A 57,222-nucleotide genomic window follows, 5' to 3' on the forward strand; every position below is an offset into this window, starting at 1 on the left:
ATGATGATGTTGTACTGGCCCGGCTGCAGCTGTTGCTGCTTGACGTTGACCAGGTACGGGGTCAGCGGATCGGCTTCGTCGGGATTGACGCCGAGCATCACCCCGACCGCTACGCTGCGGGCGCTTTGCAGCACCACGTCACCGGTGGTCAGCGGCGCGACGCGCGTGACGCCCTGCATCTTCTGCACCTCGGAGGCCGGCAGCTGCTGCGGGTTGACCGATCCTTGCGGACTGGTGACCAACGCCTGCGGCATCAGGCCGAGGATGTTGTTCTCCAGATCCTTTTCGAATCCGTTCATCACCGACAGCACGGTGACCAACGCCATCACCCCCAGCGTAATGCCGATGGTGGAAAGCCAGGAAACAAACCGTCCGAAGCGGTCTGAGGCTCGCCCGCGCATGTAGCGCAGGCCAATGAATAACGCGACAGGTTGATACATGAAATCCGTTTGATAGCCGTGGCTTAAGCAAAGTGATCATGGATAATAAAGGCTCTCCCTCGTTTAGGGAACACCCGACGGCCTTTTATTGCGTGGCGCAGAGGAGCGCGACGGCGGCAGATTAGCGCAATATTGACCCGCCGCCGTAAAAAATCGACGGCGTCAACCGGTTAAATAACCGGCAAAAAAGCGATGGGCAGCGCTTTTTGCTGTGTCAGTTTGCCGGCTGCTGGGCTACTATAAACAGCATAAAGGCGCAGGGTTATCCGTGCCGGGACGCCCTCTAACACATTGATTAAAGATACCTGAATGAGCACTTCCGATAACCGTAACCGTTCTTCATCCCCCCGTTATTCTCTGCCCGATCGCGCGGGCGATCTGCGCCAGCTGGGGCAACTGACCGGCGCGGCCTGCGCCGTGGAGTGCGCCGAGATCGTCGAACGCCACCCAGGCCCGGTGATGCTGATCGCGCCGGACATGCAAAACGCCCTGCGGCTGCGCGACGAGATCCAGCAGTTCACCGACCAGATGGTGACCACGCTGTCCGACTGGGAAACCCTGCCGTACGACAGCTTCTCGCCGCATCAGGAAATCATCTCGGATCGTTTGTCGAGCCTGTATCACCTGCCGACCATGGCGCGCGGCGTGATCATTTTGCCGGTCAACACCCTGATGCAGCGCGTCTGCCCGCATGAGTTCCTGCACGGCCACGCGCTGGTGATGAAGAAAGGCCAGCGCCTGTCGCGCGACAAGCTGCGCGCGCAGCTGGAACAGGCCGGCTACCGCAGCGTCGATCAGGTGATGGAGCACGGCGAATTCGCCACCCGCGGTGCGTTGCTCGATCTTTACCCGATGGGCAGCGATGAGCCTTACCGCATCGACTTCTTCGATGACGAAATCGACAGCCTGCGCATCTTCGACGTCGATAGCCAGCGCACGCTGAGCGAAGTCGAGGCCATCAATCTGTTGCCGGCCCACGAGTTCCCCACCGACAAGAACGCCATCGAGCTGTTCCGCAGCCAGTGGCGCGAGCAGTTTGAGGTGCGTCGCGACGCCGAGCACATCTATCAGCAGGTCAGCAAAAGCGCCTGGCCGGCCGGCATCGAATACTGGCAGCCGCTGTTCTTCAGCCAACCGCTGCCGTCGCTGTTCAGCTACCTGCCGGCCAACACGCTGATCGTCAATACCGGCGATCTGGAGGGCGCCGCCGAGCGCTTCTGGCAGGACGTCAATCAGCGTTATGAAAGCCGCCGCGTCGATCCGATGCGCCCGCTGCTGGCGCCGGACACGCTGTGGCTGCGCGTCGACGCGCTGTTCGGCGAGCTGAAGGCCTGGCCGCGCATCGCGCTGAAAACCGATGAGCTGCCGGCCAAGGCCGGCAATACCAATCTGGATTACCATACCCTGCCCGATTTGGCGGTGCAGGCGCAGCATAAATCCCCGCTGGATAATCTGCGGCGCTTTATCGAAGGCTTCGACGGCAGCGTGATTTTCTCCGTCGAGAGCGAGGGGCGGCGTGAAACGCTGCAGGATCTGCTCGGCCGCATCAAGCTGGCGCCGACGCTGATTCAGCGCCTCGATCAGGCGGAAACGGCGGGCCGTTACATGATGGTCGGCGCCGCTGAACACGGCTTCCTCGACGGCCTGCGCCAGCGGGCGCTGATCTGCGAAAGCGATCTGCTCGGCGAACGCGTCAGCCGCCGCCGGCAGGACAACCGGCGCACCATCAATACCGATACCCTGATCCGCAACCTGGCGGAACTGCATCCCGGCCAGCCGGTGGTGCACCTGGAGCACGGCGTCGGCCGCTACGTCGGCCTGACCACGCTGGAGGCCGGCGGCATCAAGGCCGAGTACCTGATCCTCTCCTACGCCGGTGAGGACAAGCTGTACGTACCGGTTTCTTCGCTGCATCTGATCAGCCGTTACGCCGGCGGCGCAGACGAAAACGCTCCTTTGCACAAACTGGGCGGCGACGCCTGGACGCGTGCACGGCAGAAAGCGGCCGAGCGGGTGCGCGACGTGGCGGCCGAGCTGCTGGATATCTACGCCCAGCGCGCCGCCAAGGCCGGTTTCGCCTTCAAACACAACCGCGAACAGTATCAGCTGTTCTGCCAGAGCTTCCCGTTCGAAACCACGCCGGATCAGGAACAGGCGATCAACGCGGTGCTGAGCGACATGTGCCAGCCGTTGGCGATGGATCGCCTGGTGTGCGGCGACGTCGGCTTCGGCAAAACCGAAGTGGCGATGCGCGCCGCCTTCCTGGCGGTGGAAAACGGCAAGCAGGTAGCAGTGCTGGTGCCGACCACCCTGCTGGCACAGCAGCACTTCGACAACTTCCGCGATCGCTTCGCCACCTGGCCGATCCGCATCGAGATGATGTCGCGCTTCCGCAGCGCCAAAGAGCAGCAGCAGGTGCTGGACGACGCGGCCGAAGGCAAGGTGGATATCATCATCGGCACCCACAAGCTGTTGCAGAGCGATCTGCGCTGGAAAGACCTGGGGCTGCTGATCGTCGATGAAGAACACCGCTTCGGCGTGCGCCATAAAGAACGCATCAAGGCGATGCGCGCCGACGTCGATATCCTGACGCTGACCGCCACGCCTATCCCGCGGACCCTGAACATGGCGATGAGCGGCATGCGCGATCTGTCGATCATCGCCACCCCGCCGGCGCGCCGCTTGGCGGTGAAAACCTTCGTGCGCGAATACGACAGCCTGGTGGTGCGCGAGGCGATCCTGCGCGAAGTGTTGCGTGGCGGCCAGGTTTACTACCTTTATAACGACGTGGAAAACATCGAGAAAGCGGCGCAGCGCCTGGCTGAGCTGGTGCCGGAAGCGCGCATCGCCATCGGCCACGGCCAGATGCGCGAACGCGATCTGGAACGGGTGATGAACGATTTCCACCACCAGCGCTTCAACGTGCTGGTGTGCACCACCATCATCGAAACCGGCATCGATATCCCCAGCGCCAACACCATCATCATCGAGCGCGCCGATCGCTTCGGCCTGGCACAGCTGCACCAACTGCGCGGCCGCGTCGGGCGTTCGCACCACCAGGCTTACGCCTATCTGCTGACGCCGAACCCGAAAGCCATGAGCACCGACGCTCATAAACGGCTCGAAGCCATCGCATCGCTGGAAGATCTCGGCGCCGGTTTCGCCCTGGCGACCCACGATCTGGAGATCCGCGGCGCCGGCGAACTGCTGGGTGAAGACCAGAGCGGCCAGATGACCACCGTCGGTTTCTCGCTCTACATGGAGTTGCTGGAAAGCGCCGTCGATGCGTTGAAAAACGGCCGCGAACCGTCGCTGGAAGATCTCACCAGCAGCCAGACCGAAGTGGAGCTGCGCATGCCGGCGCTGTTGCCGGAAGACTTCATTCCCGACGTCAATACCCGTCTGTCGCTGTACAAGCGCATCGCCAGCGCGAAGCACGACGGCGAGCTGGATGAGCTGAAGGTCGAGCTGATCGACCGCTTCGGCCAGTTGCCGGACGCGGCGCGCAACCTGTTGCAGTGCGCGGCGCTGCGCCTGCATGCGCAGAAGCTGGGCATCAAACGCATCGAGAGCAACGAGCGCGGCGGCTTTATCGAGTTCGGCGACAACAACCGCGTCGACCCCGGCTATCTGATCGGCCTGTTGCAGGGCAATCCTCAGGTTTACCGTCTGGACGGCCCGAGCAAGCTGAAGTTCACGCTCGATCTGGCCGATCGCCAGAAACGCCTGACGTTCACCGAGGAGCTGCTGAACGCCTTCCGCGAACACACGCTGGCGGCCTGAGTCAACGCCTCTCGCCTTTACGGCGGGGGGCGGATTATTCGCGCGTGAAACCGGCACCCAGCGGCGCCAGCTGCATTACGCGGCTGGTCACCACCCGGTTTTTGCCGCTGCGCTTCGCCTCATACAACGCTTCGTCGGTCATGGCGATCGCCTTGTCCAGCGTCATGCCGGGCAGATACAGCGACACGCCGATGGACAGCGTGATGTGTGCTTCATCGTGGGCGTTCAGCAAGAACGTCGAACTCGCCACCGCGCTGCGAATACGCTCCGCCACCCCGCCGATGACCTTCGGATCGTAGCTGGCGGTGATCACCATAAACTCCTCGCCGCCGTAACGCCCGACAAAGTCCTCGTTGCGCACGCTGTTTTGCAACAGCCGGCCGACGCTGGCCAGCAGCACGTCGCCGGCCGGATGGCCGTAGGTGTCGTTGATCTTTTTGAAGTCATCCAAATCGAGGATCATCAGCCCGCAGGGGCGGCGTTCGGCGCGCTGCAGCATCAGGTGATAATCGACGCTGGCGCGGTTGTTGATATGGGTCAGGCTGTCGGTGGTGGCGCGTGCGCGCATCGCGAAATAGGCGTAGATATGGCGTTCTTTGAAATTCAGCGCATGGTAGCAAATCGCCAGGCAGAGCGCGGAAACCGCCTGGTACAGCAACACGTCCAGCCACAGCCCGCTCATGTCCACCAGCAGCCACACCACCGCAATGCGATACAGCGCGATAGCGCCGATCGTCAGATAAAACACCCAGTGGGATTTCTTCAGCCACACCCGCGACAGCAGCAGCGGCACCAGGATTGAGGCGATAAACAGGTTATCGACGGTGAAACCGCCGGTCAGCGCCATGGCGAACAAAAAGCTCACCAGCCCGCTGACGCCGCCGCCAAAGAACGTCACCAGGATCATCGGGATCATCGCAAAGCTGTAGTGCACCTTATCGGTCAGCTCCAGCCGGTCCTGGCTTAGATAGAGCACCGCCACCCCGGCCAACAGGCCGAATACGACGCGCTTCCACAGCGCAGAACGGTAGGAGAACGGCGCGTTTTTACTGAGAACGAAATAGCTTACCGACAGCGTGGCGTAGGTGATGCAGGCGTCGCTGTAAATGGCGGGAATGGACGCAATGTAGGTCATAAATAGTCAGCGCGCTCCTCGGGATCGCCAGGGGTTGATGTGCAGACGTTGAATAACGTATCCCTGTCGTCTCCGCTTCGGCGGCGGCTATTTTACACAGTCTATTAATAGAGTAGCAGTTCTATCTTATCGCCAAGCCGTCTATCTCACGATGCGCGCTTCAGGCTACTCTGTGCTTTGTGTTATCGGGGGAGAACCGCATGAATATCGACGATGAACTGCAGGCGCTCAGCGAACAGGAAGCGACGCTGGCCTTTACCCATTTTGACGCCGCCACCGCCTGGGAGCTGGGCGCGGCGCTGAAAACCGCCGCCGAGCGGCGCGGCCTGAGCATCGCCATCGAGATCCAACTGGCCGGGCAAACGCTGTTTTATTACGCCATGCCGGGCGCCACGCCGGACATCGCCGACTGGGTGCGGCGCAAGCGCAATCTGGTGAACCATTTTCACAAAAGTTCTTACGCCATCGGCCTGCGCCTGCAGCAGCGACAAACGTCGCTGGAGGAACGCTACGGGCTGAGCGTGCGCGACTATTCGGTGCACGGCGGCGCCTTCCCGCTCACCCTAACCGGCCTCGGCTGCGTCGGCAGCATCAGCATTTCCGGTGCGCCGCAGAAGGACGATCACCAGCTGCTGGTGAGTACTTTAGCGAACTTTCTCGGCTTATCCCTGCCCGAACTCCACTAGCCGTTGAAACCTCGACTATTCCCTTCCTTTTCAGCCGCAGAATCTGCGGCTGACTTATCTGTTATCGGTATTTAGCGCCAAACAAAAGGGCGACTCTCTGATTTCCTGCGCCAAATTGACACAGGTCTGGTAATCCGCTGAACAAAAGGCGTATGGTATCTGTCACGTGACAAGACGGACCTCATCGGGCCCGCCATTCCTTTCACTTTTGAAGATTTGGTAAGCACCGTAGATGAAAACGCATGAAATAAACAAAATTCGCCCCTTCAGCGCGCTGATAGACGCCTGCTGGCGGGAACCTTATAGCCTGGCGCGGTTGCTGAAAGACGCTATCGCCGGGGTGACGGTCGGTATTATCGCCATCCCGCTGGCGATGGCGCTGGCGATCGCCAGCGGCGTGCCGCCGCAGTACGGCCTGTACACCGCCGCCATCGCCGGCATCGTCATCGCCGTCAGCGGCGGCTCGCGCTACAGCGTCTCCGGCCCCACCGCCGCCTTCGTGGTGATCCTGTATCCGGTTTCGCAGCAGTTCGGCCTGGCCGGCCTGCTGGTCGCCACGCTGATTTCCGGGGTGTTTCTGCTGCTGATGGGGCTGGCGCGCTTTGGCCGGCTGATCGAGTACATTCCGCTGCCGGTGACGCTCGGCTTTACCTCCGGCATCGCCATCACCATCGCCACCATGCAGATCAAGGATTTCTTCGGCCTGCAGCTGGCGCACACGCCGGAAAATTACGTTGGCAAGCTGTACGCCCTGCTGCAGGCGCTGCCGACGCTGGATTTCGGCGATACCCTGATCGGCGCGGTGACGCTCTTGATCCTGATCTTCTGGCCCAAGCTCGGCCTGCGGGTGCCTGGCCACCTGCCGGCGCTGCTGGCGGGCACCGCGCTGATGGGGCTGCTGGCGCTGTTTGACCACCCGGTGGCAACCATCGGCTCGCGCTTCAGCTACCTGCTGGCCGATGGCAGCAGCGGCCAGGGCATTCCGCCGATCCTGCCACAGCTGCTGCTGCCCTGGGATCTGCCGGGCGGCGGCGGGCAGCCGTTCACCCTGAGCTGGCAAACCGTTTCCGCCCTGCTGCCGGCGGCGTTTTCGATGGCGATGCTCGGCGCGATCGAATCGCTGCTGTGCGCCGTGGTGCTCGACGGCATGACCGGCAAGAAGCACAACTCGAACAGCGAACTGCTCGGCCAAGGTGCGGGCAACATCATCGCGCCGTTCTTCGGCGGCATTACCGCCACCGCCGCGATTGCCCGTTCGGCGGCCAACGTGCGCGCCGGCGCCACCTCGCCGGTGTCCGCCATCATCCACGCGCTGCTGGTGCTGTTGGCGCTGCTGGTCTTGGCGCCGTGGCTCTCTTACCTGCCGCTGGCGGCGATGGCGGCGCTGCTGCTGATGGTCGCCTGGAACATGAGCGAGGCGCACAAGGTAATTTACCTGCTGCGCCGGGCGCCGAAGGACGACATTCTGGTGCTGCTGCTGTGCATGTCGCTGACGGTGCTGTTCGATATGGTGATCGCCATTACCGTGGGTATCGTGCTGGCATCGCTGCTGTTTATGCGCCGCATCGCCCGCATGACGCGGCTGAGTGAGCTGAGCGCCGACGGCGGCCGCTTGGTGCTGCGGGTGAACGGCCCGCTGTTCTTCGCCGCCGCCGAGCGCATCTTTACCGAACTGTTGGCGCGCAGCGAAAGTTATCACACGATCGTGCTGCAGTGGGATGCGGTGCCGGTGCTCGACGCCGGCGGCCTGAGCGCCCTGCGGCGCTTTATCGACGTGCTGCCGGCGGACAAGAAATTGGTGATCACCGACGTGCCGTTCCAGCCGCTGAAAACCCTGGCGCGCGCGCGGGTGCAGCCGATCGAGGGCCGCTTGCAGTTCTTCCCGACGCTGCCGGAAGCGCTGGCGGCCACCGGCACCTAAACGTCAAAAAGCCCGACAAGTCGGGCTTTTTTTTATGGCGACGAGCGCTTAGTTGCTGGTATCCAGCTCCGGGAAGCTCTTCACCAGGTCATCGATGGCTTTCATCTGCGCCAGGAACGGCTCCAGCTTGTCCAACGGCAGCGCGGACGGGCCGTCGCACTTGGCGTTTTTCGGATCCGGGTGCGCTTCGAGGAACAGGCCGGCCAGGCCAACCGCCATACCGGCGCGCGCCAGCTCGGCCACCTGAGCGCGGCGGCCGCCGGACGCGGCGCCGAACGGATCGCGTGTCTGCAGCGCGTGGGTCACGTCGAAGATGACCGGATGGCCGCCGGTCACGTTTTTCATCACGTTGATGCCCAGCATGTCGACCACCAGGTTGTCATAGCCAAAGTTGCTGCCGCGATCGCACAGGATCACTTGGTCGTTGCCGCCCTCTTTGAACTTGTCGACGATGTTGCCCATCTGCCCCGGGCTGACGAACTGCGGCTTCTTGACGTTGATCACCGCGCCGGTTTTCGCCATCGCTTCCACCAGATCGGTCTGGCGCGCCAGGAAGGCCGGCAGCTGGATCACGTCAACCACTTCGGAAACCGGCTGCGCCTGCGCCGCTTCATGCACGTCGGTGATGATTTTCACGCCGAAGGTTTTTTTCAGCTCTTCGAAGATCTTCATCCCTTCTTCCAGGCCCGGACCGCGGTACGAGTGGATGGAAGAACGGTTGGCCTTGTCGAAAGAGGCTTTGAATACGTAAGGGATGCCCAGTTTTTGCGTCACGGTGACGTAGTGTTCGCAGATGCTCATCGCCAGATCGCGCGATTCCAGCACGTTCATACCGCCAAACAGCACAAACGGCAGATCGTTTGCTACGTCGATATCGCCAATGCTAACCACTTTCTGTTTCATGCTTTCGCCTTTGTTAAGGTTGTAACCGTCGCCTTGAAAACTGCACGGAGTCATTGAATTAATGCAGCGTCACCTGTTTCGGCTCAATCGAGTGGATCTGTACTTTGATCACTTCGCTGACCGGGTCTTCAGGACACTGCTCGACAAAATAGTTGAGGTCGGAAATCGCGATATGGTTGCACTCCAGCTGGGCGTAAATCAGCCCGCGGTCGCGGATCTCGTACGGGTCTTCCGGATCGAAGCACAGCACCGTTTCGCTGGTGCGCAGCGCCATTTCCAGCTGTTTTTCTTCCATCAGGGCGGCCTTCAGCGTATCGAGCATCTTGCGCACCACCATGATGTTCTCCGACTCATCGAGGTCGTCGTCTTCCAGCTCGGCGCCCAGCCCCAGATTGCCCTTGATCCACACTTCCAGCTGGTGTTCGCTCAGAGTTTCGCCGTTCAGCGGGTTGATCAACCACAGCTCTTCGTCCAGCCAGTCGGCGCGCAGGATCAGCTGAGTGGGGAAAATCACCGGCAACAGCGGCAGATCCAGCGCGTTGGCGATGTGCAGGAAAATGGTGCCCAGCGAGACCGGCGTGCCCTGCCGCCCTTCCAGCACCTTGTCCAGCCAGATGGCGTCCGACAGGCGGTAAACGCCGCTGGCGCCGCCGAATCCCCAGGTCTTGTAGAACAGCTCGATGAGCGCATCCAGTTGCTGCTCCTGAGTGATATCGATCGGCACCGCCGCGCGCGCTTCGTCTACCAGCTGTTGCAGCTTGCGCTCCACGTCGGCAGCGGGAAAATCGCGCCGCACCGACTGCGACACCAGGATCACCCCTTCGCTCAGCGGCGAGGCGTTAAATTCAAAATCAGCAATGCTACTCATAGGTATCCCATCAGAAACGGTATTTTCGTCGTGGCAAGTTTAATTATCAGATACAGACAGCCCAACGCCAGCACGAACGCCACGGTTCGCAGCCGCTGACTTTTGGTCTTCTTGCCCAATGCGACGTAGCCAAGCAGGATATAGATAATAACGCCAAACAGCTTCTCGGTCAGCCATGAGTCCATACCCAGCAGCGGATAAAACCCGAACGTCACCACCAGCGCGATGCCGCTGACGAACAGCAGCGTGTCGTTCAGGTGCGGCGCGACCTTGACCCAGCGGCGGCTCATGATCGGCGAGCGGCGCCACTGCCAGTAGAAACGCAGCACAAACAAGGTAATACTGATGGCGACCGTCAGCAAATGGAAATGTTTCAACGCGGTGTATGCAGTCATGATGCTCCCTTAAATGGCCCGGGCGTCGTTATTATGAGGGGCGCTTATCCCGGCCATTGGCCGAGCGTCACGCGGTCGTTGTCGCCGTAATCACGGTGGGTGGCGACAGCGGAAAATCCGGCGGCCTGCAGCAACGCGCGCACGCTCTCGCCCTGCTGCCAGCCATGTTCCAACAGCAGCCAACCCTGGGGCTGCAAATGGTGCGGCGCCTGGCGCACGATGGCGGCCAGATCCGCCAGCCCATGATCGGCGGCGACCAGCGCGCTGCCCGGCTCGAAGCGCACGTCACCCTGCGACAAATGCGGATCGGCGGCGTCGATATAGGGCGGATTGCTGGCGATCAGCGCGAAGCGTTGCCCCGCCACCGGCGCAAACCAGCTGCCCTGTAAAAATCGGACGTTGTCGATATTCAGCTTGCGCGCATTGTGCTGCGCCAGCGCGACCGCCTCCGGCTGCACATCGACGCCGATCGCTGAACAATCCGGGCGCTCGCTGGCCAGCGCCAGCGCGATGGCGCCGGTGCCGGTGCCGAGATCGAGGAAGTGGCAGGGTTGCGGCGGCAGACGCGCCAGCGCCAGTTCCACCAGGCATTCGGTATCCGGGCGTGGGATTAGCGTTGCGGGCGAGACCGACAGCGGCAGCGACCAAAACTCGCGCTCCCCCACCAGATAGGCCACCGGCTCACCGCGTTCGCGGCGCGCCAGCAGCGTCTCCAGCTGCTGTTGCTGCGGTGGCGTCAGCAGGGTTTCCCCGAACGCCATCAGGAAGGTTCTGGCCTTGCCGGTCACGAAACCCAACAGGATTTCCGCGTCGCGCCGGGCGCTGTCGCTGTGGGTCAAACGCGCGGCGGCGGCTTTCAGCCAGTGTTGATAGTCCATCACTCTTGCTCGGCGGACAGCGCAGCCAGCTGATCGGCCTGATACTCCTGCACGATCGGCTGGATCAGCATGTCCAGTTTGCCTTCCATCACCTCGTCCAGGCGGTAGAGCGTCAGGTTGATGCGGTGGTCGGTCACCCGCCCCTGCGGGAAGTTGTAGGTGCGGTTACGGTCAGAACGATCGCCGCTGCCCAGCAGGTTGCGGCGAGTGGACGCCTCGGCCTGCTGGCGTTTGGCCATCTCGGCGGCGCGAATGCGCGCGCCCAGCACCGACATCGCCTTGGCTTTATTTTTGTGCTGTGAACGTTCGTCCTGGCACTCCACCACGATGCCGGTCGGCAGGTGGGTGATGCGGATCGCCGAGTCGGTGGTGTTAACGTGCTGGCCGCCGGCGCCGGAGGAGCGGAAGGTGTCGATTTTCAGATCGCCCGGGTTGATGTCCGGCAGCTCGGCTTCCGGCACTTCCGGCATCACCGCCACGGTGCAGGCGGAGGTGTGGATGCGCCCCTGGGATTCGGTTTCCGGCACGCGCTGCACGCGGTGGCCGCCGGATTCAAACTTCAGCTGACCGTATACACCGTCGCCGGAGACTTTGGCGATCACTTCTTTAAAGCCGCCGTGCTCGCCTTCGTTGGCGCTCATCACCTCGACCCGCCAGCGGCGGCTTTCCGCATAGCGGCTGTACATGCGGAACAGATCGCCGGCGAAGATCGCCGCCTCATCGCCGCCGGTGCCGGCGCGCACTTCGAGGAAGCAGCTGCGCTCATCGTCCGGATCTTTCGGCAGCAGCAACACCTGCAGCTGCTGCTCCAGCTCTTCGCTGGCCGCCCGCGCCTGTTTCAGCTCGTCCTGCGCCATCTCGCGCATTTCCGGATCGTCCAGCATCATTTCCGCCGTCTCCAGATCCTCCTGCACCTGACGCCATTCCAGGAAGCAGCGGCTGACGTCGGTCAGCTGCGCGTATTCTCGCGACAGCGCGCGGAACCGGTCTTGGTCGGCGATGACGCCGGCATCGCCGAGCAGCGCCTGCACTTCTTCATGGCGCTCTTGTAACGCTTCCAGTTTGGCAACAATAGAAGGCTTCATGCGTGGTAATAAACCCTGTTAATAGAGAAAACTAATGCTGATCCAGCCCGAGGCTGTCGCGTAATAACTGCAACCGCTCCACGTCGCCGTCGCCGGCGGCCTGCTGGAGGGATTTGGTGGGGGCATGAATAAGACGGTTGGTCAGTTTATGGGCCAGCTCGTGAATAACCTGCTCCACGTTGGCACCCTGCGCGATGGCGGCCAGCGCTTTGGCCTCCATCTCTGCGCGAATTTGGTCGGCCTGCGAACGGTAGTCGCGGATGGTTTCCACCGCGCCCTGCGAGCGCAACCAGGCCATGAAGTTGGTGCTTTCCTGCTGCACGATCGACTCCGCCTGCACCGCCGCCGCTTTGCGCTGCGCCAGGTTGCTTTGAATGATGGCGTGCAGATCGTCCACGCTGTACAGATAGGCGTTGGCCAGTTTGCCGACCTCCGGCTCGATGTCGCGCGGTACGGCGATATCCACCAGCAGCATCGGCTGGTTGCGGCGCGCCTTCAGCGCACGCTCCACCATCCCCTTGCCGATGATCGGCAGCGGGCTGGCGGTGGAGCTGATGATGATGTCGGCGTCCGCCAGGCGTTCGTCGATCTCCGGCAGGGTGATCACTTCCGCGCCGACCTCGTCCGCCAGCAGCTGTGCGCGCTCGCGGGTGCGGTTGGCGATGATCATGTGCCGCACTTTGTGTTCGCGCAGGTGACGCGCCACCAGCTCGATGGTTTCACCGGCGCCCACCAGCAAGACGTTGAGATCGGCCAGCGATTCGAAGATCTGGCGCGCCAGGGTACAGGCGGCGAAGGCCACGGAGACCGCGCTGGCGCCAATGTCGGTTTCGGTACGCACACGCTTGGCGACGGAGAAGGATTTCTGGAACAGCCGCTCCAGCTCGCCGGACAGCGACTGGCCGCGTTGAGACTCGGCGAAGGCCTTTTTCACCTGGCCGAGGATCTGCGGTTCACCCAGTACCAGCGAATCCAACCCGCTGGCCACCCGCATCAGATGGCTGACCGCGTCGTTGCCCTGATGCCAGTAAAGGCTTTTCTTCACCTCTTCCGGGCGCAGGTTGTGGTAGGCGCACAGCCAGGCGACCAGTTGTTCGTGCATGTGTTCCTGCTGCTCTACGCTGAGGTACAGCTCGGTGCGGTTGCAGGTGGACAACACGACGCAGCCCTGCACCAACGGTTGTTGGAGCAAGCTGGTCAGCGCCTCATCGATGGACTCTGGCGAGAAGGTCACCCTTTCACGCAGAGAAACCGGAGCGGTTTTGTGATTTATACCTAACGCCAGCAGGGTCATTGCTTCGAGTAATACTTATCTTGGTACGGGTTCTCGTTGAACGGCATTCTACTTGATGCGCGGGATCAATAAAAGTAACAACCGCATCTTCCGTTCAATCGTTGTCATAGATGACATCAATTAATGAATAAGCAATAAATACAGCAGGATAAATAGTCATGGGGTAGGTCGATTGCTTAAATTTTAGCGCAGTTTGCGATAACGCGCACGCTATTCGGCGGACACAACGGCGGCGTTTGCGCAACTCCGGCACCGCTTATCGGGCGCGCCTCCCCCGCCTTCAGGCGATTGTGTTACGCTTAATGGCGACCCCGACGCGCGTGCCGGGTTGCGTGCCGGGTTGGCAGTGCGCCTGTAAAAGCGGCAAGATTCAACGCGATGCAGCAAAAAATTGACGCGCCGCCGCCGCCCCGTTAGCGTGAGCGCTGAATCCGGGTTTCGTCGCGCATGCCCGCAAGGACAAAAGGACAAGAGAAAGTTATGCCAATACGCAAAGTTAGTTTGCTCCGTCTGATCCCGCTGGCCAGCCTGGTGCTGGCCGCCTGTACCACCACCAAGCCGACCGGCCCGGCCACCAGCCCGACCTCACCGCAGTGGCGCGCCCATGAGCAGGCGGTGCAGCAGCTCAGCACCTATCAGACCCGCGGCTCCTTCGCCTACTTGTCTGATCAGAAAAAAGTCTACGCCCGCTTCTTCTGGCAGCAGTTCTCGCCGGAGCGCTACCGTCTGCTGTTGACCAACCCGCTGGGCAGCACGGAAATGGATCTCAACGTGCAGAAAAACGTGGTGCAGTTGACCGACAACCAGGGAAAACGCTACGTCAGCGACAATCCGGAAGAGATGATCCGCAAACTGACCGGCATGGCGATCCCGCTGAACAACCTGCGCCAATGGATGCTCGGCCTGCCGGGCGAAGCCAGCGATTTTGCGTTGGATGACCGATATCGCCTGAGCAAGCTGACCTACCAGCAAGGCGGACAGACCTGGAAAGTGGATTACCAGGGCTACAGCAACGAGGTGCAGCCGACGCTGCCGAACCGCCTGGAGCTGCAGCAGGGCGACCAGCGCATCAAGCTGAAAATGGACAACTGGACGCTCAAATGATCCGCCAGTGGCCCTCCCCCGCGAAACTCAACCTGTTTCTGTACATCACCGGCCGTCGTGAAGACGGCTATCACCTGCTGCAGACGCTGTTCCAGTTTTTGGACTACGGCGACACCCTGACCATTGACCCGCGCCAGGACGACCGCATTCATCTGCTGACGCCGGTCGACGGCGTGCCGGACGAGCAGAACCTGATCGTGCGCGCCGCCCGCTTGCTGCAGCGCTATTGCGATGTACGCGGCCTGCAGACCGCACCGCGCGGCGCCGACATCAGCATCGACAAGCGCCTGCCGATGGGCGGCGGCTTGGGCGGTGGCTCCTCCAACGCCGCCACCGTGCTGGTGGCGCTCAACGAACTGTGGCGCTGCGGTCTTGGCGACGACCAACTGGCCGAGCTGGGGCTCAGCCTCGGCGCCGACGTGCCGGTGTTCGTGCGCGGGCACGCCGCCTTCGCCGAAGGCATCGGCGAGCGCCTGCAGCCGGCCGAGCCGCAGGAAAAGTGGTATCTGGTGGCGCATCCCGGCGTCGGCATCCCGACGCCGGTTATCTTCGGCGACCCCGAGTTGAAAAGAGACACCCCGGTTCGCTCCTTAAGTGAGCTGTTGCAGGCACCGTACGCAAATGATTGCGAACCGATCGCAAGAAAACGTTTTCGCGAGGTTGAACAGCTTCTTTCATGGCTGTTAGAATACGCCCCGTCACGCCTGACTGGCACAGGTGCTTGTGTGTTTGCTGAATTCGACACAGAAATCGCCGCCCGTCAGGTGTTAAATCAAGCCCCGGAGTGGTTGTGTGGTTTTGTAGCGCGCGGCGTTAACGTCTCCCCACTACATCGCATTCGTTCCGGGCGGTTTGAGTCGTAGCTCAACGTTTCGCTGCGCAGGGTCATGCACACCTGGCCCTGTTATCCCTGCGCTGCCTGCGGTCTCAATTTTAGTTTTACATACCCGTATGTATATTGCGCCGGCGTCGCCGACTGCCCCTTGGCGATGCCGTATGACAATATCTTCTCTGGACGCAAGCCTGAGGTTCTTCTCGTGCCTGATATGAAGCTTTTTGCTGGTAACGCCACCCCGGAACTAGCACAACGTATTGCCAACCGTTTGTACACCAGCCTTGGTGACGCCGCTGTAGGTCGTTTTAGCGACGGCGAAGTGAGCGTGCAAATCAACGAAAATGTACGCGGCGGTGATATTTTCATCATCCAGTCCACCTGTGCTCCGACCAACGACAACCTGATGGAACTGGTTGTGATGGTCGACGCCCTGCGTCGCGCCTCCGCAGGTCGTATTACCGCCGTTATCCCTTACTTCGGCTATGCCCGCCAGGATCGCCGTGTGCGTTCCGCGCGTGTGCCGATCACCGCCAAGGTGGTTGCCGATTTCCTCTCCAGCGTAGGGGTTGACCGCGTTCTGACGGTGGATCTGCATGCTGAGCAGATTCAAGGCTTCTTCGACGTACCGGTAGACAACGTGTTCGGCAGCCCGATCCTGCTGGAAGACATGCTGCAGCAGAACCTGGAAAACCCGATCGTGGTTTCCCCGGACATCGGCGGCGTAGTGCGTGCCCGCGCCATCGCCAAACTGCTGAACGACACCGACATGGCCATCATCGACAAACGCCGCCCGCGCGCGAACGTTTCTCAGGTGATGCACATCATCGGTGACGTGGCAGGCCGCGACTGCGTGCTGGTCGACGACATGATCGACACCGGCGGTACCTTGTGTAAAGCGGCTGAAGCGTTGAAAGAACGCGGTGCCAAGCGCGTATTCGCCTACGCGACGCACCCGATCTTCTCCGGCAACGCCGTGGACAACATCAAGAACTCGGTGATTGATGAAGTGATCGTCTGCGACACCATTCCGCTGTCGCCGGAAATCAAGGCACTGAAAAACGTTCGCACTCTGACCCTGTCCGGCATGCTGGCTGAAGCCATCCGCCGCATCAGCAACGAAGAGTCGATCTCTGCGATGTTCGAGCATTGATTCGTCGTCTTTCCGGTGCGGCGCCCACCATGCCGGAAAGATAGCGAGCCCGACAGCAGAAAAAGAAAAACCCGTTGGTGCGTGAGCAACAACGGGTTTTCTACTCGTAGTCCAACATGACCTCAAACCTTAATGCACGGCAGATATTCCCTTGCCCTGCTCCCGCTTCCCTTCTGATTTTTTAATCAATGCGACGAACGATGTTGGTCGTTGCGGCACCGTTTATCAAAGTGTTTTACCCACCAGTAGCGATCCGCCACCTGCTCGCGGCCGCCGATACGCGCGCCCACCAGCCACAACAGCGCGCCGACGAAGATACTCATGATGGCGCCGTGGGCGAAAAATTGCGGTAAATTGAACTGGGATACTTCAGCAATAATGGAGTATCCGACGCCGCCGATCATCACGACCAACCCCAGCCCCATAAAAAAGTTGCCCATTCTGTCCGCGCTTCTACGTTTCATATGCCACCTCCATGATTGCCATGTGCCAACCGGGATAACGCTGCAACTTGTTAACCCACTTTGATAAGTTAAGTATAGTCCTTGTTGCGGCAAGGGGATTGCGGAGGCGATCACAAATGGTAAAGAATTATTGACACTTCTTAACACGCCGCTGAAAATTAGCGGACAAATTGAATTATTCAGCTAATGAATCATTCGTCTTTCTTACCGAGGGCGACGGCGGAGATCGGGTTTTGTCATTCGCCGCCCCGGCAGGTAAACTAACGCCCTTTCCATTACCCTGATCATAGCGAATCTCCCAGTGAGCAGTATTAAATTGATAGTCGGCCTGGCCAACCCGGGCGCGGAATACGCCCAGACGCGCCACAACGCCGGCGCCTGGTACGTCGATCTGCTGGCCCAGCGCCACAATCAGCAGTTGAAAGAAGAGAGCAAGTTCTTCGGCTATACCGCCAGTTTGAACCTCGCGGGCAACGACGTGCGCCTGCTGGTGCCGACCACCTTCATGAACCTGAGCGGCAAAGCGGTGCTGGCGATGGCCAACTTCTACCGCATCGAACCGAACGAGATCCTGGTGGCGCACGACGAGCTGGATCTGCCGCCCGGCGTGGCCAAAATCAAGCTCGGCGGCGGCAACGGCGGCCACAACGGCCTGAAAGACATCCAGAACAAGTTCGGCAACAACCCGAACTTCTACCGCCTGCGCATCGGCATCGGCCATCCGGGTGACAAGAACAAGGTAGTGGGCTTCGTGCTCGGCAAACCGCCGGTCAGCGAGCAGAAGATGATTGACGAAGCGATCGACGAGTCGCTGCGCTGCACCGAGATGCTGATGAAGGACGGGCTGGAAAAAACCGTTCAGCGCCTGCACAGCTTCAAGGCGCAGGCCTGAACCTTGCCGCAGCGGGCGCCCTGCCCGCTGCCTGCTTCTAGCCGCGCGGGTTGAAGGTCTCCTCGCTCACGCGGCGGTCATCGGCGGCGAACCCCTCTTCCGCCACGTAATATTGCGGATCGTCCAGCTCATGGCTGCAGAACGGCCCGGCGCGCTTAAGTAAACGCACGCAGTCACCGCTCAGGTGGCGCAGGCGAATGCTTTTTCCCGCCGCCAGGTAACGCGCCGTCAGCTTATCGATCGCCTCTACGCCGCTGGAATCCATCACCCGGGTGCCGGCAAAATCCAGCACCACGTTCTGCGGATCGCTCTGCGGGTCGAACAGCTCGGCGAAAGCGGCGGCAGAGCCGAAGAACAGCGGGCCATCGAGCCGATACACCGCCACGTCGCTCGTTACCTGACGCTGACGCACGCGGATGCGCGCCTGCTGCCAAGCGAACACCAGCGCCGAGATAATCACCCCGCTGATCACCGCTACCGCCAGATCGGTAAAGATGGTGATCAGCGTGACGGCGACCATCACCAGCGCGTCCGCCTTCGGCATACGGCGCAAACGGCGCAGCGAACTCCACTCGAAGGTGTTGTAACACACCACCAGCATCACCCCGGCCAGCGCCGCCACCGGCAGCAGGCCGATATAGCGCGACAGGCTGACCACAAACAGAATCAGCAGGATGGCGCCCACCGTGCCGGAGAGGCGCCCGCGCCCGCCCGAGGTGAAGTTGATGATCGACTGGCCGATCATTGCGCAGCCGGCGAAGCAGCCGAACAGGCCGCATACCGCGTTACCGGCGCCCTGCGCGATACTCTCGCGGTTGCCGTTCCCCTTCTTGCCGCCCATTTCATCCAGCACCGTCATAGTCAGCAACGATTCAATCAAACCGACCAGGGCGATCACCACCGCATAGGGCAGCACCACCCGCACCATTTCCAGGGTAAACGGTGCCGTCGGCAGGCTGAAGTGCGGCAGCGCGCCGGAAATGTCCGCTAGATCGCCCACCCGCAGCGTGTGCAGATTGAGACCGATCGCCAACGCCGAAACCACCAGCAGCGCCGCCAGCGAAGACGGAATGGCTTTGGTCAGGCGCGGGAACAGCACCACCACCGCAATCGCCAGCGCCACCAGGCCGTACATCAGCGGCCCCTGCCCGGCGATCATCTTCAATTGCGCCAGCATGATGACGATCGCCAGACCATTGACGAAGCCGTGGATCGCCGGCAGCGGCACCAGACGAATGAACTTGCCCAGCCGAAAGGCGCCGATCAGGATTTGGATCCCCCCGGCAAACAGCGTGGCCCACAGCACGTAGCCCATGCCGTACTGCGCCGCCAGGCTCATCAGCACCACCACAATGGAGCCGGCGGCGCCGGAAACCATGCCCGGCTTGCCGCCGAACAGCGCCGTGACCAGGCCGATAATAAACGCGGTATGCAAACCGACGATCGGCGAAAGACCGGCGACCAGCGAAAAGCCGACCGCCTCGGGGATCATCGAAACCGCCACCACAAAGCCCGCCAGGACTTCATTTTTAACGTCCGCGATCCTGACGTTACTCAGGTTAAACATGCATTATTCACTTATGACAGATGACATCATCTCCCCGCGTAGCGGGTATGGGGTACCGCAAGGCGCGGCAGACTGCAGGCGGGTACAGCTCAGGGTGGCGTAGGCAAGAAATACATCCGGCGCGTTTCCTGTCAATTGAACGGAACAGCCAGTATGGGTAAATGTGATCCAAATCTCAATCAAAAACCGGTCGCCCGCGCAGCGCTCGCCCCGGCCAAACAAGTCTGATCGAGATAAACGCCCATTACGTGTATAATGGCGGCATTATTTTGCCCTTTATGCAGTCGATTAAATCTAACCGGCTGATAGTTAAGATATTTAAGGTGATTACAACATGGGATTCAAATGCGGTATCGTCGGCCTGCCCAACGTAGGCAAATCCACCCTGTTCAACGCGTTGACCAAAGCGGGCATTGAAGCAGCCAACTTCCCGTTCTGCACCATTGAACCGAACACCGGTGTGGTGCCGATGCCCGATCCGCGTCTGGATAAGCTGGCCGAGATCGTCAAGCCGCAGCGCATTCTGCCGACCACCATGGAATTCGTCGACATCGCCGGCCTGGTGAAAGGCGCGTCCAAGGGTGAAGGCCTGGGCAACCAGTTCCTGACCAACATCCGCGAAACCGAAGCCATCGGCCACGTGGTGCGCTGCTTCGAGAACGACAACATCATTCACGTCAACAACAAGGTCGATCCGGCCGAAGACATCGACGTGATCAACACCGAGCTGGCGCTGTCTGACCTGGACACCTGCGAGCGCGCCATCCACCGCGTGCAGAAGAAAGCCAAAGGCGGCGACAAAGACGCCAAAGCCGAGCTGGCGGCGCTGGAGAAATGCCTGCCGCACCTGGAAAACGCCGGCATGCTGCGCGCGCTGGATCTGAGCGACGAAGACAAAGCGGCGATCAAATACCTGAGCTTCCTGACCCTGAAGCCAACCATGTACATCGCCAACGTCAACGAAGACGGCTTCGAGAACAACCCGTACCTGGACACCGTGCGTAAAATCGCCGACGCCGAAGGCTCCGTAGTGGTTGCCGTATGCGCCGCCGTGGAATCCGACATCGCCGAGCTGGAAGACGAAGATCGCGACGAGTTCATGGCCGAACTGGGCCTGGAAGAGCCGGGCCTGAACCGCGTGATCCGTGCCGGTTATGAACTGCTGAACCTGCAGACCTACTTCACCGCCGGCGTGAAAGAAGTGCGCGCCTGGACCATCCCGGTCGGCGCCACCGCCCCGCAGGCGGCCGGCAAGATCCACACCGACTTCGAGAAAGGCTTTATCCGCGCGCAAACCATCGCCTTCGACGACTTCATCACCTACAAGGGTGAACAAGGCGCCAAAGAAGCCGGTAAAATGCGTTCCGAAGGTAAAGATTACATCGTCAAAGACGGCGACGTGATGAACTTCCTGTTCAACGTCTAATCCCTTCCCCGCAGCGTTTCTCTCGGCTGCCGGAAACGTAAAAATCCACGCTTCGGCGTGGATTTTTTATTTTCGGGAGGGAACGTGCCAGCGCTTAAAGCAATGCGGCATCATCCCAGCAGAAACCTTTATTTATTTAACCGCGGGAAAAGCGCAAGACCGTTATTCCGATTGAAGTTTACTTTCTGCGCATCGGTCAGGTTTGTCTCGGCGTCGAGAATATGATTAAACTTAGCGGCGACGGGCTCAGGCGCATAAGGATAATCGCTGCCGAAAAGAATATTATTATGATTCGCAAACGCCAGTAGGCTGGAGAATGCATTAGGGCCGGAAGACAATGCGGTATCAAAATAAAAGCGCTTAAATTTACCGTCCAATTCCTGAGCTGACGGCCCATTTGGATTAAGTGACTCTGCCAGCAATGTAAAACGCAAAACGGCATAAGGCAAGAAACCGCCGGCATGCGAAAGAATAATTTTCACGTTAGGATAATTATCCATAACGCCGTTCAACACCATATGGACGGCATTGCGTGTAGTATCAAACGGATAATCAACCAAGGGGCCAGGAACGCCATCCAGCAAATCCATGATGGGATGACCAGGGTGAATGAAAACAACGGCAGAGCGTTGGTTAAGCGCCGCCCAAAGCGGAGCCCACTTTTTATCACCTAAATAGACCCCTTCATAATTGGTTAATAACACCACGCCATCGGCTTTCAGCACATCCAGTGCATACTCAACTTCACGCACCGCCCCCTCAACGTCCGGCAACGGCACGGTCGCAAAGTGACCAAACCGCGTGGGGTATTTCGCCACCAGATCCGCCGTATATTCATTGACTTTCCTGGCCATATCGCGGCGAGCCTGACCTTCCCAGCCAACCACGCTTGGCGCGGTTAACGATAGGACGCTGGTCGCTATTTGCTGTTTGTCCATATAGCGAAGATGATCGTCCGCCGTCCATTTTGGCAAGGTCCAGCCGGACGGATCGCCGCCGTGGTTCGGCAGCGCGCTGCCCCAAAAGGGCGGGACCAGGTGAGTATGAACGTCGATTCTGGCTAATGAATTCATTTAGCGCCTCCACTATGCATATATTTTATCGTTGAAATATATAGCAACACGCTGAGTGTTGTTGACTAGCTCGCATTTCAGAAATAACCTACACTTTAACGCGAGCTCTATTAGAGGGTATTTTCATGGAAACCATATATCCAATTCATTTTTTTGAACGACTGATACAGGAATCTAATCCATGAATTTTCGCCATATCCAGGCATTCCTGGCCCTCGTTGAAGAAAAACATTTTGGCAAAGCGGCCAAGCGCATTCATATTACGCAGTCGGCTTTCAGCATGCAGATAAAAGCGCTGGAAGAAGAGATTGGTGCACCACTCTTTATTCGCAACAACCGTAATGTCGAACTCACTGAGGTGGGAGAGGTATTTTTAAAAAACGCGCCGGATATTTATGAGAAAATAAAAAGTACGCTTGACGAAACCAAAGCGGCGGCGAAAGGTGAGAATGGCAATGTGCGCATCGGATTTGTCGGCAATGCCGTGGCGGCAGGATTAGTCACCGCCGATATTCATCGATTTAAAGCAGAGCACCCCGGCGTTAACTTCCGCGCCAAAGAGCTGTCATACTGGAAACAAATCGATGAGATCGTCAACGGAAATATCGACGTCAGCTACTGCCCCAATCTGGATCTCAATATCCCACCGGAGCTCGGCTTTATACCCATAAAAAAATTTGACTGGGTCGTCGTGATTCAGGAAGACTCCGATCTGGCGAAAAAAGAGGCCTTGAAAAAGGAAGACCTCTCTGGGCGAGATTTTATCATCTACTCGGAAAACAGCGGAGACGATGGCCAGCTTCGTATCCTGAACGCCATTATTGAAGAAGACATCAAGGTAGCCTATCGGTTAGACAGCACATTAAGCGTGCTCGGCATGGTGGCCTCCGGCCTTGGCATCGCCATCGTTCCCTCTTCGCTATCCTCAATCAAACTGCCCAACATCACCTACAGGCCGATCCCCGCCGTCGATAACGCAACTGAGGTTTTTTTCATCTATCGTAAGGATGAAAAATCCGCCATCGTTAATGCATTCATATCAGATGTACAACACAGCCTATGATGCCTGCCGGGTTACCTTCGCAGCCCCCACGCGGTGATGCCGGTTTTGTTTAAGCGAAGATAAAAAACCGGCGCTCATCGTCGCTTTTAAGCATCGGGCATTCCGTCAGCGCCGCTACCCCTCCCACACCGAAGGCCGGTTCTCGCTGCGCCATTTCTCCCCCGCCGCCGTCCCCGGCACCGGGGGCTTCAAGCCTTCGATAGTCCACAGCGAGAACGGCGTTTCGTCCACGTGCAGCTCCCAGCGCAGCCCGCGCGCGGCGAGGTAGGGTTGCAGGATGCGGGTGCAGGCCGCCAGGAATTGCTGCTGCTCCGCGTCGTTGTCCATGGCGCGGGCGATATGGTCGATGGTCACCCGCACGAAGTCATCGGCCGGTTCGCCGCCGAGATACGCCGCGCCGGGTGGCAGCGCGTGGAAGAAGACGTTGACGTAGAAGCGCGGTAAAAAGTCTTGGTACAGGGCGGTGACCTTCTGCGCAAGCGCGCGTTTATCGGCGGCGCTGAAGGCCGGTTCAGGGTGGTAAATCTGCCACAGTGGCATCGCGTTCTCTCCTCGGTAAAGCTGCGGGGTATCGACAATCGTTCTGGCCGGCAGCCGGTGTCAAACAAAACTCTAATAATAAGAGTAATAACTCCAATCATTGAAGTGATCAAGCCTAGGCGATAAAATTATCGGCAATCAGACGGAAAACAGAGGTAAGGCAAGGTGAAAGCAAAAGGGTTTGAGGGCATGACGTGTTCGGTGGCCCACGTGCTGTCGGCATTGGGCGATCGCTGGGGTGCGATCCTCATGCGCGATCTGTTGCTGGGGCTCTCGCGCTATGACGATCTGCGCCAGTCGACCGGCATCACCAACAATACGTTGGCCGATCGGCTCAAGGCGCTGGAAGGCAACGGCCTTATCGAAAAACGGCAATACCAGACGCGCCCCGATCGCTACGAGTATCTGCCGACGGAGAAGGGAAAAGATCTCGGTCTGCTGGTGATGGCGATGATTCAGATTGGCGACAAATGGAACCTGTCCGAGCTGGCCGGGCCGCCGCTGCGCGTGGTTGACCGCGCGAGCGGCCACCCCGCCACCCTGCGCGTGATCGATGCCGTGACCGGCGAACCGCTGCCGCCGCAAAACCTGGCGCTGGCCGCCGGGCCCGGCGCCGATGAGATCACGCGATGGCGGCTGGCCGTCGGCAAAACCCGCTAACGGCGCACTACAACAGCGCAATCATCTTCAGCAGTTCGACCCGATTGCGGATGCCGAACTTTTTGCCGGCGTTATTGAGGTGCGAATAAACGGTTTTCGGGTGCAGGTTAAGCCGCCGCGCGGTCAAGCGGATATCTTCGGTGCGGGCGGTTTCACACAGCACCGCCGCCTCGCCAGGCGTGATCGCCGCCGCCCGATGCCGGTTCACCACGTGCCGTTCACCTTCCTCCTCACGGCAGACCAGCGCCGCGCAGGTTTCCCGCACCACCTGCAGCGCTTCCCGTTTGTGCAAAATCGCATCCGGCTGCGCCGCAGCGATAAACGCCAGGATCAGCGGTGAAGTCTTATCGACGAAGAACAGTATCCGGACGTCTTTATATTCAGCGCGGCAAAGGTCAATAAACCTCAAATAGGTTTCGAACCGATAAATTTCATGGGGAAAATCCATGATAATTAAATCAGGCGCCGGGCTTATATTTTTAACGATGTTAATATTGGGCGAAGATAAGGTTATCACCCCACCTCCCAATAATGTTTTCATGCCCAACCGGCACAGCGGTGAACCGTCGATATAAATCACTCTCACTTTAATTCTCCTTATCAGCATGAAAGCATGCTTCCACACCTCAGGCGGCTTGTCGCTGCTCTTTTTTGGGGTAATTTGCCTGCAAAGCACACCAATATAAAACATATTGATAACATGTTTTTTAAATAATCGCACATCCGTCAGCACGTTGATTAATACGCAAAAAAGGCATGAATGTTTCAAATTATTTCAATCACAAAATCTAGCAACCCAATAAAATCGCAACGTAATGATATAGATCTATTTTCTATTTTGTATGATATAAGAACAAATGAAAATAAATGTAACAGCAGGCCTTCTCGTCTTATTGCCTTATTCAAAACACCTATAGGGAAAATTCTTAGTTTGTTAGGATGAAAATCCATGTTTGCCGAGGCGTTTAAAAAACAATTGCGCAACATGATTAACCCACAACCGCACGTCAGTAATTTATTACTGTCAGGAAAGCTTTTCTCTAAAGTAAATTAAAGGGCATTTCACATGAATGTTAAATTAGTCGCATTATCCATGCTGGCTCTCTCCGGCGCCTGTGCGGCCGCTTCGTCCAATACGGTGCAATTTAAAGGCGAAGTCAGCACGCAAACCTGCTCGGTGAATATTAACGGTAACCAATCCAATCCGGTCGTTCTGCTGCCAACCGTCGCCGCCAGCAAACTCGCCACTAAAGGCGCCACCGCCGGTGACACCACGTTTACCGTTAACGTCACGGGCTGTACGGCCGCAACCAGCGATACGGCGATCAAAACCGTGCTGGCGGGCAACAACCCGACCACCAACGGCAACCTGGGCAACGCGGGCGATGCGGCCAAGGTGTCCATTCAACTGCTGGACAGCGACGCCACCACGCCGTTGTCATTCGCCAGCGGTTCGACCGTCACCACGTCGGCGATGACGCTGGCGAAAGACGCCACCTCCACCTCGCAGAACCTGGTGGCCCGCTACTACGCGGAAGACACCGGCGTGGCGGCCGGTTCGGTGATCGCCACCGCACAGTTCGCCATTAGCTACAAATAAGCCGGCGTCAGGCGCCATACCTGTTGATGCCAGCGCCGCCCTTCGCCGGGCGGCGCTGAATGACTCGCTCCCTTTATCGGTTCACGTTTATGCCGCAGATAACCCGCACCGCCCGTCGATGGGCCGCCCTGTCGCTTTGCCTGATGAGTTTTGCCGCTACCCACGCGTCGGCCAGCGTGACGCTGCTCGGCAACCGCGTGATCTACCCCGCCGAGGCGCGGGAAAAAACGCTGCAGTTCACCAACGACGACGGCACCCCGGCGCTGATGCAGATCTGGCTCGACATCAATAACCCCAAATCCACGCCGCAAAACGCCGATGCGCCCTTTGTCGCCTCGCCGCAAATCTTCCGCATGAATCCGCACAGCGGGCAAATGGTGCGACTGTCGTTCGTCGGCCAGCCGCTGCCGCGCGATCGCGAATCGCTGTTCTACCTCAACTTCCTGCAGGTGCCCGCCGTGCGCCAGACGGACAGCGACAAGAACAAACTGCTGCTGGTGGTCACCAATCGGCTGAAGGTGTTCTATCGCCCCGCCGGGCTGGCCGGCGACGCCAACCACGTCATCGATCGGCTCAGCCTGCGCCAGGCCGGCAACGCGCTGCGCGTCGACAACCCGACCGGCTACTACGTCAACGTCAGCCAAGCCGCGATCCTGAGCGGCGCGAAGCGCATCGCCATCCCGCAGGCGGACCTGATCCCGCCGTTTTCACAGGCCAGTTGGCCGGTGAACGGGGAGGTGCGGCAGGTCGCACTGCGCGTCATCAATGACTATGGGGTGGAAATCACACGCACCCTGAACGTCGCACGCTGACACCAGACAGGGAGGTTTTCATGTTCGATGTCCGCAAGGCGACGCCGCTGCCCGCATGCTGGTGTTGCGCGCTGCTGGCGCTGCCGCTGGGCTGCGCCGCCGCCGACGGCTATACCTTCGATCCCGCACTGCTGCGCGGCAGCGTGCTGAGCAACAGCGCCCTGAGCCAGTTCAACCAGCAGGACGCCGTCGCTCCCGGCAGCTATCAGATCGATCTGTACCTCAACGGCCAGTTTCTCGAGCGCGACCAAATTCGCTTCGTGCGCGCAGGCAAGCAGGTGCTGCCCTGTTTCGATCGGCCGCAGCTGACGCGCTTCGGGCTGAAAAATCCGCCGGCGGCCGCCGAAGCGGAATGCCTGCTGCCCGGTCGGGATCTCAAGGACATCGCGGTGAACGCCGATATTTCGCGGCTGCGGCTGGATCTCAGCATTCCGCAGGCACTGTTGAACGGCCAGCCGCGCGGCAGCGTCAATCCCGCCAGCCTGGACAGCGGCGAATCGATGGCCTTCGTCAATTACAACCTCAACCAGTACCACGTCAGCTACCGACAGGGGCAAACTCGCGATCTCGACTCGACCTACGCCAACCTGAACGGCGGGTTCAACCTCGGGCTATGGCGCTACCGCCAGCAGTCCAGCTACCGCTACGATCGGGAGTTCGGCGGCCACCTGGACACCAGCCGCCGCTACGTGCAGCGCGCGATCTTGCCCTGGCGCAGCGAAATGCTGTTGGGCGAAGGTTTTACCGACGGGCACTTCTTCTCCGGCCTGGGCTTTCGCGGCATTCAGCTCAGTTCGGACGACCGCATGCTGCCGGATTCCCAGCGCGGCTATGCGCCGGTGGTGCGCGGCGTGGCAAAAAGCAACGCGCGCGTGACGGTGCTGCAGGGCAAAAGCACGCTGTATGAAACCACCGTCGCGCCGGGGCCGTTCGCCATCAACGATCTGTACGCCACCAACTACGCCGGCGATCTCACCGTGGTGGTGACGGAAGCCGACGGCAGCGTCAGCACCTTCACCGTGCCGTTCGCCGCGGTGCCGGAATCCATCCGCCCCGGTCAGTCGCGCTACTCCGCGATCGTCGGCCGTTCCCGCTACGTCGGCGACAACGATCTGTTCAGCGAAGTGACCTGGCAGCACGGCCTGACCAACGCCCTGACCTTCAACCTCGGCAACCAACTGGCGGACGGCTACCAGGCGATGATGCTGGGCGGGGTGTACAGCAGCTGGCTGGGCGCCTTCGGCATGGATACCACCTATTCCCACGCCAGCCTGCCGGACGGCAGCGCCTCCGGCTGGATGCTGCACCTCTCTTACAGCCGAACCTTCAGCCCGACGGATACCACGCTATCCATCGCCGGCTACCGCTACTCTACCGAGGGCTTTCGCGATCTCAGCGACGTGCTCGGCGTGCGGCGCGCCGCCGTCACCGGCCAAAACTGGCAGTCCGACTCCTACCGCCAGCGTTCGCGTTTCGAAGTCGCCGTCAATCAGGGGATGGGGGCGTTCGGCAGCCTGACGATGTCCGGCTCGACTCAGGACTACCGCGATCAGCGCGGCCGCGACAATCAGCTCCAGCTGGGCTGGGGGAAAACCTTCGGCAACGGCGTGGCGCTTAACCTCTCCGTCACCCGTACCCGCAGCCTGGGCTACAGCAACGGCGACTACCGCGGCTACGGGCCGCTGGATAATGTCTACAGCGCGCCGCTGGCGCAGAACACGCAGACCGTCACCGCCCTGTCGCTGAGCTTCCCGCTCGGCCGTTCGTCATCCGCCCCCAGCGTCTCGCTGCTGGCCAACCACAGCCAGGGCCAGGGGGGCAACTATCAGGCTGCGCTGTCGGGCAGCGTCGGCGACGAACAGCCGGTCAGCTACGGCCTGAACTTCACCACCGACGACGATCGCCAACAAAGTATCTGGGGCGGCAACCTGCAAACCCGTCTGCCTTACGCCAACGTCACCGGCTCGTTCTCCACCGCGCGCCAGTACCGACAAGGCTCCCTGTCGCTGCAGGGCGCCGTGGTGGCGCACCGCGGCGGCGTGACATTAGGGCCGTATGTCGGCGATACCTTCGCCCTGATCGAAGCGCCCGGCGCCAGCGGCGCACGGGTGATGGACGGCCAGGGCGCGCGCGTCGATCGTTTCGGCTACGCCCTGGCGCCGTCGCTGGTGCCCTATCACTACAACACCGTCGCGCTGAACCCCGAGGGCATGAACGACAAAGCGGAACTGGAAGATGGCCAGCGGCGCGTCGCTCCTTATGCCGGCGCTACGGTGCGTCTGCACTTCAACACCGTGCGCGGCCAGGCGCTGCTGATCACCGCGCAGCGGCCCGATAACGCGCCGATCCCGATGGGCGCCAACGTGTTGGACAACGCAGGCAACAGCGTAGGCATGGTCGGCCAGGCCAATCAGGTGTATCTGCGCAGCGACCGGAATGCCGGTGCGCTGACGCTGAACTGGGGCGACGCCCCCGGCCAGCAGTGCACGTTGCATTACCGCCTGCCCGCCGGGGAAGACGGCCCGATTCAACGGCTCAGCGCCCCGTGCCGCTAGCCCGTTCACACTTATTCTCAGGAGAGACGATGAAACGCATTGCTTACCCGATCGCCGCCCTGGCGCTGCTCGCCCTGTCGCTGTTCGGTGCGCCCGCCGCGCTGGCCCAATGTACCCGGGTCGCCCCCTGGATCGATTCCGGTTGCGATCCCTGCGGGGTGGGCACGGCGCTGGGCCGGGTTAACCTGACCAGCACTTACCTGCAGCCCGTCGGCACGCCGCTGGGCACCAGCGTGTTCGATCTTACGTCCGGCACGCGCTATCCCGATCCCAACAAGGTGTTGTATGAATGCGACGCCGGCGACGCGGGGCAGATCTATGAAGTCTTCGCCACCAACGGCGACGATCGCGTCGGTGGCTATTACGATCTGGGCGCCCAGGACGGTAACCCCAACTACTACGCCACCTACTTCCCCTACGTCGGCATCCGCCTGACCCATCTGGATTCCGGCAAGGTTTTTACCCGCTACTGGCAGTCGGCGCCGATTACCCGCTACGCCACCGTCGGCAGCAAAATTCAGATCCGGGTGAAAGACTTCAGCGCCATCCGTGCCGATTTGATCCGCATCAGCTCGCTGCCGGGCGCGGGTGCCAGCAACTACTGCGGCTACAGCGCCGGCAACCCGCTGGTGGGCATGGCCTCGACCACCGGCAATTCGAACTATACCTGCACGCAGCCGAACGGCTATGTCACCTTTCAGGGGCCCGGCATCGCCTCGGATCCTATCGGCAGCGACTCCGCCACCAACTACGCCACCTGGGGCACCGGGCGCTGGAATGCGATGGGCATGGGCACCGCACCGATCTCCTCATTGACCTATACCGCCACCTGCGTGGCGCGCAACGTCACGCCACTGGTGATCCTGCCGACCATATCCGTCAGCCAGTTGACCGCCGGGCAAACCTCACAGGCGCAGTTCACCCTCAATATCGAATGCGACAACGCCGCCGTGTCCGGCGTCAGCAGCAACAATACCGCCCTCGGCCTGCAGGTGCCGTATGAAAGCTACGTCGCGGCGCAGCAGCTCGGGCTGGTCAGCGCCAACGGCGGCGTGAGCTACCTGCTCTCCAGCGGCTACGGCACCGACAGCAGCGTCGCTACCGGCGTGGGCATCGCACTCGCCAACGCCGGCAACGGCGCACCGATGAATTTCGTCGGCTGGGCGCGCTGCAGCGCCGGGCAATGCCCGCAAGGTAATGACGCCGGCTGGTACCCGGTGCTCAATGGCGCCAGCGGCGGCGGCAGCACCGCGGCAGGGTTTACCCACTACACCACCCAGCTCACCGCCACGCTCGCCCGGCTGCCCGGGCAAACCGTCACCGCCGGCAAAGTGGACGCCAGGGCCTACGTCTGGGTTAAGGTGCAATGATGAGAAAGAAATATCTGACGATGGGATGCGCCCTGCTGCTGGCGCTGGCGACCATGGGCGCGCAGGCGGGCATCATCGCCTCCGCCACCCGGGTGATTTTCCGCGAGGGCGACACGGAAAAAACCCTGATGCTGCTCAACACCAACGGCTATCCGATCGTGGCGCAAACCTGGGTCGATAACGGCGACGTCAACGCCGCCCCCGAGCTGTCGCGCGCGCCGTTTGTCACCCTGCCCAGCGTATTCGCCCTGCCGCCTTCGGCGCTGAAAGGGCTGCGGATCCTGTTTGCCGGCGCGGCCCTGCCCACCGACAGGGAGTCGGTGTTCTGGCTTAACCTGTATGAGATCCCGCCCAACCGGCCGACCACGCCGCCGCTGGCGTCGCGCGTGACGTTGGCGATGAACACGCAGATGAAAATCTTCTACCGCCCCAAAGCGCTGACGGGGAAAGCCGAAAACGCAGCCGAGGCCGTCTCGTTCACGCTGCAACAATCACCGGGCGGCTATCTGCTGCGCTGTCACAACCGGTCGGCGTTTTATCTCTCCTTCGCCCGCATCGCCGTGCATACCGACAGGCGTGATTACCCGGTGCGGCAAGAAAGCGACATGATGACCGCGCCGTTCAGCATGCGGGATTATCACCTCGACGGCGTTACGGCGCCGACACTCCCTTCACAGGTCACCGTTCAGGCCACCCTCATCAACGACCAGGGCCAACAGATCGTCAAGTCATACACAGCAAACCCATAACGATAAAAAGCAGCACATTTTTTTTAAGTACAGGAAATAGGGAAAATGAGTCTAAGCAGATTCCAGCTACAGTTTCACCTGGAGAAACAGGCCAACATCATCAGGCAGTCACCGGCGTTTCACGCCGCCATCGTCAAACACGGGGAGCTATTGAAAGAGACCTACAAGAAACATCCGCTGTTTTACAAAATCATCTTCAGGAACAGCCGGTTCATCATTTGTTCCACCATCCTGTCCATTTACTACCACCAGCCCGCCGCCGGGCTGAAAGACATCAAAGCCTTTTTTAAAGGAAAGAACATGATCAGCGAGAACTCCCTGGACTCCTTTCTGTTCTTTCTGCGGGTCGGCCGTCGGCTGGAGGTCAAACCCTGCGAACATGACAAACGCCAGCTGCGCTATAAGCCTACGCCGCACGCGCTGGCGGAAACCCAGGCGCTGATCGCCTCCATGGCACTGCCCTATCAGGCGCTGGCGCCACAGATGCCCATCGCGACGCTGCTGGCGGCGCCCGACTTTCTGCCCACCTTTTTCGCCGCCTACGGCCAGTTGATGCTCAAGGAGATCTACCTGATCGATCTGGTGCCGCAATCCGGGCTGTTTATCAGCAAGGACGCCGGCCACATGGTGCTGCTGATGCTGCATATCGAAAGCATCCGGCAGGACTCCCCGTTTCTGCTGCTCTCCTCGGCGAAAATCGCCAAGTCGTGCTCCGTCTCACGCGCGCACGTCAATCGCATTCTGCAGGCGGCGGAAAAATCGGGCCTGCTGACCACCACCAATAACGTGGTGATCGAACTCAACAGCTCGTTCTTTATCATGGCAGAGCGCTATTTCAGCCTCTATTTCGCGATGGTCGAATTCGGGCTTGAACGGGTTTGGCACACGCCGCAGGCCGCCGAGCCCCGCTGAGCCGATTTACCGCTCCCGCAGCACCTTATCGATCAGCCCCCAGGCCGCCGCTTCGTCGGCGGTCATGAAGCGATCGCGATCCAGCGCCTGCTCCACCGCCTCATCACTCAGGCCGCAATGTTGAGCGTAAAGCCGAATCACTCGCTCTTTGGTGCGCTTCATCTCTTCGGCGTGGATCAAGATGTCGGAGGCCTGCCCCTGAAAGCCGCCCAGCGGCTGGTGCACGTGCAGGCTGGCGTTGGGCAGCGCCATGCGGTGCCCCGGTTCGCCGGCCATCAGCAGGAACGAGCCCATCGAACGCGCGGTGCCCATGCACAGGGTATGCACCGGCGCACGGATGTACTGCATGGTGTCGTAAATCGCCAGCCCGCTGCTGATCACTCCGCCCGGCGAGTTGATGTACAGGTGGATCGGTTTTTCCGGGTTTTCCGCCTCCAGAAACAGCAGTTGGGCGCACAGCATTTCGGCCACGTCGTCATTGACTTCGCCGTTGAGGAACACGATCCGATCGCGCAGCAGACGCGAATAAATATCAAAGGAACGTTCTCCCCGGCTGGTCTGCTCCACCACCATTGGGACGAGCATCATCTTCTCACGCATCGGTGAACTCCTGGGTTGGCAACAAAGGGAAGTGTGTTTAACGCATCAGGCGGCGCGCATCACCGTCGTCGGGCCGTCGTTGGCGGCATCAAGCTGGTGAATAATCCGCAGCAGGATGCCGCCGCCGGCATCCGGCACGATCTGCAGCGTCACCACGCTTTCGAGAAACGGCGGCTGGTCGTCACGCAGGCGATAGCTCACCGCCTCGCCCGGCGTAGTGGCCAGCGGCTCGGCCTGCGCCAGGTCGCACGTCGGCAGCCACTGCTCGCGCAGCGCGGGAATGCTGAGCGCCCGCCACACTTTTTCCGGCGGCGCATCGAGCGCATACTCCAATACCAGCCGATCGTGCGGCGGCGGCTCAGCCCGTTTGTTCATTGATCCATGTCCTTTAGCAAGGTTTGCAGCGCGTCGATGCGCGCCGGCCACCAGGTGCGGTACTTCGCCAGCCACTGGGCAATCTGCGCCAACCCGTCCGGGTCGACCTGATAATTGACGCAGCGCCCCTGCTTCGCCTCGCGTATCAGCCCGGCATTGCGCAGCACCGCCAGGTGTTGCGACATTGCCGACTGGCTGATGGGCAACCCTTCGCGCAGCGCGCTGGCGTTCATGCTGCCGGCGGCGAGTTTGTCGAAGATGGTGCGGCGGGTCGGATCGGCCAACGCTTTGAAGATGTCATTTTCGTTCATATAAAAACATTAGTATTCACTTATGTATTATGCAAACGCCGGGGCAGGAATTTTTTCCGCGAAGCGAGACTCCGCGCCGGTGCGCGGAGCCGATAGAGGAGAGATTACAGCGGCTTATTGCAAGCGGGCGTGGCCAGCGCGGGTTGCCCGGCCGGCGCCCCTTCCTGCGCCTCCAGCGCGAGACGCGCCAGCGGCATATCTTCGTGGTAGCGCGCCTCGGCGTTCAGGCTCTTCGAGTAGCGGTTGTACTTCCACCAGGCGTAACCCAGGAACACCACCAGCCCGCCGACGTTATAGAACACGATGGTCATGATGCTGGCGCCGGTCGGGAACGTCGAGGCGAAGAAACCGACGGTGAAGATGGCGATCAGCACGCTGACGATGGCGATGCCCTGCAGGCGCGAGCCCATTTTGAAATCGCGCGCCACCCGGTCGTACTTCAGCCGCAGATTCAGGTAGGCCAACATGATGAACAGCGGCGGCAGCATCGAGGCGGCGGCGGTCATGTTGATCAGCGTGTTCATCAAGTCCTGCACGCTGCTGGAACCCAACGTCGGGATCAGCATCAGCGGGATAACGATGAAAAACTGGATCCAGGCGGCGCGCGTCGGCACGCCGTGCCGGTTCAGGCGAATGGTTTTCTCGCCGAAAATGCCCTTCGGGATTTCGGTGAAGAAAATCTTCACCGGCGCCGCCGTCCACATCAGCAGCGAACCGAACATGGCGGTGAAGGAAACGATGCCGACGAAGCGGTTCATCAGCACCGTCGGCAGGCCGAAGTGCGCCGACAGGCCTTCGAACACCTGTACCGTACCGCCGGTAAAGTGCAGATCGGTGCGGTGCACGAAGACGTTAATCAGCAGCGAAGACACCGAATACAGCACGCCGATGAACAGCCCGGAAACGATGATCACCTTCACGAAGGCGCGGCTGCCGCCTTTCACATCGTTCACGTACACCGCCACAGATTCCGCCCCGCCCGCCGCCTGGAAGATCCAGGCGGTAATGCCGAGGAACGCCCAGTTGAAGTTCGGCGTCATCGCCTGCACGTTGATCGGGTCGGCCGGCTCAATGCCGCCCAGCACCGCCGCGCCCGCCAGAACGATGTAGGAAAACGTCAGCAGCAGCATCAGCGACGAGGTCACCGAGGTCATCGGCCCCAACAGTTTCGCGCCGCTGTTGGAGATGTAGGTCGAGAAGGCGAACAGGAAGATGCTGATGATCGCCGTGGTCAGCGGCGTAAACACGTAGTCATAGCCTAAAAACGCGTAAGAGGCGTAGGCGATGACGCGCGGCAATAGCGCGGTGAAGAAGAACAGGTTTACGAACCAATAGGTGTAGGCGGTGATAAACGCCCAACGCCCGCCGAGCGCGCTTTTCACCCAGGCATAGACGCCGGCCTCGGAATTGCGGTTGAGCGAGACGAACTCGGCGATGATCAGGCAAAAGGGAATGAAGTAAATGATCGTCGCCACCAGGAACACCGGCGACGAGGCGACCCCGAGCTGAATATTGTTGTTAATCACGTTGTTGAAACTGAACACTGCCGCAAACGTCATCGACAGCAGGCCAAACTTGCCGATGGTGTTTCTGTTCGACGCAGCCATAGAGATTCTCCGAATGGTGTAGGGGACTTCGGTTTGTTGTTATCGATCGGCGAGCGCGCTATTTATTGACGAAATAGCTGTCTTCCACCGTCACTTTTAAAATGACTTTTTTTACCTTGCCGCTTTCTGTGAAGCGGTGAGCCTGGTGGTTTTCGAAGATCACCACGTTGCCCTTGCCGACCCGGCGCTTCTCGCCCTCGCCGCTGAAAAACTCGCGGTCGGTTTCGTCCTGATAGGGTGCCACCGTCGTCAGCGCCCGTTTTTCGGCGACCTCGACGCTCTCTTCCCCGTCGAGGTAATAGTGCACGTCGAAGTAACGGCGATTGCCCTCCAGCCAGCCGTGCCGGCGGCCGACGCCGACGCTCAGCCGATACGTCAGCGAGTCGCCGATCGAATGGCACACGTTTGGGCTGATGCGATCGACATTGGCGATCGCCTCCATGCAGCGCAGCCACTTCTTGCCGCTGCGATAAATGCGCTGGAACTCCGCCAGGGATTCGAGAATGATCATGCGTTTTCCTCCGCAGACTGCGGGTGATGGTGAGCGGGCGCGAAGTCATAACCGGCGAGCGCGGCGCCCTGCGTTTGCCGCCCGTCGAACGGCACCAGCGTGAAGCCGTAGCTGAACGGCGCCAGATAGACCCGGTGGGTATCCAGCACTTCGGAGCCCCAGGAGTTGGAGCCGAGACCGAGGATCTGGTCGTCCAGGTTCAGCGTCAGGCAGTCGCTCGGCTCCAGCTCGTTGATGTGTTGGGCCTGGTGCAGCATCTCAGCGCTGTAAGGCCACAGGCTGAAATTGATCGGCCGCCGCGGCTGGATGAAGATCCCCTTGCCCGCCGCGTCCTGCAGGCTCAGCCAGCGCACGTCCTGCCGGTTGCCGTTGTCCTGCGGGAACGGATAGTATTCGAACAGCGCGTCGGCGCGCTGCCGGTAGTGGCCGATGAGGTTGGCCCGGCAGCTGTCACGGTAGTTCTCGCCCGGTCCGCGGCCGTAGTATTCCACCTGCTCGAAGCGGCGACTGATGCCGAAATCGAGACCGATTTTCGGGATAATCTGCCGGAAATCGCCGTAAGGCTCACCGGACAGATCCAGGCTGACGTGGCCCTGCGGGGAGATGCACCAGCGGTAGGTGCAGCGCATGCCAAAGTCGAACACCGGCGGCGCGATCAGGCTGTGCACCTCGAGCTGCAGATCTTCGCCCTGCCATTGCCGGCTGAGGCGGCGGAAGTGCTGCTGCATGATGGGGAAATGTTGCGGCAGCCAAATCCCCTCATATTCCTGTTTATGGTTATCGATCACCGGTTTGAAGAAGGTGATGCGCGGCGCTCGTCCCACCACGTCTTCACCGTCTACCCGCCACGACTGCAGTTCGCCGCTCAGCAGCGAGAACGCCAGCTGGAACCGGCCGCCGCTGACGATCAGCTGATGGTTTTCCTCGCGGCATTGCAGCGCCGGCGCATCGGCCAACGGTGGAGCCGGTCGCCGCGTCGCCGCCTGGCGCAGATGCTGATAATGCCCCAACCGCTGGTCGCTCTCGCTGTAGCGGGTGGCGCTGTCCTTATGCACCGCCACGTCGATCAGCGTTTCCCCCGGCCCCAGCGCCAACACCGGCAGATGCATGTCCTCGCTCTCGCCCGGCTGCAGATGCGGCAGCTTGAATTCGTAACTTGCCACCTGGCGGCCGTCGGTCTTGACGCTGACCTTCAGCGTGATGTCCGCCAGCGAGCTGAACCAATAGCGGTTTTTCACCCGCAGCACGTCACCCGCGCCCTCTTCCGCCGTCACCTCCACCGGGCACAGCACCTGCTGGTATTCCCGCAGGCCGGGGCCGGGGCGTTGGTCCGGGTAGATCAGGCCGTCCATACAGAAGTTGTAGTTGTTCGGGTAGTCGCCGTAATCACCGCCGTACTGGTAGCGTTCGCGCCCCTGCGCGTCGTGGCTCAGCAGGCCGTGATCGCACCACTCCCAGATGTAGTGCCCCTGCAAACTGGCGTGACGGTTGAACACCGACTGGTATTCGAACAGCCCGCCGGGGCCATTGCCCATCGCGTGGGCGTATTCGCACAGGATGCGCGGTTTGGGGTGCGGGTATTCGCCGAAGGCGTTCATCATCGCCACCCGGGAATACATGGTGCTGATCACGTCGGTCACTTCGGCGTCGCGATCTTCTTCATAGTGGATCAGACGGGTCGGATCGAGCGCCTTGCAGCGCCGGGCCATGGCACGAATGTTGCAGCCGTAGCCGGACTCGTTACCCAGCGACCAGATGATGATCGACGGGTGGTTTTTCTGCGCCGCCACGTGGCGCTCGATGCGCTCGACGTAGGCCTGCTCCCAGTGCGGATCGTCGGTGATGCGGCTTAGATCGCCGACGTTGGCGAAGCCGTGGCTCTCCAGATCGGTCTCCGCCATCACGAACAGACCATAGATATCACACAGCTCGTAAAAGCGCGGGTCGTTGGGGTAATGGGCGGTGCGCACCGAGTTGATGTTGTGCTGCTTCATCAGCACGATGTCTCGCTCCACCCGTGCCATATCGACGGCGCGCCCTTTGCGGTGATCGTGATCGTGGCGGTTGACGCCGTGCAGTTTGAGGTAGCGCCCATTGACGTACATCAGCCCGTCACGTACCGCGATCTCGCGGAACCCTACCCGCTGCGGCACCACGCCCAGCAGATTGCCGGCGCCGTCATACAGGCTGAGCAGCAGCTGATACAGATAGGGATTTTCCGCATTCCACTGCTGCGGACGGCTGACCGGCAGTTCGAAACGGCAGTTCAGCGCCTGCTCGATGCGCAGATCGTCGCGCCACTGCTCCGCCACGCAGCGATCGCCGTCGAACAGCTGCGCCTGCAGGCGGCAGCCCTCGGCGGCCTGCACACCGAGATGGCGCAGCTCGGCGTCGATCGCCAACTGCGCGTCGCAGTAGCGTTCATCGAAGGTGGTGACCAGCGTCAGGTCGTGAATGTGGGTAGCGCGCTGGCCGATCAGGTAGACGTCGCGAAAGATGCCGGCCATCCACCACATGTCCTGATCTTCGATGTAGGTGGAATCGGCCCACTGCATCACCCGCACCGACAGCAGGTTCTCGCCCTGCCGCACATAGGGGCTGATGTCGAACTCGGCGCACAGTCGGCTGCCCTTGCTGAAGCCGACATAGTCGCCGTTAACGTACACCTCGAAGTAGGTTTCCACGCCGTCGAATTTGATCAGCACCTGCTGATCTTGCCAACCGGCGTCGAGCGTAAAGTGGCGCTGATAGGCACCGGTGGGGTTGTTGGTCGGCACGTAAGGCACGTCGATCGGGAACGGGAAGCCCTCGTCGGTGTACTGCAGGTGGCCGTGCCCTTCCAACTGCCACATGCCCGGCACCGCCATATCGCCCCAGTCGTTCATCGGCTCCCGGTAAAACGCCGCCGGCACCTGCGCCGGGTGCTCGAAGAAGCGAAAACGCCAGCGGCCGCTCAGCAGTTGGAAGCGCCGGCTGGCGTTGCGATCGAAGCTCAGCGCCTGCCCGGCGTCCGCGTAGCTGAAGAAGCTCGCGCGCGGCGCCAACCGGTGCTCCGACTGTTTTTCAATATTTTCCCAATTATTCACGTCACGTCTCCCGACACCTGTGCAATGCGGAAACGATAGTAAATATTTAGTAAAAACTACAGTTGATATTTACCAAATGACGACAGGATCACAATAAATCTCAAATGCCTTTTTTTATCATGACGTTAATTTTGGGCGCCAACGCAACGCCCCGCCGAGGCGGGGGCCGGTCAGGCGACGGTGGTGTCGCGTAGCTGCAGCGAGCTGGGAACGAAGATCGACAGCGGGACGGCGCGCTCATCGCGCAGCCGCTCCACCAGCAGGTTGACGGCCTGTGCGCCCATGGTTTCCGAAGGGATGCGCACCGTGGACAAGGCGGGGAAAATAAAGCGGGCGGTGGGAATGTCGTTGACGCTGATCAGCGCGATCTGCCCCGGCACCTGAATGCCGTGTTCGTGCAGCGCGCGCAGCACGCCGATCGCGATCGAATCGGTCGCCACCAGCAGCGCCGGCGGATAGCCATTCTTGCTCTGCAACATCGCTTTGGCGCACTGGTAGCCCGACTGGCTGCTGAAATCGCCGTGGTAAATATCCTGCGCTCGCACCACGTTTTGCTGCCGGCCATACTCGACGAACGCCTGTTCGCGCTGGTCGATACCGGCCGGATCGTCGCGGCCGCCGATAAAGCCGATGCGCTGATAGCCGCGGCCGATGAAGTAGTCGATCACCTTGCGGCTGATCTTGTACAGGTCGACATTGACGCAGTCGAACCGCTCATCCTCCACCACGCCGTCGATGAATACGACCGGCGTTTCCTGCTGCCTGAGCTGCTCATACAGCGCGGGCTGTGGCCGGCCGATCACCAGCAGGCCGTCGGCCGCCGGCAGCGCCTTGTCGCCGTTGAAGTCGTAGCCGGCGCTCAGCGCCACGCCCAGCTTTTCGCACTGCGTTTCGATGCCGTAGCGCATCGCCAGGTAATAGGGATCGTTGATCTCCACGCCCTGCGTGTAGGTAAACAGCGCGGCGAAATGCAGGCGTTGCCCGCTTTGCCGTTTGGAAAGCGCGACCTTGTATTCGAGGCGCTCCGCCGCTTCCAGGATCTTCTGGCGGGTTTGCGCTTTCACGCTCAGGGTGGGGTCGTCATTCAACACGCGCGAAACGGTGGCGACGGACACATTAGCGGCTTCAGCAATTTCCTTCAGTGTGGCCATAGAGTCCCAATGCACAGACGAAAAACGGTAGCTTAAACGGATAGCGCCGCGGCGTACAGCGCCGCCCGCCTCCTCTCCTTGCCAGACCGGGCCAGAGCACGCTCATGCCAGCCGTTGCCGGGCACCTGCAGCGAAAGATACCCATTTCGCCCGCTGTGATCAAGTTAACGCTTTACTGATTTAAGCGTATTTTTTACTAAATATTTTACTAATATACCTGCCGTTTACCGCCCATAAGGGCGGACTTTTTCTCTTCTCCCAGGGAGCCGGGAGCGACCTCGCGTGAGCCGCCGCTCGGCTGACGTGCCGAACCACCCAACATCAGGCCTATGCCCCATGAAACTACTAAGCCATCACGCCCTGTTGCCCTTGCTGCTGCTCGTTAGCGCACCCGCCTGGGCGGCTCAAGAACCGGTTACCCCGGCGGAGCGCAATCAGCTCCCTCCGCCGCCGCTACCCGATAGCGCCGCGACCGCCCTGCGTTTTTACGGCGAGCTCGGCATCGGCGGCAGCGTCTATTTGAACGGCGAACATCAGCATCAATACAGCGACGGCACCTATATCGAAGGTGGCCTGGAGATCAAGCGGGGCCACTGGTTCGGGCTGATTTACGGCGAAGGCTGGACCGTGCAGGCGGACAGCCAGGGCCACGCCTGGACGCCGGGCCACGGCTGGGGCGGTTTCGAGGGCGGGTTGAACCGCTTTTACGGCGGTTACCGCACCGACGACGGCACCGAGATGATGCTCAGCGTGCGCAACGATTCGTCGCTCGACGATTTGCAATGGTGGGGTGACTTCACGCCGGAGTATGGCTACGTGATCCCCAATACCCGCGATCTCAGCTACGCCGCCAAACTGCAAAACCTGACCGGGCGCTTTCGCTACAGCGTGACGGCGGCGCCGGAAAGCCGCATCGACGAGAGCAAGGCGCTGCTGCACTTCGGTAAATACGACCGCTATTCCGACAAGTATACCTATCGGGCGATGGTCAACGGCTACACCCAGTACGACCTGCAGGACAATCTGACGCTGCTGACCGGCCTGGAAGTGACCGACGGTCTGGGGCAGCTGTTTCTGCTGGGGCTGCGCGGCCAGCACCTGGCCGGCCGCGTCTGGCACCACACCGGCAAAGGCGACAGCGGCGGCCATCCCGGCAGCGAGTCGGGCCTGATGCTCAGCGCGATGACGGAAACCGCCAAAGGGCTGTTTCTCTCCACCGCCTACAGCTACGCCCGCCACCGGTTTGATAACGCGGCGGATACCGCCACCTCATACGCCCAGTTCGGCGTCTGGTACGAATACGCCGGCGGCAAACTGGCCACCGCGCTGGACAGCAAATTCTTCATGCGCAACGACAGCACCGATGCCAGCAACTCGGTGTTTCTGATGCAATATTTCTATTGGTAACCGTTGAGGCTTCTACGATGAACATGACTCCCCTGACCCCGCTGGCCACTGCCCTCACCCTCGCGTTGGCGCTGACGGGCTGTGCGCCGAAAATGCCCGACGCCGACGCCCCGTTGGCCGAGCGCTATAAAAACGTCATCGACCGCCACGGCGCGCCGCACTTTATGCTCGACTACGATTTCGACGATCACCAGCGCTTCAATCCGTTCTTCGATCTCGGCGCCTGGCACGGCCACCTGTTGCCTAGCGGGCCGGAAGGCATGGGCGGTTTCCCCGGCCCGGCGCTGCTGACCGAAGAGTACATCAACTTTATGGCCAACAATTTCGATCGGCTCAGCGTCTATCGAGACGGTAAACCGGTGCATTTCACCATGACGGCCTACAGCCTGCCCGGCGCCCTGGTGCAGCGGCTCAGCGCGCCGGGCGTGACCGTCAACCTGACGCTGCGCTTCGCCGCTGCGCGCACCTCGCTGCTGGAAACCCAAATCCTGACCGACACGCCGCTGGATCTGGTGTGGGACGGTGAATTGCTGGAGCGCTACGCGGCCAAAGAGCAAAAACCGCAGCCGCCGGCGACCCTCGAGCAGGCGTTTCCGGACTACACGCGCCGCATTGTGCCGACCGCTGACGGCCTGCGCGTCACCTTCGGCAAGGTGCGCGCGCCGTCGCAGCTGATGACCTCGGGCCAGTCCGAGTATCAGATCCACAAATCGCTGCCGCAGCGTACCACGGTCGACGGCCACCGCTTCCGCGCCACGGCGCGCATCACCGGTTCCACCACCCTGTACACCACCTACTCGCACCTGCTCACCGCCGAAGAGGCGCAGCGCGAACAGCGCGCTATCGCCGATATCCTCGCTCACCCGCAGCGCTATATGGCCGCGTCGGCCCAGCGTTGGGAACGCTATCTCGCCACTGGGCTCAGCAACCCGCACGCCACGCCGGAACAAACCCGCGTGGCGGTCAAAGCGATGGAAACGCTGAACGGCAACTGGCGCGGCGCAGCCGGGGCGATGAAGTTCGACTCGGTCACCCCGTCGGTGACCGGGCGCTGGTTCTCCGGCAACCAAACCTGGCCGTGGGACACCTGGAAGCAGGCCTACGCCATGGCGCACTTCAACCCGGACGTGGCCAAGGACAACATTCGCGCAGTATTCGCCTTCCAGATCCGGCCGGGCGACACCCTGCGCCCGTGGGACGCCGGTTTTCTGCCCGACCTTATCGCCTACAACCCCAGCCCGGAGCGCGGCGGCGACGGCGGCAACTGGAACGAGCGCAACACCAAGCCGAGCCTGGCGGCCTGGGCGGTGATGGAAGTGTATCGCGTCACCGGCGATAAGGGCTGGCTGGCGGAGATGTACCCGAAGCTGGTGGCCTACCATGACTGGTGGCTGCGCAACCGCGATCACAACGGCAACGGCGTGCCGGAGTACGGCGCCACCCGCGACAAAGCGCACAATACCCCCGACGGGCGCATGTTGTTTACCGTCAAGCGCGGGCAGCGCGAGCAAACGCTGGCCGGCCTCGACAATTACGATCGCATCGTGCGAGAGGGGCAGTACGACAGCATCGAGATCCCGGCGCAGACCGCCGCCTCCTGGGAGTCGGGCCGCGACGATGCGGCGGTATTCGGTTTTATCGATCCGGAACAATTGGCGCGCTATGTGGCCCAGGGCGGCAAACGCGAAGATTGGCAGGTGAAATTCGCCGAAAACCGCGCGCCGGACGGCACGCTGCTCGGCTACTCGCTGCTGCAGGAGTCGGTGGATCAGGCCAGCTATATGTACAGCGACAACCGCTATCTGGCGGAGATGGCCGATATTCTGGGCCGCGGTGCCGAGGCCGCTGCCTTCCGCGCCAAAGCCGACCGGCTGGCGGCCTACATCAACACCTGCATGTTCGACAAGCAGAGCGGTTTCTTCTATGACATCCGCATCGAAAGCCGGCCGTTGGCCAACGGCTGCGCCGGCAAACCGATCGTCGAACGCGGCAAAGGGCCGGAAGGCTGGTCGCCGCTGTTCAACGGCGCCGCCAGCCAGCCGCACGCCGATGCGGTGGTCAGGGTGATGAAGGATCCGCGTGAGTTCAATACCTACGTGCCGCTCGGCACCGCGGCGCTGACCAACCCGGCGTTCGGCGCGGACATCTACTGGCGCGGCCGCGTGTGGGTCGATCAGCTGTATTTCGGCCTCAAGGGCATGGAGCGCTACGGCTATCGCGACGACGCGGTGGCAATGGCGCAGGCCTTCTTCCGCCACGCCGACGGCTTGGTCGCCGACGGGCCGATCCGCGAGAACTACAACCCGCTCACCGGCAAGCAGCAAGGCGCGCCGAACTTCTCCTGGAGCGCGGCGCACCTGTACATGTTGTATAACGACTTCTTCACGCAATAAGCCGCTGCGGCCACCGCCATCGTTGCCCGGCGGTGGCCCGCGTTTATGAGCGGATCGGGATCACCAGTACGTCGATATTGAGCTGGTTGATGGCATTGCGGGTGGAAGAAAACAGGTTGCTCCACAGATCGTGGTGATGGCCGAACACCAGCAGATCGATGTTCTTATCCACGACTGCCGTGCGCAGTTCGTCAACGAAGCCGCCGCGTCCGATAATCACTTCCGCGATCGGGTAATTGACGTTTTGCGTGGTGGGCTCCAGCTCTTTGCGGATCTTCTCTTCGAACGGCACGCCGTTATCGCTGCGCTCCGAAAAGCCGATCGCCGCGTGGTAGGTGTCGTAGTGAACGTCCACATAGATCAGCGAGAGTTTGGCCTGCAGCGCCTCCGCCAGCAGCGCCCCCTTTTCGACCAGCCGTTTGCCGTCATCGCTCAGATCGGTGGCGATGACAATATGGTGGTAACACATAGCGCCTCCTGTCATGGACTCGGTAGAGCCGAGGCTCCGATATCACGCCGGGGTCATATCGTTATGGTTAATTTTAGTTCAGAAATGGCGCGTATGACGGATGGCGACGCGGTGGGAAAGCCCCGTTACCGGGGCTGAAGGCAAAAAATTACTTCTCGCGCTGCGCCTCAAACCAGACGTTGCACAGCGACAGGATCAGCGTGTTGGCGTCTTTCACCAGCACGTTATCGCCGGGCACCCCATCGGTGCCCTGATCGGTGATGCCTTTGATGGCGGTATCCGCGTGCTGAATGGCCACGCGTTCGACCGACGGCGTGCTGATGCCCAGCATCGGGAAATCGATGTAGGAGCTGCTGCCGGAATTGTCCTCGACAAACTCCTGCGCTTCTACGGTGCTGACGGTGGCCCCTTCGCTTTTCAGCGCCGTGCCGTTCCAGCTGAACGCATCCGCTTTGTAGCTGATTTTGCCGCCGATCAGGCTCTGCGCCTGCTGTTGATCCCAGCAGCCGGTGGTCTGGGTCGGCACAATTTTACTGACGCGCCAGTTGCCCAGCAGCTGTTTGGGGATCGGCCCGGTATCGCTCTCCGCCGCCCGAACCTGAGTCGCCGAGACGCAGGCCAACACCACCAGCGGCAGCAGCGCCTTGCTCCAAATGTTCAATCGCATTGTCTTTTCCTTCGTTTCAGTACCCAGTCTGCCCTCACGGGCCAACGGCTATCATAATAAGCCCGCCGATTCGCCGTCAAAACAATCCGCACCGCGCCAGGCGGCGGCCGCTCATAGCTAATCGCTATGAGTCATAGTGAATCAGTATTTTGTTTTAGCCCAGCGATTACCTACAGTCACTGCCACTATTCTGCCCGCCAAAATTAGCAGGCAATGTTGACAAGGACCCTGGGAAAATGACATTTACGCTGAAAAACCTCACCCTGGCGCTGGCCGCCGCCGGCACGCTGCTGCTGACCGCCTGCGGCCCAGCCACACAGGACGATCACCACATCAAGGTCGGCATCAGCGCCGGCATCGATCAGTCGCTGTGGGCGGTGGTGCAAAAGGTCGCCAAGCAGAAATACGATCTGGACGTGGAGGTGGTGACATTCAACGACTACGTGCTGCCGAACGAAGCGCTGAACAACGGCGATCTGGACATCAACGCCTTCCAGCACAAGCCGTATCTGGACAAGCAGATGCAGGAGCGCGGCTACAAACTGGCGGCGGTGGGCAACACCTTCGTCTACCCGATCGCCGGGTATTCGAAGAAGATAACCGCACTCAGCCAACTGCCGGACGGCGCGCAGGTGGCGGTGCCGAACGATCCGACCAACCTGGGCCGCTCGCTGCTGCTGTTGCAAAAACAGGGGCTGATCACCCTGAAAGACGGCGTCGGCCTGCTGCCGACCGCACTGGACATCGTCGGCAACCCGAAAAAGCTGAAGATCGTCGAGATTGAAGCGCCGCAGCTGCCGCGCGCGCTGGACGACCAACAGGTGACGCTGGCGATCATCAACACCAACTATTCCAGCCAGATCGGCCTGTCGCCGGCCAAGGACGGGCTGTTTGTCGAAGACAAAAACTCGCCGTACGTCAATATATTCGCCAGCCGCATCGACAACAAAGACAGCGAGAAAGTGAAGGATCTGGTCAAGGCCTATCAGACCGACGAAGTGGCGGCCAGCGCCGCCGACATCTACAAGGGCGACGCCGTCAAAGGCTGGTAACCCTCCCCCGCATGCCCGTGGCGCCCGGCCACGGGCCATGCCAACCTCAGCCACGCTGGATGGACACCCCGCCATCCACCAGCATCGCGGTGCCGGTGACGAATGAGGAAGCGTCAGACGCCAGATACAGCGCCGCCTGCGCGATCTCCTCCGGCATCGCCAGCCGCTTCAGCGCGTGCAGATCGGCCACCTGCGCCAACGCCTCCGGGGTATTGCTCATCTGCCGGCCCATCGCCGTATCGGTACCGCCCGGCAGCAGCGCGTTCACCCGAATGCCGCGCCCGCCGAACTCCACCGCCAGCGCCTGCGTCAGGCCGATCAGCCCCGATTTGCCGGCCGCATAGGCCGCCGTGCCGGGAAACGCCGCGGTGTGGCCGACGAAGGTGGAGGTGAAAATCACCGAGCCCGCGCCGCGCGCCAGCATGGCGGGGATTTGATATTTGGCGCCGTAGTAGGCGCTGGACAGGTTGGTTTCCAACACGTCGCGCCACGCTGAGGTACTCAACGCCAGCGACGGCCCCAGCGGCCCCAGCGTGCCGGCGTTGTTGAAGGCGATATCCAGCCCGCCGAACTCATCGACCGCCGTCGCCGTCAGCCGTTCGGCGAAGGCTTCGTCACGGACGTCGCCCGCCACCGCAAGCGCCCGGCCGCCCTCGCGCCGAATGTCATCCACCAGTTCGGCCAACAGCGGCTCGCGCCGCGCGCCCAACACCAGCGCTGCGCCCTGGCGAGCGAACAGCAGCGCCGCCGCCCTGCCGATCCCCGAACTGGCGCCGCCGATCACCGCCACCTTGCCGTTTAATGCGTTCATCGCTCATCCTCACGTGTTTTAAAGATCCTCAGTGTGAGGCAAGATTCGGCGCCGCGCTGGCCGCAAGCGGACATGTAACTGACGCCAATAAGAAAGGCGCTGCAAGCAGCGCCCCGGCAACGCGAATCTGGCGGTGAACTCACGGCCTGGCCGCATACTTCTGCATCGTGGCCGGCGTCACCAGCTCGAACGGGATCCAGTAATACGGCTCGAGCTTTTCACCGTTGATCATGCGCTGCGCCACATCGACCGAGGCTTTGCCCTGCCCAACCGCGTCCTGGAACACCGTGACCTGCATCTTGCCGGAGGCCAGCGCCTTGAGGCCGTCCGGCGTGGCGTCGATGCCGCCGATCAGCACTTTCTTGTCCGCCTTGCCCGCTTGCTGCAGCGCCATGATTGCGCCGATCGCCATCTCGTCGTTGTTGGCGGCGACGATGTCGATCGCTTCGCCGTTGGTCAGCCAGTTCATCATCAGGTCCATACCTTCACTGCGTGAATAATTGGCGCTCTGCTTCTGCACCACCTTCATTTTCGGGTACTTGCTCACCACCTGCTCCACGTCTTTGGTGCGCTGCAGCGCGCCGGCGTCGGTCAGGTTGCCGATCATCACCGCCACGTTGCCCTGATAGCCGGCCAGCCGCGCCAGCTCTTCCATCTGCAGCGTGCCGGATTCCCGCTCGTCGGAGCCGACGAACACCACACCCTGCGGCAGGTTGGCGTCGCCCGGCGTGCGGTTCACGTATACCAGCGGCACGCCGGCGGTCTGCACCATTTTGGTCATCACCGGCGTGCTGGCCGAGTTGACCGGATCGACGATAATCGCGTCCACCCCGGCGCTGATGAAGCTCTGCACTTGATCGGTCTGGCGCCCGACGTCGCCGCGCGCGTCCTCGAACTGCACGGTGATGCCGCGCGCCTTGGCCTCCTTGTCGATCGCCTGGCGGATGATGGTGAGGAAGTTCTGGTCGAAATAGGCCATCGATACGCCGATGGTTTGCGCCCATGCCGGCGCGGAAACGCACAGCGCCACCGCCAGCCACAGCCCTTTCAGGTAATTCATGATGTGTCCCCCGGTAAAAAAACGCCGCCGGCCAACCCTGGCGCCGGCGGCAATTCACGGCAATCAGTGTTTTTTGCGGTTGCGCCGCATGTCGATCGACACGGCGGCGACGATAATCACGCCTTTGATGATGTCCTGAATGTAAGAATCGACGCCGATAAAGGTGAAGCCGCTTTTGATCAGGCCGAGGATCACCGCGCCGATCAGCGTGCCGGTGATGCGCCCGACGCCGCCCATCAGGCTGCTGCCGCCGATCACCGCCGCGGCGATGGCGTCCAGCTCGTACGACATCCCCATGCTCGACTGGCCGCTGCTGACGCGCGCCGCCAGCACCACGCCCGCCAACCCCGCCAGGCCGCCGGCGATGGTGTAAACCGTCACCAGGTACTTATTGACGTTGATGCCGGAAACCCGCGCCGAGGTCATGTTGCCGCCGATGGCGTAGATGTATTTGCCGTAGCGCGTGTGCTTGAGCGCGATATGGAAGATCACCGCAATCACCAGGAAGATGATCACCGGCATCGCGCCCTGGCCGATTGACGTGAAGCCATCCGACAGGAAACTGACCGGGTTACCCTTGGTGTAGTACTGCGCCAGACCACGCGCCGACACCATCATCCCCAGCGTGGCGATAAACGGTGGAATGCCGGTGCGGGTGATCAGGAAGCCGTTGATAAAGCCGCAGACAATGCCCACCCCGATCCCCGCGCCGATCGGGATCGCCGCCGGCAGATCGAGTAGCCCCGGGTACATCGGCGAAATGCTGTCCGAGGTCTGCGCCAGGCTGGCCGCCACCACCGCGGTCAGCGCAATCAGCGAGCCGGAGGAGAGATCGATGCCGGTGGTGATGATCACCTGGGTGACGCCCACCGCGATGATGCCGATGATCGCCACCTGCAGCACGATCAGCAGCAGGCGGTTCGGGTTCAGCAGAAACGACTGATCGCGCATGTACCAGCCGAGGATTTCGAAGATCAGCGCGATGCCAATCATCACGATGAAGATGCCGGTATCCTTCGGCATTTTGCCGCTCAGCCCGGAGAACAGCGTTCCCTTGCCCGTTGAATCGGCGGAGAGCGGCTTCTCAATCTTTACGTTACTCATGATGTTCACCCTTCGTTATTCTGAGGCCAGCGCCAGGATCTTCTCCTGGTCCGCGTCGTCTTTGTCCAAAATGCCGGTGATGCGGCCGCCGTGCATCACCATCACCCGATCGCTCATGCCGAGGATCTCCGGCAGCTCGGAGGAGACCAGAATGATGGCAACGCCGCGGTTGGCCAGCTCGCTGATCAGGCGGTAGATTTCCGCTTTCGCCCCCACGTCGATGCCGCGCGTCGGTTCATCGAGGATCAGGATTTTCGGCTGCGCCAGCAGCCAGCGCGCGATCAGCACCTTCTGCTGGTTGCCGCCGCTGAGGTTATTGATGATCTGATCCATGGTCGGCGTTTTGATGTTGAGCTTTTTAATCTGATCCATGCAGTCTTTAGCCATCTGCACGTGGCTGACGAAACCGTTCTTGCCGATGTATTCCGACAGGTTGACGATGCTCATGTTCTCGACCACCGACAGCACCAGAAACAGGCCGGATTTCTTGCGGTCTTCGGTGAGAAACGCCAGCCCGCTCTCGATCGCCTTCGCCGGGGAATCCACCTTCACCGCCTGGCCTTCGATAAAGATCTCGCCGCCGTCCGCCGGGTGCATGCCGAACAGGCTTTCCATCACTTCACTGCGCCCGGCGCCCACCAGCCCGGCGACGCCGAGGATCTCACCGCGCTTGACGCTGAACGACACGTCATGGAACCAGCCGCTGCGGCGCAGCCCCGCCACCCGCAATACTTCCTCGCCGATATTGTTGTTGAATTTGGGGAACATCTGCGTCAGTTCGCGCCCCACCATCATGGTGATCAGCGACTGCTTGGTCAGGTTTTCGGTTTTGTCGCAGGCGATGAAGGTGCCGTCGCGGAAGATGCTCACTTCGTCGGTGATGGCGAAGATCTCGTCCATCTTGTGGCTGATATAGATGATGCCTTTGCCCTGCTCGCGCAGTTCGCGAATGATGGCGAACAGGTGCACCACTTCGCCTTCGGTCAGCGCCGAGGTCGGTTCGTCCATGATCAACACGTCGGCGTTGTAGGATACCGCCTTGGCGATCTCCACCATCTGTTGGTTGGCGATGCTCAACTCACCCACCAGCGTCTCCGCCTGCAGTTTGATGTTCAGCCGCGCCAACAGCTCGCGGGTCTGTTCGTTCAGCTGTTCGTGGTTGACAAACCCCAGCCGCGCCGGCTCACGCCCCAGCCAGATGTTTTCCGCCACCGTCATGTCGGGCACCAGGTTCAGCTCCTGGTGGATCATGGAAATGCCCGAATGCAGCGCCTGCAGCGTATCGCTGAAGGTGACCGGCCGGCCTTTGATTTTGATCGAGCCTTCGTCCGGGTGGTAGATGCCGATCAGGCATTTCATCAGCGTCGATTTGCCCGCGCCGTTTTCTCCCATCAGCGCGTGCACGCTGCCGGGTTTGATTTTTATCGAGACCTTATCCAGCGCTTTGACGCCGGGGAACTGCTTGCTGATGCCTTCGGCCTCAAGAACATAAGGGTACATACCGCTTACCTCCGCACTGACCCACGTTTTTCGCCGCGCTCGCCCCACACCGGCGCCCGCGGCGGGCTTCAAGGCTTATTTCTTGTTTTTATCGGCGAATTGCTGGTAATTGGCCTGGGTGATCAACTGGTAAGGGATCAGCACGTTGCTTTCCACTTTCTCGCCTTTCACCAGTTGAACGGCGGTCTGCACCGCGCCTTCGCCCTGGCCTTTGGCGTCCTGGAACACGCTCAGCGCCAGATCGCCCTTCTTGATGAACTCCAGCGCGTCCGGCGTGCCGTCAACGCCGGCCACCAGCACGCCGGATTTCTTGGCTTGCTTCAGCGCCAAAATAGCGCCGATGGCCATTTCGTCGTTGTTGGAGGCGATAGCGTCGATCTGCTGGCCGGACAAAATCCAGTCGGTGGTGACGTCCACCGCCTCTTTGCGGAAGAACTTGGCGGTTTGCTTGTCGACTATTTTGATGCCGGGGTAGTTGGCCGCCACCTCTTCCACGCCGCGGGTGCGATCGCGCGTGGCTTCGCTCGACAGCTCGCCCAACAGGATCATCACGTTGCCCTTGCCGTTCATCAGCTTGGCCAGCGCCTCCATCTGCAGCTTGCCGGCCAGCTTGGAGTCGGAGCCGACATAGGCCATGCCGGCCGGCAGCGCCACCTCCGGCTTACGGTTGACGAACACCAGCGGGATCTTGGCCTTCTCGGCCAGCTTGATCATTGGCTTGACGCCCTGGGTATCCACCGGGTTGAGGATGATGGCGTCGACGCCCTGGCTGACGAAGTTTTCGATTTGTTGAATTTGCTGCGCGATGTCGCCCTTGGCGTCTTCGAACTGGCCGCTGACGTTGCCGTCGGCCTTCATTTTGTTTTGCATCGACTGGCGCAGAATGGTGAGGAAGTTGTCATCGAAGTAAGCCATGGAAACGCCGATCTTGATGTCTTTCGCCAACACGCTGGCCGGCAGCATACACATCAGTACCGAGGCGGCGATCAGTTTCTTCAGCTTCATGTTCGTTACCCTTTAATCGTTAGAATGAAGAGGTCTGTTGGTTGACAGCTAATGAAAAATATTTTTTACATTCAAACAACATTACGGTCGGTGTTATCCCTTTGATACGGCGAATTTACCGTGTAATCGCCGTATTAAGGCCGTAGACAAAATGGTGATCGATATCTCAAAACAGATTAAAAACAACCAATTGAAATAAACCCCTGGCACAGCAAACGGCGTCTTTACCGTTTTATTAAATGTTTATTTCATAATTTAGATTATTGAAACTTTTTAACCCAAACAAGCGAAACATGCATTTTGGAATGGCTTATTAACAAAAACATGACACGGATCTAACAAATGAAATGAAAGCCGCCGGCAAGCGTCTCCCTTTCGTGCGCCGGCAAAAACTGCGAGCGGCCACGCAGTTTGCGGTTTCCGCGTTTCCCGACCATCCTTACTCGGCAATAATGGACATATCCCTATCTCAGGAGGACCTGACATGCAGCTCAGCAGTAAGGTGCGGATGAACCGCCTGTTCAACAACGGCAAGTGCCTGGACGTGGCGATCGATCACGGCATCGCCAACGAACCGGATTTCTTAATCGGTCTGGAAGATATCGAACGGGTGACGGGCAACCTGATCGCCGCGCGCCCCGACGCCATTCAGGTCAACTACGGCCAGGCGGATCTGCTGCAGCGCGCGCCGCAGCGCGAAAAGCCGGCGCTGGTGATGCGTACCGACGTCGGCAACGCCTATAACGCCGCGCGCCACCGCGAAATGTGGGCGGTGCTGCACAACCCGGAGGCGCCGATCCTCGCGGCGCTGCAAATGGACGCCGCCGCGGTGGTGGTCAATTTGTATATGATCCCGGATGAGCCCGGCATTTTCCGCCAGTGCGTGGAGAACATCGGCCGCCTGCGCCACGCCTGCGATCGCTACGCCATGCCGCTGATGATCGAACCGCTGGTGATGGCGCCGGCCGGCCAGGGCGCCGCCTACGGTTCGCTGGGTGACGTGGAGAAGATCGTGCCGCTGGTGCGGCTGGCGCGCGAACTGGGTGCCGACATCATCAAAGCCGATCCAACCGAGCGGGTGGAAGATTTTCATCGCGTGGTGGAAGCGGCGCGCTGCCCGACGCTGGTACGCGGCGGCGGCAAGGGGGAGTTGGGCCCGGTGCTGGAGAAATCCGCCGCGCTGATGGCGCAGGGCGCCTCCGGCATGGTCTACGGCCGCAACGTCTATCAACACAGCAATCCGTCGCAGGTGGTGCGCGCGTTGATGGCAATCATCCATCAAGGCGCCAGCGGCCAGCAGGCGCTGGAGATCTACCATCAGCAGTGACCCGCTTTTTGTAACTAAAATAACCCCCTGCTCCCCCGGCAGCATGCTATAACCTGCTGCCGGTAACTGCAGCTTGCCTCATTCCTCGCTAGAATACGCCGTGATATCGCCATTCGGAGAACCGCCATGCCAAAACAACGGGTGCCGCTCAAGCTGAGCACCTCCATCACGCTGATGGTGTCCGCCATCATCGCTTCGGTGCTGCTGGTGGTGTTCGCGCTGTTTTTCGTGCAGATGAGCCGCGAGGGGCAAGATCAGCTGCAGCAGAAAGCCATCGCCGTCGCCAATACGCTGGCACTCTCCAGCACCGTGGTCGACGGCCTGCAGCGGCGCGATCAAAGTGGCGCCATTCAGCGCTTCGCCGAGCAGGTGCGCCATCAAAACGAGCTGCTGTTCGTGGTGGTGGTGGATATGCAGGGCATCCGCTATTCGCACCCCAAACCCTGGCTGATCGGCAAACATTTTATCGGCGACGATCTGGCCCCCGCGCTGCAAGGCACCGTCAACAGCGCCATCAACCGCGGCACGCTGGCCCCGGCGCTGCGGGTGTTCGTGCCGGTGTATGACGCGCAGAAACAGCAAATCGGCGTGGTGGCGCTCGGCATCGCGCTGGACACCGTGCAGCGAGTGGTGGCGGAGAGCCGCTGGATCATCTATTGGACCATTGCCTTCGCCGCCCTGGTCGGCAGCCTGGGTACCTTCTTCCTGGTCTCTGCGCTCAAACGCATCATGCTGGGTTTCGAGCCTTACGAAATCTCCAACCTGTTCGAACAGCGCAACGCCATGCTGCAATCGATTAAAGAAGGTGTGATCGCGGTCGATAATGAATCCCGCATCACCATCGTCAACGACGAGGCCAAGCGCCTGCTGCGCCAGAGTGGCCCGGTGGAAAACCTGCTGCTGGAAGCCGCCAGCAAGCATTGGCCGGCGCAGCTGCATCTGGCGGAGGTGCTGGCCAGCGGCGAACCGCTGCGCGATCGGCAGATCAGCTTCAACGGCAGCGAACTGCTGACCAATACCGTGCCGGTGATCGTCAACGGCCAGGTGACCGGTGCCATCGCCACCTTCCGCGACAAAACCGAGGTCAGCCGCCTGCTGCAGCGCCTGAGCGGCATGGCGCACTACGCTGACGCGCTGCGGGTGCAGTCACACGAATTTATGAACAAGCTGCACGTGATACTCGGCATGCTGCATATGAAGGCCTACCAGCAGTTGGAAAACTACATCATCAACACCGCCAGCAACTACCAGGAAGAGATCGGTGCGCTGCTGCGCAAGATCCACTCGCCGGAAGTGGCGGGCTTCTTCATCGGCAAGATCAGTCGCGCCCACGAAGCCGGCATCGAGCTGACCATCGAGGAAAACAGCCTGCTGCCGGAAACCGACGATGCGGAAACTACGCACGTGCTGATCAGCGTGCTCGGCAACCTGATCGAAAACGCCATCGACGCCATCGACGGCGTTGAGGGCCACGAGATCGGCCTGAGCTTCCATCACCACGACGATCAATTACACTGTATCGTCAGCGACGACGGCCCCGGCATCGATCCGGCGGTCGGCACGCGCATCTTCGAACACGGATTTTCCACCAAGGGGACGGGACGCGGTATCGGCCTGGCGCTGATCCGCAGCCATCTGGAGAAACTGGGCGGCAGCATCGATTTCGAATCCGAACCGGGCGAGCTGACCCAATTTTTCGTGCACCTTCCCTATCAGGCCAAGAGCAGAGCCCATGATTAACGTACTGATTGTCGACGACGACCCGATGGTGGCGGAGCTGAACAAATACTACCTGAGCCAGGTCGGCGGTTTTCACTGCCAGGCGACGGTCGCCAGCCTGAGCCAGGCGCGCGCCCTGCTGGCCGATGCCAGCGTCAGCATCGATCTGGTGTTGCTGGATATCTACATGCAGCAGGAGAACGGGCTGGATCTGCTGCCCGGCCTGCGCGAACTCGGCGAGAAAACCGATGTGATCATCATCTCCTCCGCCAGCGATGTGAACACGGTGCAAAAGGCGCTGCACTACGGCGTGGTGGATTATCTGATCAAACCGTTCCAGTTCAGCCGCTTCAAGGAGGCGCTGAGCCACTACCGGCAGCAGTCGCAGCTCTTGGCGCAGCGCGAGTTTTCGCAGGCCGACGTCGACAGCCTGCTGCGCCGCCAGCCCGGCGGCCAGGAGAGCAAGAAGCTGCCGAAGGGGCTGACCAGCATCACCCTGAGCACGGTGTGCGAGTGGATAGAACAGCAGCATGACAGCGAATTCTCCACCGACAACCTGGCCAACGCCATCGGCATTTCGCGGGTGTCCTGCCGCAAGTACCTCATTTATCTGGCGGAGAGCGGCATTCTCGGCACCCGTATTCTGTACGGCGCCACCGGCCGCCCGGTCTATCTGTATCAGCTGAAACCGGACGCGATCGCCATGCTGAAGGAGCATTGTCGCCCGGCCTAAACGACGCCGGGCGCTGATGACGCCCGGACGGTTAATGTCAGAAGTTGTGCATGTAACACTTCGCCTCGGGATGAGGATCTTTCGAGTGTCTCCGTAGGCAACGCTGCTTTTTCTGCTGCTGCTCCAGGTTCCGCTGCTGCCGCTCGGCGGTCTCTGCCGCCTCGCGCTGCTGTTCCCGTGCAATCGCCTGCTCGTTGGCCAGCGTCAGGTTATCGACATTCCACACCTTGTGGCGCAATGCGTCGCGCTTTTGCTGATACTCCTCGGTGACCTTGCTGTCCTTGGGCGCCGCCGCATGGTATTCCAAATCCACCCGCGCCTGCGTGAAGCTGGCGCAACACAAGGCCACGCCGGCCAACACTATCCTTTTCATCAATGACTCCTTTTACATCGTTTTACTCTGTGCGCACGCCGGCTCAGCAACCGTTCGGCGATGCCGCCGGCTTTTCCTCTGAACGGGGCGCGCGCTGCCCGCCGGTGACGGGCGCTTTACCGGGCTCGATACCACACTCCGCCAGCCGCGCCAGCTCTTCCGCATCGCGCTCTGTCGGCGGCGCTTCCTCGCTCATTTCCTGCCGCAGATCCTGCACCAGCGCTTTCAGCCGCTTTTGAAACAGCACCGGCGACATGCCTTCACATTGCCTGTCGTAGCGCGCTGCGCCGGCGCTTTGGCTCAGCGGCAGCAACAGCAAGAGAAAGATCGCGGCCATGTCCTTCGCCATGGGCAACTCCTTTGATTACACCGAAATAAACCGGCGGTTCCCTATAAGGAAAACGAATTATCTGCTAACACAATGAATAGTCAGGCCACGGCAGAATAACGCAGGAAAGGTAAACCCTCCGACAATATCGGCATAATGCGCGCATTAATTTGGCTGAATATATTTAGCGGCTTAACGATCGAATATTTTCGACCCATCGAAGGTGCCGCCAATGCCGACATTTCCTTCGTGCAATACCGAGGAGGCGGATTCACCCGCCATGATACGTTGCCGCTGCTCCCGCGTGGCAGGCTGCGGCTGAGACCAGTCTGGGGACGTCGACGTCGGCTGAATCGCGCTGCAAGCGCTCAACAACAATAACGATACCGGGGCCCAATAACGCCATGTCATCGTTTTCTCCTTAAAGGAAATAAAATACCCGCAGCCGGCGGTAAGGGTAAATAAAAAAATGACTTTCTTTAGTTTAATAACCGCCGTTATTTCAACGCCGCCCGCCGATGTTAATCACTTGGTTAACCTATTAACCTGAAATAAACATTTTCACTTAGCCATCCGATAATTCGCAGGCAATAAAAAAGGCCGGGCTAACCCGACCTTGTTTGACCGCTCGACGCGCTTAGACCAGCTCGATCACATCGAAGTTGGCTTCGCCGCTCAGATCGGCGTCATAGTCAACGCCCTGCAGACCAAAGCCGAACAGGCGCAGGAATTCCGCCTTGTAGCCCTGGTAATCGGTCAGTTCGTTGATGTTGTTGTCGTTCAGCTGCTGCCAGATTTCACGGCAGGTTTCCTGCACGGCGTCGCGCAGTTCCCAATCATCCAGACGCAGACGATGTTTCTCGTCGGTGTCCGGCGCTGCACCGCTGTACAGCTTGGTGGCGAACAGACGCTGGATCTGCTCGATGCAGCCTTCGTGAATGCCCTGCTCCTTCATGATCTTGAACACGATGGAGATATACAGCGGCATCACCGGAATAGCGGAGGAAGCCTGAGTCACCACCGACTTCAGCACCGCAACGTAAGCCGCGCCGCCTTTGGCCTGCAGCTTCTGGTTGATGGCGTGCGCCGCGCGATCCAGATCTTCTTTCGCCTTACCCAGCGTACCGTGCCAGTAGATTGGCCAGGTCAGATCGGTACCGATGTAGGAGTAAGCGACAGACTGCGCGTTATCCGCCAGCACGCCCGCTTCGTCCAGCGCGTCCATCCACAGCTGCCAGTCCTGGCCGCCCATCACCTTCACGGTGTCGGCGATTTCTTGCTCGTTGGCCGGCTCGACCACGGCTTCAACCAGCACGTCTTTGTTGGTGTCCAACGCGACGGATTTGTACGGCTCGCCGATCGGCTTCAGTGCGGAACGCACCACTTCGCCGGTTTCCGGCATCTTACGCACCGGCGAAGCCAGCGAGTAAACCACCAGGTCAACCTGACCCAGGTCTTTTTTGATCAGATCGA

Annotated in this window: 53 protein-coding genes (2 of these 53 cut by a window edge); 22 read left to right on the forward strand and 31 right to left on the reverse strand. The window is 60.6% G+C overall.

What is annotated here, in order from left to right; translation table 11 throughout:
* On the reverse strand, nt 1-440 hold the 5' end (the start) of the coding sequence (gene lolC, locus C9411_RS09425) for a lipoprotein-releasing ABC transporter permease subunit LolC (protein WP_107226930.1). It extends 763 nt beyond the left edge of the window; the window shows 440 of its 1,203 coding nt (coding positions 1-440); the start codon lies at nt 438-440; its stop codon lies off the left edge, out of view.
* A gap of 309 nt (nt 441-749) precedes the next feature.
* Between lolC and mfd the strand changes: the two genes are divergently transcribed.
* Nucleotides 750-4,223, forward strand: a complete 3,474-nt coding sequence (gene mfd, locus C9411_RS09435) for a transcription-repair coupling factor (RefSeq protein WP_107226931.1) — start codon at nt 750-752, stop codon at nt 4,221-4,223.
* A 34-nt stretch (nt 4,224-4,257) separates the two neighbouring features.
* On the opposite strand, the gene C9411_RS09440 is transcribed toward mfd, so the two are convergent.
* Complete coding sequence (locus C9411_RS09440) at nt 4,258-5,358, reverse strand: GGDEF domain-containing protein (protein ID WP_107226932.1); 1,101 nt, start codon at nt 5,356-5,358, stop codon at nt 4,258-4,260.
* A 200-nt stretch (nt 5,359-5,558) separates the two neighbouring features.
* On the opposite strand from C9411_RS09440, the gene C9411_RS09445 reads away from it, so the two are divergent.
* Together C9411_RS09445 and dauA are read left to right on the forward strand one after the other, a co-directional pair.
* Nucleotides 5,559-6,044: a heme-degrading domain-containing protein gene (locus C9411_RS09445; protein ID WP_063989590.1), complete on the forward strand. Its 486-nt coding sequence runs from the start codon at nt 5,559-5,561 to the stop codon at nt 6,042-6,044.
* Between the two features lie 232 nt (nt 6,045-6,276).
* A complete protein-coding gene (gene dauA, locus C9411_RS09450; RefSeq protein ID WP_107226933.1) occupies nt 6,277-7,965 on the forward strand; it encodes a C4-dicarboxylic acid transporter DauA in 1,689 nt (562 codons plus the stop codon).
* 48 nt (nt 7,966-8,013) lie between these two features.
* Here the strand turns inward: dauA and kdsA are convergent, their stop codons facing one another.
* From kdsA to hemA, 6 genes are read right to left on the reverse strand one after another with little or no spacing between them, the layout of a single operon-like run.
* The gene (gene kdsA, locus C9411_RS09455) at nt 8,014-8,868 is read right to left on the reverse strand and encodes a 3-deoxy-8-phosphooctulonate synthase (RefSeq protein WP_038872048.1); all 855 of its coding nucleotides are present in this window, start codon (nt 8,866-8,868) and stop codon (nt 8,014-8,016) included.
* 58 nt (nt 8,869-8,926) lie between these two features.
* Nucleotides 8,927-9,736 (reverse strand): invasion regulator SirB1, encoded by an 810-nt coding sequence (gene sirB1 / locus C9411_RS09460; protein ID WP_107226934.1) that lies wholly within the window; start codon nt 9,734-9,736, stop codon nt 8,927-8,929.
* Nucleotides 9,733-10,134, reverse strand: coding sequence for a SirB2 family protein (locus C9411_RS09465; protein WP_199200123.1), 402 nt, complete (start codon nt 10,132-10,134; stop codon nt 9,733-9,735). The genes sirB1 and C9411_RS09465 overlap by 4 nt, the downstream gene beginning before the upstream one ends.
* A gap of 41 nt (nt 10,135-10,175) precedes the next feature.
* Entirely contained in the window at nt 10,176-11,009 is an 834-nt protein-coding gene (gene prmC / locus C9411_RS09470) for a peptide chain release factor N(5)-glutamine methyltransferase (RefSeq protein ID WP_107226936.1), read from the reverse strand.
* Complete coding sequence (gene prfA / locus C9411_RS09475; protein WP_063989587.1) at nt 11,009-12,094, reverse strand: peptide chain release factor 1; 1,086 nt, start codon at nt 12,092-12,094, stop codon at nt 11,009-11,011. The genes prmC and prfA overlap by 1 nt, the downstream gene beginning before the upstream one ends.
* Nucleotides 12,095-12,125: 31 nt before the next feature.
* Entirely contained in the window at nt 12,126-13,388 is a 1,263-nt protein-coding gene (gene hemA, locus C9411_RS09480) for a glutamyl-tRNA reductase (protein ID WP_107226937.1), read from the reverse strand.
* 480 nt (nt 13,389-13,868) lie between these two features.
* Between hemA and lolB the strand changes: the two genes are divergently transcribed.
* The 3 genes from lolB to prs all read left to right on the forward strand — a co-directional run bounded on the left by lolB (nt 13,869) and on the right by prs (nt 16,477).
* The gene (lolB, locus tag C9411_RS09485; protein ID WP_063989586.1) at nt 13,869-14,492 is read left to right on the forward strand and encodes a lipoprotein insertase outer membrane protein LolB; all 624 of its coding nucleotides are present in this window, start codon (nt 13,869-13,871) and stop codon (nt 14,490-14,492) included.
* Nucleotides 14,489-15,355: a 4-(cytidine 5'-diphospho)-2-C-methyl-D-erythritol kinase gene (ispE, locus tag C9411_RS09490; RefSeq protein WP_063989585.1), complete on the forward strand. Its 867-nt coding sequence runs from the start codon at nt 14,489-14,491 to the stop codon at nt 15,353-15,355. The genes lolB and ispE overlap by 4 nt, the downstream gene beginning before the upstream one ends.
* A gap of 174 nt (nt 15,356-15,529) precedes the next feature.
* Nucleotides 15,530-16,477 carry a ribose-phosphate diphosphokinase gene (gene prs / locus C9411_RS09495; RefSeq protein ID WP_004941061.1) on the forward strand — a complete coding sequence of 316 codons (948 nt, stop codon included), beginning with the start codon at nt 15,530-15,532 and terminating at the stop codon, nt 16,475-16,477.
* Nucleotides 16,478-16,662: 185 nt separating this feature from the next.
* Here the strand turns inward: prs and ychH are convergent, their stop codons facing one another.
* A complete protein-coding gene (ychH, locus tag C9411_RS09500) occupies nt 16,663-16,941 on the reverse strand; it encodes a stress-induced protein YchH (protein WP_025302491.1) in 279 nt (92 codons plus the stop codon).
* 301 nt (nt 16,942-17,242) lie between these two features.
* Between ychH and pth the strand changes: the two genes are divergently transcribed.
* Nucleotides 17,243-17,833: an aminoacyl-tRNA hydrolase gene (gene pth / locus C9411_RS09505; RefSeq protein WP_107226938.1), complete on the forward strand. Its 591-nt coding sequence runs from the start codon at nt 17,243-17,245 to the stop codon at nt 17,831-17,833.
* 37 nt (nt 17,834-17,870) lie between these two features.
* Here the strand turns inward: pth and C9411_RS09510 are convergent, their stop codons facing one another.
* On the reverse strand, nt 17,871-19,400 hold the full coding sequence (locus tag C9411_RS09510) for a SulP family inorganic anion transporter (RefSeq protein WP_107226939.1): 1,530 nt from the start codon (nt 19,398-19,400) through the stop codon (nt 17,871-17,873).
* A gap of 334 nt (nt 19,401-19,734) precedes the next feature.
* Here C9411_RS09510 and ychF point away from each other — a divergent pair, with 334 nt between their 5' ends.
* On the forward strand, nt 19,735-20,826 hold the full coding sequence (gene ychF, locus C9411_RS09515; protein WP_049211448.1) for a redox-regulated ATPase YchF: 1,092 nt from the start codon (nt 19,735-19,737) through the stop codon (nt 20,824-20,826).
* A gap of 128 nt (nt 20,827-20,954) precedes the next feature.
* Here ychF and C9411_RS09520 read toward each other — a convergent pair whose 3' ends face one another.
* Nucleotides 20,955-21,899, reverse strand: a complete 945-nt coding sequence (locus tag C9411_RS09520; protein WP_063989582.1) for an amidohydrolase family protein — start codon at nt 21,897-21,899, stop codon at nt 20,955-20,957.
* Between the two features lie 181 nt (nt 21,900-22,080).
* Between C9411_RS09520 and C9411_RS09525 the strand changes: the two genes are divergently transcribed.
* A complete protein-coding gene (locus tag C9411_RS09525; protein ID WP_063989581.1) occupies nt 22,081-22,962 on the forward strand; it encodes a LysR family transcriptional regulator in 882 nt (293 codons plus the stop codon).
* A 114-nt stretch (nt 22,963-23,076) separates the two neighbouring features.
* Here the strand turns inward: C9411_RS09525 and C9411_RS09530 are convergent, their stop codons facing one another.
* The gene (locus C9411_RS09530) at nt 23,077-23,502 is read right to left on the reverse strand and encodes a tautomerase family protein (protein WP_107226940.1); all 426 of its coding nucleotides are present in this window, start codon (nt 23,500-23,502) and stop codon (nt 23,077-23,079) included.
* 189 nt (nt 23,503-23,691) lie between these two features.
* Between C9411_RS09530 and C9411_RS09535 the strand changes: the two genes are divergently transcribed.
* On the forward strand, nt 23,692-24,162 hold the full coding sequence (locus C9411_RS09535; RefSeq protein ID WP_233221890.1) for a helix-turn-helix domain-containing protein: 471 nt from the start codon (nt 23,692-23,694) through the stop codon (nt 24,160-24,162).
* Nucleotides 24,163-24,169: 7 nt separating this feature from the next.
* Here C9411_RS09535 and C9411_RS09540 read toward each other — a convergent pair whose 3' ends face one another.
* Entirely contained in the window at nt 24,170-24,895 is a 726-nt protein-coding gene (locus C9411_RS09540; RefSeq protein WP_233221891.1) for a LuxR C-terminal-related transcriptional regulator, read from the reverse strand.
* 333 nt (nt 24,896-25,228) lie between these two features.
* Between C9411_RS09540 and C9411_RS09545 the strand changes: the two genes are divergently transcribed.
* The 6 genes from C9411_RS09545 to C9411_RS09570 all read left to right on the forward strand — a co-directional run bounded on the left by C9411_RS09545 (nt 25,229) and on the right by C9411_RS09570 (nt 32,160).
* Complete coding sequence (locus C9411_RS09545) at nt 25,229-25,762, forward strand: fimbrial protein (RefSeq protein WP_063989578.1); 534 nt, start codon at nt 25,229-25,231, stop codon at nt 25,760-25,762.
* 89 nt (nt 25,763-25,851) lie between these two features.
* A complete protein-coding gene (locus C9411_RS09550; RefSeq protein WP_063989577.1) occupies nt 25,852-26,574 on the forward strand; it encodes a molecular chaperone in 723 nt (240 codons plus the stop codon).
* Between the two features lie 20 nt (nt 26,575-26,594).
* Nucleotides 26,595-29,129, forward strand: coding sequence for a fimbria/pilus outer membrane usher protein (locus C9411_RS09555; RefSeq protein ID WP_107226942.1), 2,535 nt, complete (start codon nt 26,595-26,597; stop codon nt 29,127-29,129).
* Nucleotides 29,130-29,158: 29 nt separating this feature from the next.
* Nucleotides 29,159-30,499, forward strand: coding sequence for a fimbrial protein (locus tag C9411_RS09560; RefSeq protein WP_063989575.1), 1,341 nt, complete (start codon nt 29,159-29,161; stop codon nt 30,497-30,499).
* Nucleotides 30,499-31,248, forward strand: a complete 750-nt coding sequence (locus tag C9411_RS09565) for a molecular chaperone (RefSeq protein ID WP_063989574.1) — start codon at nt 30,499-30,501, stop codon at nt 31,246-31,248. Before C9411_RS09560 ends, C9411_RS09565 begins: the two co-directional genes overlap by 1 nt.
* A gap of 45 nt (nt 31,249-31,293) precedes the next feature.
* Entirely contained in the window at nt 31,294-32,160 is an 867-nt protein-coding gene (locus tag C9411_RS09570; RefSeq protein ID WP_063989573.1) for a hypothetical protein, read from the forward strand.
* Nucleotides 32,161-32,166: 6 nt separating this feature from the next.
* Here C9411_RS09570 and C9411_RS09575 read toward each other — a convergent pair whose 3' ends face one another.
* From C9411_RS09575 to ebgR, 7 genes are all read right to left on the reverse strand, one after another.
* Entirely contained in the window at nt 32,167-32,760 is a 594-nt protein-coding gene (locus C9411_RS09575) for an ATP-dependent Clp protease proteolytic subunit (protein ID WP_063989572.1), read from the reverse strand.
* A 45-nt stretch (nt 32,761-32,805) separates the two neighbouring features.
* Nucleotides 32,806-33,135 (reverse strand): SRPBCC domain-containing protein, encoded by a 330-nt coding sequence (locus C9411_RS09580; RefSeq protein WP_107226943.1) that lies wholly within the window; start codon nt 33,133-33,135, stop codon nt 32,806-32,808.
* On the reverse strand, nt 33,132-33,446 hold the full coding sequence (locus tag C9411_RS09585) for a helix-turn-helix transcriptional regulator (RefSeq protein WP_063989570.1): 315 nt from the start codon (nt 33,444-33,446) through the stop codon (nt 33,132-33,134). The genes C9411_RS09580 and C9411_RS09585 overlap by 4 nt, the downstream gene beginning before the upstream one ends.
* Before the next feature lie 104 nt (nt 33,447-33,550).
* On the reverse strand, nt 33,551-35,053 hold the full coding sequence (locus C9411_RS09590; RefSeq protein ID WP_063989569.1) for an amino acid permease: 1,503 nt from the start codon (nt 35,051-35,053) through the stop codon (nt 33,551-33,553).
* A gap of 58 nt (nt 35,054-35,111) precedes the next feature.
* A complete protein-coding gene (locus C9411_RS09595; RefSeq protein WP_107226944.1) occupies nt 35,112-35,564 on the reverse strand; it encodes a beta-galactosidase subunit beta in 453 nt (150 codons plus the stop codon).
* Entirely contained in the window at nt 35,561-38,650 is a 3,090-nt protein-coding gene (gene ebgA / locus C9411_RS09600) for a beta-galactosidase subunit alpha (RefSeq protein ID WP_107226945.1), read from the reverse strand. Before ebgA ends, C9411_RS09595 begins: the two co-directional genes overlap by 4 nt.
* A 170-nt stretch (nt 38,651-38,820) precedes the next feature.
* Nucleotides 38,821-39,801 carry a transcriptional regulator EbgR gene (ebgR, locus tag C9411_RS09605; protein ID WP_107226946.1) on the reverse strand — a complete coding sequence of 327 codons (981 nt, stop codon included), beginning with the start codon at nt 39,799-39,801 and terminating at the stop codon, nt 38,821-38,823.
* Nucleotides 39,802-40,137: 336 nt separating this feature from the next.
* On the opposite strand from ebgR, the gene ygjJ reads away from it, so the two are divergent.
* Together ygjJ and ygjK are read left to right on the forward strand one after the other, a co-directional pair.
* Entirely contained in the window at nt 40,138-41,208 is a 1,071-nt protein-coding gene (gene ygjJ / locus C9411_RS09610) for a protein YgjJ (protein WP_063989565.1), read from the forward strand.
* Nucleotides 41,209-41,225: 17 nt separating this feature from the next.
* Nucleotides 41,226-43,601: an alpha-glucosidase gene (gene ygjK / locus C9411_RS09615; protein WP_107226947.1), complete on the forward strand. Its 2,376-nt coding sequence runs from the start codon at nt 41,226-41,228 to the stop codon at nt 43,599-43,601.
* Nucleotides 43,602-43,644: 43 nt separating this feature from the next.
* Here the strand turns inward: ygjK and C9411_RS09620 are convergent, their stop codons facing one another.
* Entirely contained in the window at nt 43,645-44,070 is a 426-nt protein-coding gene (locus tag C9411_RS09620) for a universal stress protein (RefSeq protein ID WP_049204172.1), read from the reverse strand.
* Between the two features lie 148 nt (nt 44,071-44,218).
* Nucleotides 44,219-44,737: a hypothetical protein gene (locus C9411_RS09625; RefSeq protein ID WP_107226948.1), complete on the reverse strand. Its 519-nt coding sequence runs from the start codon at nt 44,735-44,737 to the stop codon at nt 44,219-44,221.
* Between the two features lie 236 nt (nt 44,738-44,973).
* Here C9411_RS09625 and metQ point away from each other — a divergent pair, with 236 nt between their 5' ends.
* Complete coding sequence (gene metQ / locus C9411_RS09630) at nt 44,974-45,789, forward strand: methionine ABC transporter substrate-binding lipoprotein MetQ (RefSeq protein ID WP_063989564.1); 816 nt, start codon at nt 44,974-44,976, stop codon at nt 45,787-45,789.
* A gap of 46 nt (nt 45,790-45,835) precedes the next feature.
* Here the strand turns inward: metQ and C9411_RS09635 are convergent, their stop codons facing one another.
* The 5 genes from C9411_RS09635 to C9411_RS09655 form a co-directional block, all read right to left on the reverse strand.
* Entirely contained in the window at nt 45,836-46,600 is a 765-nt protein-coding gene (locus C9411_RS09635) for an SDR family oxidoreductase (RefSeq protein ID WP_107226949.1), read from the reverse strand.
* A 139-nt stretch (nt 46,601-46,739) separates the two neighbouring features.
* Nucleotides 46,740-47,660 (reverse strand): sugar ABC transporter substrate-binding protein, encoded by a 921-nt coding sequence (locus tag C9411_RS09640; protein ID WP_063989562.1) that lies wholly within the window; start codon nt 47,658-47,660, stop codon nt 46,740-46,742.
* 63 nt (nt 47,661-47,723) lie between these two features.
* Nucleotides 47,724-48,764, reverse strand: coding sequence for an ABC transporter permease (locus tag C9411_RS09645; protein WP_025160279.1), 1,041 nt, complete (start codon nt 48,762-48,764; stop codon nt 47,724-47,726).
* A 15-nt stretch (nt 48,765-48,779) separates the two neighbouring features.
* Nucleotides 48,780-50,264 (reverse strand): sugar ABC transporter ATP-binding protein, encoded by a 1,485-nt coding sequence (locus C9411_RS09650; protein WP_107226950.1) that lies wholly within the window; start codon nt 50,262-50,264, stop codon nt 48,780-48,782.
* Nucleotides 50,265-50,339: 75 nt separating this feature from the next.
* Nucleotides 50,340-51,269 carry a sugar ABC transporter substrate-binding protein gene (locus tag C9411_RS09655; protein ID WP_063989560.1) on the reverse strand — a complete coding sequence of 310 codons (930 nt, stop codon included), beginning with the start codon at nt 51,267-51,269 and terminating at the stop codon, nt 50,340-50,342.
* A 484-nt stretch (nt 51,270-51,753) separates the two neighbouring features.
* Between C9411_RS09655 and C9411_RS09660 the strand changes: the two genes are divergently transcribed.
* The 3 genes from C9411_RS09660 (at nt 51,754) to dcuR (ending at nt 55,048) form a co-directional block, all read left to right on the forward strand.
* Nucleotides 51,754-52,596, forward strand: a complete 843-nt coding sequence (locus C9411_RS09660) for a class I fructose-bisphosphate aldolase (protein ID WP_107226951.1) — start codon at nt 51,754-51,756, stop codon at nt 52,594-52,596.
* Nucleotides 52,597-52,722: 126 nt separating this feature from the next.
* Nucleotides 52,723-54,336 carry a sensor histidine kinase gene (locus C9411_RS09665; protein ID WP_063989559.1) on the forward strand — a complete coding sequence of 538 codons (1,614 nt, stop codon included), beginning with the start codon at nt 52,723-52,725 and terminating at the stop codon, nt 54,334-54,336.
* A complete protein-coding gene (gene dcuR / locus C9411_RS09670) occupies nt 54,329-55,048 on the forward strand; it encodes a two-component system response regulator DcuR (RefSeq protein WP_063989558.1) in 720 nt (239 codons plus the stop codon). Before C9411_RS09665 ends, dcuR begins: the two co-directional genes overlap by 8 nt.
* 37 nt (nt 55,049-55,085) lie before the next feature.
* On the opposite strand, the gene C9411_RS09675 is transcribed toward dcuR, so the two are convergent.
* The 4 genes from C9411_RS09675 to fabV all read right to left on the reverse strand — a co-directional run.
* Complete coding sequence (locus tag C9411_RS09675) at nt 55,086-55,421, reverse strand: hypothetical protein (RefSeq protein ID WP_107226952.1); 336 nt, start codon at nt 55,419-55,421, stop codon at nt 55,086-55,088.
* A gap of 43 nt (nt 55,422-55,464) precedes the next feature.
* Nucleotides 55,465-55,770 carry a hypothetical protein gene (locus C9411_RS09680; protein ID WP_063989556.1) on the reverse strand — a complete coding sequence of 102 codons (306 nt, stop codon included), beginning with the start codon at nt 55,768-55,770 and terminating at the stop codon, nt 55,465-55,467.
* A 171-nt stretch (nt 55,771-55,941) separates the two neighbouring features.
* Nucleotides 55,942-56,160: a hypothetical protein gene (locus C9411_RS09685; RefSeq protein ID WP_107226953.1), complete on the reverse strand. Its 219-nt coding sequence runs from the start codon at nt 56,158-56,160 to the stop codon at nt 55,942-55,944.
* 226 nt (nt 56,161-56,386) lie between these two features.
* Nucleotides 56,387-57,222, reverse strand: the 3' portion of a protein-coding gene (fabV, locus tag C9411_RS09690) for an enoyl-ACP reductase FabV (protein ID WP_048322950.1). 364 nt of this gene lie beyond the right edge of the window; 836 of the gene's 1,200 nt are visible here — the last part of the coding sequence; its start codon lies beyond the right edge, outside the window; its stop codon occupies nt 56,387-56,389.

It is taken from the genome of Serratia sp. Nf2, assembly GCF_003028435.1.
Taxonomy (GTDB): domain Bacteria; phylum Pseudomonadota; class Gammaproteobacteria; order Enterobacterales; family Enterobacteriaceae; genus Serratia; species Serratia marcescens_L.

Excerpts from the sequence above, each read along its gene's own strand:
- C9411_RS09680 (WP_063989556.1), bottom strand. The coding sequence starts at position 55,770 with ATGGCGAAGGACATGGCCGCGATCTTTCTCTTGCTGTTGCTGCCGCTG.
- C9411_RS09655 (WP_063989560.1), bottom strand. The coding sequence starts at position 51,269 with ATGAAGCTGAAGAAACTGATCGCCGCCTCGGTACTGATGTGTATGCTG.
- ispE (WP_063989585.1), top strand. The coding sequence starts at position 14,489 with ATGATCCGCCAGTGGCCCTCCCCCGCGAAACTCAACCTGTTTCTGTAC.
- C9411_RS09665 (WP_063989559.1), top strand. The coding sequence starts at position 52,723 with ATGCCAAAACAACGGGTGCCGCTCAAGCTGAGCACCTCCATCACGCTG.
- mfd (WP_107226931.1), top strand. The coding sequence starts at position 750 with ATGAGCACTTCCGATAACCGTAACCGTTCTTCATCCCCCCGTTATTCT.
- C9411_RS09550 (WP_063989577.1), top strand. The coding sequence starts at position 25,852 with ATGCCGCAGATAACCCGCACCGCCCGTCGATGGGCCGCCCTGTCGCTT.
- C9411_RS09535 (WP_233221890.1), top strand. The coding sequence starts at position 23,692 with ATGACGTGTTCGGTGGCCCACGTGCTGTCGGCATTGGGCGATCGCTGG.
- C9411_RS09660 (WP_107226951.1), top strand. The coding sequence starts at position 51,754 with ATGCAGCTCAGCAGTAAGGTGCGGATGAACCGCCTGTTCAACAACGGC.
- prmC (WP_107226936.1), bottom strand. The coding sequence starts at position 11,009 with ATGGACTATCAACACTGGCTGAAAGCCGCCGCCGCGCGTTTGACCCAC.
- sirB1 (WP_107226934.1), bottom strand. The coding sequence starts at position 9,736 with ATGAGTAGCATTGCTGATTTTGAATTTAACGCCTCGCCGCTGAGCGAA.
- C9411_RS09570 (WP_063989573.1), top strand. The coding sequence starts at position 31,294 with ATGAGTCTAAGCAGATTCCAGCTACAGTTTCACCTGGAGAAACAGGCC.
- C9411_RS09620 (WP_049204172.1), bottom strand. The coding sequence starts at position 44,070 with ATGTGTTACCACCATATTGTCATCGCCACCGATCTGAGCGATGACGGC.
- kdsA (WP_038872048.1), bottom strand. The coding sequence starts at position 8,868 with ATGAAACAGAAAGTGGTTAGCATTGGCGATATCGACGTAGCAAACGAT.
- C9411_RS09525 (WP_063989581.1), top strand. The coding sequence starts at position 22,081 with ATGAATTTTCGCCATATCCAGGCATTCCTGGCCCTCGTTGAAGAAAAA.
- C9411_RS09585 (WP_063989570.1), bottom strand. The coding sequence starts at position 33,446 with ATGAACGAAAATGACATCTTCAAAGCGTTGGCCGATCCGACCCGCCGC.
- prfA (WP_063989587.1), bottom strand. The coding sequence starts at position 12,094 with ATGAAGCCTTCTATTGTTGCCAAACTGGAAGCGTTACAAGAGCGCCAT.
- C9411_RS09565 (WP_063989574.1), top strand. The coding sequence starts at position 30,499 with ATGAGAAAGAAATATCTGACGATGGGATGCGCCCTGCTGCTGGCGCTG.
- C9411_RS09575 (WP_063989572.1), bottom strand. The coding sequence starts at position 32,760 with ATGCGTGAGAAGATGATGCTCGTCCCAATGGTGGTGGAGCAGACCAGC.
- C9411_RS09555 (WP_107226942.1), top strand. The coding sequence starts at position 26,595 with ATGTTCGATGTCCGCAAGGCGACGCCGCTGCCCGCATGCTGGTGTTGC.
- lolB (WP_063989586.1), top strand. The coding sequence starts at position 13,869 with ATGCCAATACGCAAAGTTAGTTTGCTCCGTCTGATCCCGCTGGCCAGC.
- hemA (WP_107226937.1), bottom strand. The coding sequence starts at position 13,388 with ATGACCCTGCTGGCGTTAGGTATAAATCACAAAACCGCTCCGGTTTCT.
- C9411_RS09560 (WP_063989575.1), top strand. The coding sequence starts at position 29,159 with ATGAAACGCATTGCTTACCCGATCGCCGCCCTGGCGCTGCTCGCCCTG.
- C9411_RS09635 (WP_107226949.1), bottom strand. The coding sequence starts at position 46,600 with ATGAACGCATTAAACGGCAAGGTGGCGGTGATCGGCGGCGCCAGTTCG.
- C9411_RS09625 (WP_107226948.1), bottom strand. The coding sequence starts at position 44,737 with ATGCGATTGAACATTTGGAGCAAGGCGCTGCTGCCGCTGGTGGTGTTG.
- C9411_RS09650 (WP_107226950.1), bottom strand. The coding sequence starts at position 50,264 with ATGTACCCTTATGTTCTTGAGGCCGAAGGCATCAGCAAGCAGTTCCCC.
- ygjK (WP_107226947.1), top strand. The coding sequence starts at position 41,226 with ATGAACATGACTCCCCTGACCCCGCTGGCCACTGCCCTCACCCTCGCG.
- C9411_RS09445 (WP_063989590.1), top strand. The coding sequence starts at position 5,559 with ATGAATATCGACGATGAACTGCAGGCGCTCAGCGAACAGGAAGCGACG.
- ebgR (WP_107226946.1), bottom strand. The coding sequence starts at position 39,801 with ATGGCCACACTGAAGGAAATTGCTGAAGCCGCTAATGTGTCCGTCGCC.
- dcuR (WP_063989558.1), top strand. The coding sequence starts at position 54,329 with ATGATTAACGTACTGATTGTCGACGACGACCCGATGGTGGCGGAGCTG.
- ygjJ (WP_063989565.1), top strand. The coding sequence starts at position 40,138 with ATGAAACTACTAAGCCATCACGCCCTGTTGCCCTTGCTGCTGCTCGTT.
- ychH (WP_025302491.1), bottom strand. The coding sequence starts at position 16,941 with ATGAAACGTAGAAGCGCGGACAGAATGGGCAACTTTTTTATGGGGCTG.
- ychF (WP_049211448.1), top strand. The coding sequence starts at position 19,735 with ATGGGATTCAAATGCGGTATCGTCGGCCTGCCCAACGTAGGCAAATCC.
- C9411_RS09520 (WP_063989582.1), bottom strand. The coding sequence starts at position 21,899 with ATGAATTCATTAGCCAGAATCGACGTTCATACTCACCTGGTCCCGCCC.
- C9411_RS09640 (WP_063989562.1), bottom strand. The coding sequence starts at position 47,660 with ATGAATTACCTGAAAGGGCTGTGGCTGGCGGTGGCGCTGTGCGTTTCC.
- dauA (WP_107226933.1), top strand. The coding sequence starts at position 6,277 with ATGAAAACGCATGAAATAAACAAAATTCGCCCCTTCAGCGCGCTGATA.
- C9411_RS09590 (WP_063989569.1), bottom strand. The coding sequence starts at position 35,053 with ATGGCTGCGTCGAACAGAAACACCATCGGCAAGTTTGGCCTGCTGTCG.
- C9411_RS09530 (WP_107226940.1), bottom strand. The coding sequence starts at position 23,502 with ATGCCACTGTGGCAGATTTACCACCCTGAACCGGCCTTCAGCGCCGCC.
- C9411_RS09440 (WP_107226932.1), bottom strand. The coding sequence starts at position 5,358 with ATGACCTACATTGCGTCCATTCCCGCCATTTACAGCGACGCCTGCATC.
- C9411_RS09595 (WP_107226944.1), bottom strand. The coding sequence starts at position 35,564 with ATGATCATTCTCGAATCCCTGGCGGAGTTCCAGCGCATTTATCGCAGC.
- C9411_RS09510 (WP_107226939.1), bottom strand. The coding sequence starts at position 19,400 with ATGTTTAACCTGAGTAACGTCAGGATCGCGGACGTTAAAAATGAAGTC.
- C9411_RS09645 (WP_025160279.1), bottom strand. The coding sequence starts at position 48,764 with ATGAGTAACGTAAAGATTGAGAAGCCGCTCTCCGCCGATTCAACGGGC.
- C9411_RS09580 (WP_107226943.1), bottom strand. The coding sequence starts at position 33,135 with ATGAACAAACGGGCTGAGCCGCCGCCGCACGATCGGCTGGTATTGGAG.
- C9411_RS09675 (WP_107226952.1), bottom strand. The coding sequence starts at position 55,421 with ATGAAAAGGATAGTGTTGGCCGGCGTGGCCTTGTGTTGCGCCAGCTTC.
- C9411_RS09685 (WP_107226953.1), bottom strand. The coding sequence starts at position 56,160 with ATGACATGGCGTTATTGGGCCCCGGTATCGTTATTGTTGTTGAGCGCT.
- C9411_RS09545 (WP_063989578.1), top strand. The coding sequence starts at position 25,229 with ATGAATGTTAAATTAGTCGCATTATCCATGCTGGCTCTCTCCGGCGCC.
- metQ (WP_063989564.1), top strand. The coding sequence starts at position 44,974 with ATGACATTTACGCTGAAAAACCTCACCCTGGCGCTGGCCGCCGCCGGC.